Genomic DNA, 57,671 nt, shown 5'->3' with positions numbered 1-57,671 from the left:
AGCAGAACGCCGACCGGCAAATGGGAATTCAGAACGTATGGAAGCTCTTCTGGTCTATTACGCCCGAGCACAATCGTGTCGGTGAGCATCATCAACATAAATGACGCACGCGAAATGGCTATCGGTAGTGATAGTCGTAATAGGTCCAGAATATCTTTCGGATCGGCCCAAGCGGGCCATGCCCGCTTGGTCATGGTTATGTGTGTCCGTTTATAAAACTGCAGCCGTAGAAGACATTGCCGCCTGAGAGCGCTCAGTCATGGACTGCAGCTTCTCCGCGATCAGGAATGCAAGCTCGAGAGCCTGCTCACCGTTGAGTCGCGGGTCACAATGAGTGTGATATCGGGACGACAAATCTTCTTCAGAGATTGCCTGCGCGCCACCAATACACTCTGTTACGTCTTGTCCAGTCATTTCAAAGTGAACACCGCCCGGGTGAGCACCTTCACTGGAGACGATGTCGATGAAGTCACGAACTTCAGACAGGATACGATCGACAGGACGTGTCTTGAATCCGTTGTCCGTCTTCAGCGTATTGCCGTGCATTGGGTCAGACGACCAGACCACGTTTCGACCGGACGCCTGAACGGCGCGAACCAGCCCTGGCAGCCCCTGTGCGACGCCATCAGCGCCAAAACGCGCGATCAGAACGATACGTCCCGCCTCATCTTTCGGGTTCAGCGTTTCGATCAAACGAAGAAGTTCGTCAGTCTCAAGACCCGGTCCGCATTTGATCCCGATCGGGTTTTTGACACCCTTACAGAACTCGACATGCGCATGATCAATTTGTCGTGTGCGGTGACCGATCCACAGCATGTGAGCAGATGTGTCGTACCATTCGCCCGTCGTCGAATCGATGCGGGTCAGAGCTTCCTCGTACCCCAGCAGAAGTGCTTCGTGCGACGTATAGAACTCGACCTGCTGAACTTCCGGCGTCGTGTCTGGTGAAATACCGCACGCACGCATGAAGGCCATGGATTTCGAGATCTGGTCTGCGAGCGCAGCATACTTCTCACCTTGCGGAGACCGCTCGATGAATCCCAGCATCCACGTGTGGACGTTATTTAGGTCGGCATAACCGCCCTGAGAAAACGCTCGCAGAAGGTTCAGCGTCGCCGCTGACTGAGAATATGCCTGAAGCAAACGCCCCGGATCCGGCGCACGCGATGCGTCGTCGAAGTCCATACCGTTGATGATATCACCACGATATGAAGGTAGCTCTACGCCGCCAATTGCCTCAACCGCGCTCGAGCGAGGTTTCGCGAACTGGCCAGCAATACGACCAACTTTTACAACAGGCTTCTCCGCTGCAAATGTCAGAACGACCGCCATCTGAAGAATAACGCGGAAGGTGTCGCGAATATTGTTCGGATGGAATTCCTTAAAGCTCTCAGCGCAATCCCCGCCCTGAAGCAGAAACGCTTTGCCCGCGGCAACTTCAGCCAGACGCTTGCGAAGACGGCGCGCCTCACCGGCAAACACGAGTGGCGGATAGCTTTTCAATTGCTCCTCGACAGCCGCAAGGCGCGACTCATCAGGGTAATCTTCGGGAATATGTTTCGCTGGCCTTTCCCGCCAGGAAGAGGGTGTCCAAGACATTTTTTTCTCCATGAAGCCGCGATATTCATCACTAACCCCGAAACAGCGCAAGTATTTTTTAGAATATCGACTGATTTACGGCGATTTTAGAAAGTTATTGCGCTATTTCGAATAGCCTTAGGCGCCTGCTTCCATCTTTATCGAAATCCAGGAACGGGCTGGACTGCGTCAGGCAAGCTCTGGCGGAATGTACTTCTCACGCATTGTGACAAGCTCTTCGGCGATTGACGGATGAAGCGCGCAAGTTCGGTCGAAATCCTGCTTGGTCGCGCCCATTTTCACCGCAATTGCGACCGCCTGAATAACCTCCGGTGCTTCAGGACCTACGATATGACACCCAAGAACGACCTGATCTTCTTCGCGCACGACGAGTTTCATCATCACGCGCTCTTCGTCGCCGGTCAGAAGATCTTTCATCGGACGGAAAGTTGTCTTGTAGATATCGATCGCGCCGTATTTGTGGCGCGCATCTTCTTCTGACAGCCCTACAGTGCCCACCGGCGGCTGCGTAAAGACTGCCGTCGGCACATTATCATAAGTGAAGAAGTTTGGATCATTCTGGAAGACAGATTCAGCAAAGGCCTGACCCTCGCGGATCGCAACAGGCGTCAAATTCATACGGTTCGTTACGTCACCAACTGCCCAGATATGGTCCACATTTGTCTTGGAATATTGATCGACCTCAATGGCGCCCTTGGCGTCGGAATGAACTCCGGCCAGCTCCAGTCCCAGGCCGTCCGTATCCGGAATACGCCCAAGCGCCATGAGAACGACATCCGCATCGCAGGTTTCACCGTTGGAGAACGTCACTTCGTGGGAAGCGCCCGCCTCTTTGATCTCGTTGATCGTCGCCTGCGTCACCACACGAACGCCCTTACGCTTCAGCTCTTCATGGACATGAGTTCGAATATCCCAATCGAAACCATTGAGAACCGTATCGCCGCGATAAATCAGCGTTGTTTCGACACCGAGACCAGCAAACACGCCGGCAAATTCCACAGCAATAAAGCCGCCACCCGCGATAACCATCCTTTTAGGCAAAGATTTAAGATGGAACACTTCGTTTGAAGTGATTGCGTGCTCGATACCCGGAATTTCCGGCGGCATCCATGGCTCACCGCCTGTGGCGATCAGAACCTTTTCCGCAGTAATATGCTTGCCGGACGTCGTCAGACGCAATGTATGCGCATCAAGAAACTCTGCTCGTTCCTCATGAACATCGACACCAGCGTTATTCAGGTTACGGGTATAGATGCCGGACAGGCGATCGACTTCAGCATGCAGTGTCGTCATGAAAGACGCGAAGTCGAATTCTACGTTCTCTGCTGTCCAGCCGAAGCCTTTCGCATGTTCAAACATGCGACCGAACTCGCTGGCATAAACCATGTACTTCTTCGGAACGCAGCCACGTATGACGCACGTACCGCCCACACGATATTCTTCTGCGATCGCGACTTTGGCACCCGCCATGGCCGCACGGCGCGCAGCGCGAACGCCGCCGGAACCGGCACCAATCACAAACAAATCATAATCATAGGCCATAAGTCGCTCCTAATATTCAAATTCCAGGATCTGCGCGCCTTCATCGTCTCCGAGAATGATGGTTCTGGCGAGATTGATGAACAGTCCATGTTCCACAACGCCCGGAACCACCGAGAGCGCCAGCGCGGCGGCCTGTGCTGAGGGTATTTCTTTACATCGACAGTCCAAAATGTAGTTGCCACCGTCCGTTACAAGAGGGCGTTTGCCGACTGGACTCTCACGAAGCTTCACGATGGGTTGATCTACACCTGATGTCTTCAAAGCGTCGAAAACCTTTTTCGCCGTGATTGTAAAACCGAAAGGCGAGACCTCAACTGGCAGCGGAAAAGCGCCAAGGGTTTCCACAGCTTTGCTTTCATCTGCGATCACGACCATATGATCTGATGCGTTCGCGATGATTTTTTCTCTGAGCAGCGCTGCACCGCCACCTTTGATGAGACAGGCATGAGGATCAATTTCATCCGCGCCGTCTACCGTCAGATGAATGCGCTCGACCTGCTCGACCGGCAATAAGGGTATACCGAGTGCTGCCGCCTGTTCGAAGGTTGCAACTGACGTGGGAACACAGCGAACATCCAGACCGTCACTGATTTCTTCTGCGAGAAATTCCACAAAGAAGGCCGCAGTCGAACCGGTACCAAGGCCCAGTGTCATGCCGCTTTCAACGAATTCCATCGCCGCCGCAGCAGCATTCCGTTTAGCTTCATCCTGAGACATCGATCAGCTCTGCTTCTTGCGACGCATTTCGGCGTTGTAGGTGTCCGCCCAGCCTTCAATGTTCTTTTGCTTTCCACGGCCTACGGCAAGGGCGCCTTCTGGTACGTCTTTAGTCACGACGCTGCCCGACCCTACAAAACTCCCGCTTTCCAGTGTCACAGGCGCCACAAGGGACGAATTCGATCCGATAAAGCTCCCCTCGCCGATAGTTGTACGGTGTTTGAAATAGCCATCATAATTACAGAAGATCGTCCCTGCCCCGATGTTGGATTTCGCGCCGACATCACCGTCCCCAATGTAAGACAAATGGTTGGCAGCGACACCTTCGCCGAGTTCTGAGTTCTTGATCTCGACGAAATTACCGACACGGACACCTGTATGCAGAACTGCGCCTGGACGCAAACGGGCAAACGGTCCGATCTGACACGCTTCACCAATGGAGCAGTTCTCCAGATGAGAGAACGCTTTAATTCGCGTATCCGACGCTACAGTTACGCCCGGACCAAAGAACACATTAGGCTCGATAACAACATCAGCGCCAATTTGAGTATCAAATGCGAAATAGACGGTGTCCGGATCAATGAGCGTCACACCGTTTTCCATCATTTTGAGTCGCGTCTTGGACTGAAAAACTTTCTCGGCCTCGGCCAGTTGCTCACGTGAGTTTACGCCAAGAACGTCTTCCTCAGAGCACCGTACAGCGCTAGCTCTGAGACCGTCCTGTCGCGCAAGTTCGACAACATCGGTCAAATAGTATTCGCCCTTGGCGTTATCATTGGTGACACGGGACAGGAGTTCAAACAGATATTCTGATCTGACGGCCATGACACCTGAATTGCAGAAAGTGACAGCGAATTCTTCAGGGCTGGTTTCTTTAGCTTCAACGATCTTCAGTAGGTCGCCTTCATCAGAACAAATCAGGCGGCCATATCCGCCGGGCTCGGCAGCATCGAATCCGAGAACAGAGACCGCATATCCTGCATCGAGAGACGCAAACGCCTTCTCAACGGCGTCTACAGGAAGAAGCGGCGTATCAGCATACAAAACGACGACATGTCCCTCAAAGCCGGCAAGTGCTTGCTCGGCAGATTGAACGGCATGGCCGGTACCCTGAGGGGGATCCTGAATTGCAATATTTTCAGATCCAACACGGTTTGCCGCGACCCGTTTCAGTTCTTCGGAATGCGTTCCTATAACGAGAATACGTTTGTCGCATCCAAGGCCATCTGCCAGCGCCAGCGACCAGTCTACCATAGGTCTGCCACCGACTTCATGGAGCACTTTGATCTTCTTGGAGCGCATTCGCGTTCCCATGCCTGCTGCAAGAATGACCGCGGCTCGTTTCATCGTGCGATTCTCCATAAATAGCCTGACACTGGGAGATACACGCTATATCCACATGATCAAAGCTAACCACACGGGAAACATTATGAACTGGACGGATTTTACGGTTGTTTTCGATCTGGACGGCACCTTGGTGGATACCGCGCCCGACCTTCATGCCGCATTAGTTCATTGCTTTTCGGAGAAAGGACTGCCTGCGGTAACGCTTGATACGATCCGTCACGCTATCGGTCACGGTGCGCGGGTGATGATCGAGACATGCGCGAAGGAGACAGGCGCGAGCCTGACTGAAGACGAGCTATCCGCGATGCATAAAAGCTTTCTCAGCTATTACGTCGCCCATATTGCAGATTTCAGTCGGTCATTCAGCGGAATTACGGAAACGCTGGACTACCTGCGAGACAAAGGCGCCCGTCTGTCTGTCTGCACTAATAAAACTCAGGACCTGGCTGAAGAGGTTCTGCAGACTTTGAATCTCACCAACTATTTCGACAGCGTTATCGGCGCCGACAAGGCCAGCGAGAAGAAGCCCTCACCGGCGCATCTTCTGGAAGCTATTTCAGCGGCTGGCGGTATCGCCAGCCATTCTGTACTGATCGGGGATTCGTCGACTGACGGCCGTTCGGCCGAGGCTGCGGGAATTCCGTTCATTCTGATGACGTACGGATATCTCGACGAAGCAGCCTATGATCCCAAGCGCTTCGGGCAGTTATCTGATGCAAACGAACTGCCCGGATTGCTTGAAAGCATGGTTAGCTAGCCCAGCGGGGTGCTTCAGGGACTCGCTGTCTGACAACGCGACTTGCTGTGATTTCGTCACCTGGACGTTCACGGCGCGTCGGCATGCCATTGACCATATTACTACGAACATCGGTACGGCCTGAGCGCATAGCTGCAATAAAGCCTGCTTCGACCAGATCGATGTTCACGTCATACCCACGATCACGCCAGTAAGCTTCGATTTTCTCTTTCAGCCTCAGCGCGCCGTCAGTTGTGCACCAATCTCCATTCATATTCATCTCCTGGATCACCATATCAGTTGTTGAGATGGTCCTTCTTGATCCTTATTGCCGTCTACTATTGCGGCTTGCATTAGAGGTAAGACTTCGCGACACTACCATCAAGAAGAAACGAAATATTGGGCGAAAATGTCATAATCCAGACGTATTTCCATTTACGTCTGTTCATGTTCACGACCAAAATAAACAAACGTTCATATTGGATAGACTGAAACAGCGGCATCAAGCACAGAAGAAAGCCGCAACTGATGGAATCATCAGGCGGTATTGTCTGATTAAAATGCGGTGGAGAAAGTTTGGTGTGCCCTGCAGGGTTCGAACCTGCGACCTACTGATTAAAAGTCAGTTGCTCTACCGGCTGAGCTAAGGGCACGACCGAGTTGGCGCGTATAGCCCTGTGAATCTTTCAGGTCAATGAATTGAATGCCTCATTCTATAACTTTTTTTGCCGTTATTGAATTTTATCCGATAATACGCCGTATCAAGGATGCAAAAAATGTTCAGGACCCATTTCACCTCCCCCGTTATCGCGATTGCCGCTTTGTGTTTAATGCCTGCAGCGGGCTATGCGCAGGAGGCAGATTCGGAACAGGAGAACGAAGGCGTCGTCGAATCTGGTTCAAGAATCACGTATCGCGCCGTTCGTCAAACTGGAGAAGGGCTGGGAGATGCCGCCCTGTCACCTTTGGAGGACCTGAACCTTCGCCGGGATGACATCCCTCGGGAGATTGCAGGAATCCGCACGCCATACGACCCCGTTCCTGATCTGACATGCGAAACGATCGGACGTGAAGTCCGCACACTGGACACGGTTCTGGAAATCGATGCTGACGTCCGCCTTGAACTCACAAACCGCGGGGACGACGGAGAATCCGAAGACATGTCTGATCGAGCCTCCGATTTCGCTCTCGGGCAAATCGCGTCGGAAGCGCGTTCTATTATTCCGTTTAGCGGTATCATCCGCTCCGCGACAGGTGCGAACGCCCACGCCAGCCGCGTGGAAGATGCCTACCGCCTCGCATATTTGCGTCGCACCTTTCTGAAAGGCCTTGGCATGGGGCTGGGATGCCATTACCCGGCTGCACCTTTGGAGATCGATTACTCGACACTCGACGAAAACAGCGCCCCTATCCGGTATCGCGCCGCCGCACCCTCAGCCAACGAGCCTTACGACTAAGTCCAGCGAGATTTCAGGTTAGCCCGGAGCTCGTTGAATGTGCCGTTTGCAATTGCCGTGCGCATTGTCTGCATGAACTCCTGGAAGAACGCGGTGTTGTGCCAGGAGAGCAGCATAGGCGCGAGATACTCTCCCGCTTTGAACAAATGGTTCAGATAGGCTTTAGAGTAGTCCCGGCTGGCCGGACACGACGAATTAGGGTCAATCGGCGTATCGTCTTCCGCAAAGCGGGCGTTTTTCAGATTGATAGGCCCATCCCAGGTCCAGGCCTGTCCGTGGCGTCCTGAGCGTGTTGGCAGGACGCAGTCGAACATATCAACGCCGTGGGCGACGGCTTCGAGAATATCGATCGGCTTACCTACTCCCATCAGATAGCGCGGACGTTCGCGAGGCAGATGAGGCTCGGTGAAGTCGATGACTTCTACCATTCGATTATGCCCCTCACCTACTGCGAGGCCGCCAATGGCGTAACCGCCAAACCCGATCTCCTGAAGCGACTCCGCAGATTGCTGGCGAAGGTCTTCAAAATCAGATCCCTGAACGATGCCAAATATGGTCTGGCTATCTCGTTCCCCGAAAGCAGCTTTCGAACGCGCGCCCCAGCGAATGGACATCTCCATGGATGACTTAGCTTGCTCATGCGTTGCTGGGTACTCAGTGCACTCATCGAGCTGCATGGAGATATCTGCACCAAGGTGATCTGCCTGAATCTCAATGGACCGTTCGGGTGACAGAAAATGCGAAGACCCATCGATATGGGATTTGAAGGAAACGCCTTCCTCTTTCATCTTCCGAAGACCGGCCAGCGACCAGACCTGAAACCCGCCAGAGTCCGTCAGAATGGGCTTATCCCAACGCATGAACTTATGGAGACCGCCCAAACGGTGCACACGCTCACTGCCCGGACGCAGCATGAGGTGATAGGTGTTACCGAGCAGAATATCTGCACCCGCGTCGGCGACCTGATCAGTATACAGCGCTTTCACGGTAGCAGCTGTACCAACCGGCATAAATGCAGGCGTTCGGATTTCACCACGCGGCGTCACCAGCTTGCCCGTACGGGCGCGGTCCTGTGTGGCGTGGATTTCAAATGGAAAGTCAGTCATGGCGCGGCATTAGCAGAGACGCGTCCCCATAGGAATAGAACTTGTAGCCGGATTTTATGGCATGCCCATACGCCCTCTGCATGACTTCAGTTCCCATCAGGGCTGATACCAGCATAAACAGGCTGGACCTCGGCAGGTGGAAATTAGTGATGAGCCCGTCTACCACCTGAAACTTATATCCGGGCTGGATAAAAATATCGGTATCGCGCGACGTTGCGACGACGCCACCCTGACCGTCGGCAAGCGACTCCAGAGTGCGCAGCGACGTCGTGCCCACAGCGATTACCCGGCCGCCACGCGCTTTGCATTCTGCGATCTTTTGAGCGACATCTTCGCTAATCTCGCACCATTCTTCGTGTAGCTTGCCCGATTTGAAAGACTCCTCACTCAGCCCTGCAAACGTACCTGCGCCCACATGCAGCGTAACTCTCTCAAAGCCGATGCCCCGGTCACTGAGCTGCCTGATGAGCGCGTCAGTAAAATGGAGTCCCGCAGTAGGTGCCGCAACCGAACCAGCGCGATCTGCAAAAACGGTCTGATAGTCTTCGTGGTCCTTTGAGTCCGCAGGCCTCATTTTCGCGATATAGGGCGGGATCGGCATTTTCCCGACCGCCTCGACAGCGCTCCAGAAGCCTTCGCCTTTTGGCGAAAACTCAAGCACCAGCCCTCCTGTAGGAAGCTTGTTTAAAATTCGACCCCTCAGCCCTGCAGGGAACTCTATGACGTCATCAGGCCTAAGTCTGCGCCCGGGACGACCGAAGCATTCCCAAACCCCGTCACCTTTCTGAGCCACGAGATTTATCTGCACATCCACATCAGATGACAGCTCATCTCGAGCAGGGCGCACGCCAAATAACAAAGCCGGGACAACCCGCGTATCATTCGCGATGAGGAGATCACCTTCGCGAAGTTCGCTTTCTATATCCCGAAACACACGGTCGGTGATCTGGTCACCATGCACACACAACAACCGGCAGGAGTCGCGAGGCTCTGCCGGTCGTGTCGCTATACATTCATCCGGAAGTTCGAAATCGAACGCGCTGAGATCCAAAGAACGACCCTAGTTTGAGACGATAGTCGGCACAGGCGGCAGGTCGCAAACGCTTGCGCCCGCATTCGCCTCAAGGAAACTGGCAAACAGAGGCCCATCCGTGCGCTGCACCAGAACGCGTGGACGTTCTTCCTCTGGCATCTCTGACACAAGACGTGCCGAAACCAGAACGTCAGGCATTCGCACAGGCTCACCTACTTCAATGCTATCCACAACGTCCTGACCGCTCACAATGCGCCCCCACGCCGTGTACTCCCGGTTCAGCCAGGGAGAAATATCCCGCATCAGGAAGAACTGTGTAGAAGCCGAGTTTGGATCGGATGTGCGGGCTGTTGATACAACGCCTTTACAATGTGGAATCCAGCTTTGAACGGAACCGTCGCGTGACAAGCTGGCGAAAGCTTCAGCCTGCGTAGAAACAGGGAACCCCAGAATATAGCCGCTTGTCGCCGCCTGAGGCAGGCCCAGCTTCTGCATCGCTGGAACACTGTCACCTTCTGAATTCGGGACCCGCGTGAAGATAAACTCGCCCGGCATGTTCGGCCAGTTTTCAGCGCGCTCACGGTCAATAGCTTCAATATCACCGCCTTGAGCCATGAAGCCTTCGATCACACGGTGGAACATTGTTCCATCGAGATCGCCGCTAGCTGCGAGAGACGTAAAGCGCTCAACATGACCCGGCGCAGCGAATGGTGCCGCCTCGATCAATACACGCCCACGCGTCTCGCCCCGCGCTGTTGCAATCTGAAATTCGATCAGATTTTCAGGAGCTGCTTCACGCCAGTTGGCAGTATCTGCCAATGCCGCATCAAATGCTGGCAATTCGGCGACTTGAGCCTGCGCCGACGCCCCTGCCATCGCCGTCAAACCAATGGCCGCGAGAAGAGAACGAATGAATGACTTCATAATCAGAGCTTTTCTTTGAGGCGTTTCGCAACCGAAGGAGAAACAAAATGTTCCACACGGCCGTCCAACTTTGCAATTTCCTTGACCAGTCGTGACGCCACGGCCTGGTGTTGAGGGTCAGCCATCAGGAACACAGTCTCAATGTCGGGATTGAGCTTCTGGTTCATGGCGACCATTTGGAATTCATATTCAAAGTCAGATACTGCCCGCAATCCCCGAATGATTACATTTGCAGTACATTCTTCAGCGAAGTGCATCAGAAGATTATCGAATGGACGAACTTCGATCTCGGCAGTGTGACGAAACTCTTCAGTCTCTTCGAGGACCATGTCGACACGCTCTTCCAGAGAAAAGAGCGGGCCTTTCGCCTCGTTGATCGCGACGCCAATGACGAGCTTGTCGACGAGCTTTACTGCGCGTCTGATGATATCCCGGTGCCCGTTGGTAAGCGGGTCAAAAGTCCCGGGATACATTCCGATTCGTTTCGTCACATTGGCCTCCCCAGAGGATTAATCTTCGGCTTCAGTATCGCCTTCGATATTCTTATCCTCTTGTTCCGCCAAACGTTCAACCGATACAACCTTTTCCTCTCCATTTGTCCGGAGAACCCGGACGCCTTGCGTCGATCTGCCTGCGATGCGTATCTGATTGACAGGACAACGAATGAGCTGACCGCCATTCGTAACCATCATCACGTCATCAGATTCATCGACAGGGAATGACGCCGCAAGATTGGCATCATCTGGAATACGATGCGCGATAAGGCCTTTGCCGCCGCGGCCTGTTACACGGTAATCATAAGCAGAAGCCCGCTTGCCCATTCCTTTGTCCGTAATGGTCAGAATGAACTCCTCAGCAGCCCCGAGTTCAACGAGACGCTCCTCATTCAGAGCAATTTCTTCGCCGGCCTCATCGTCTGTATCAGCTGATACTGCTTCTACTTCGTCATCGCCGTCTTCGACCGCACGACGCATCGCGGCTGCATGCTTAAGGTAGGCACGTGCTTCAGCCGGTGTAACGTCTACATGTCGAAGTACTGCAAGCGAAATGACTTTATCACCATCCGCGAGGCGAATGCCGCGAACACCTGTTGACGTACGCCCGGTGAACACACGCACATCATCCACACGGAAACGGATACACTGCGCACGCGCTGTGGTGAGAAGGACGTCGTCATTCGGATTACAGATCTGAACGTCCACAATACCGTCGTCTTCATCCGGCTTCATGGCAATCTTGCCATTCCGGTTCACCTGTACGAAATCCATCAGCTTGTTACGTCGGATGCCACCCTTACGGGTCGCGAACATAACGTCGAGGCGCTCCCGTTCGGCCTCATCTTCCGGCAACAGCATCACGCTGGTGATCCACTCACCCTTATCGAGCGGCAGGATGTTTACCAGAGCCTTACCTTTGGATTGAGGACTTCCGAGAGGCAGTCGCCAGACTTTGTGTTTGTAGACCATACCTGTCGACGAGAAGAACAGAACTTCGGCATGGGTGCTGGCCGCAAACAGGCGCGTGACGAAATCCTCGTCTTTCATCGCCATGCCAGAGCGGCCTTTGCCACCTCTGTGTTGCGAACGGTACGTCGTCAGCGGCGTGCGTTTGACATATCCGCCATGAGTGAATGTGACGACCATCTCTTCTCGTTCGATGAGATCTTCATCATCAAGATCGAGATCGCCGACAGTAAATTCAGAACGACGTGGAACAGCGAACGCCGTCTTCACTTCGTTGAGCTCGCCACGAATAATATCAAGAATACGAGCGCGCGAACGCAGAATATCGAGAAGGTCTGCGATCTTCTCTGAAAGACCTTTCGCTTCGTCACCGATTTCATCAGCACCGAGCGCGGTGAGGCGGTGAAGGCGGAGTTCAAGAATGGCGCGCGCCTGCTCATCGGAGAGGCGGACGGTATCCTGATCCGACATCACTGTACGGCGGTCCGCGATCAGTTTGATCAGCGGCGCCATCTCAGAAGCCGGCCAGTCACGCGAAAGAAGAGATTCGCGGGCTGTCGCAGGATCCGGAGAGCTACGAATAATGCGGATCACTTCGTCAATGTTCGCTACCGCCAGCGCCAGACCGACGAGAACGTGCGCACGGTCTCGCGCTTTGTTGAGTTCAAACTTAGTGCGGCGAGCAACAACATCTTCGCGGAACTTGATGAAGGCCTTCAGAATGTCTTGCAGAGACATCTGCTCAGGCGTGCCAGCGTTCAACGCAAGCATGTTCACGCCGAAGCTCGTCTGGAGCTGCGAATAACGGAACAACTGGTTCAGAACGACTTCCGCGGATGCGTCTTTCTTCGTCTCGATGACCACCCGAATGCCGTTTCGGTCACTCTCGTCGCGAAGTTCGGAAATCCCTTCGACGCGCTTTTCACGAACAAGCTCAGCAATCTTCTCAACGAGGCTCGCCTTGTTCACCTGATATGGAATCTCGGTGACAATAATCGCTTCACGGCCATTTCGCATGGTTTCGAAAGACGTACGCGCGCGCATGATTACCGAGCCGCGCCCTTTCAGAAGACCATTGCGCGCACCGCTGCGCCCCATGATCAGGCCACCAGTTGGGAAGTCGGGACCAGGCACGATCTCCAGCAGCTCTTCGTCATCAATCTGTGGATTATCGATCATCGCCAGAGTGGCATCGATCACTTCGCCCAGATTGTGCGGCGGAATATTCGTCGCCATACCAACGGCAATACCGCCCGCACCGTTCACCAGAAGGTTCGGGAACTGAGCTGGCAGAACAATTGGTTCGCGGTCTTTGCCGTCATAGTTTGGCTGGAAATCGACCGTGTCTTTATCAATATCCGTTACAAGATAGTTGGCCGGCTTAGCCATACGACATTCAGTGTAACGCATCGCGGCAGGCGGATCGTTATCGATGGATCCAAAGTTACCCTGACCGTCCACCAATGGCAGGCCCATCGAAAACGGCTGTGCCATACGGACGAGCGCATCGTAAATCGCCGCGTCACCGTGCGGGTGATAATTACCCATCACGGCACCGACCACATTCGCAGATTTCCGGTATGGTTTGTCAGGCGTGTTCCCGCCAACGCGCATCGCATAAATGATGCGCCGGTGAACAGGTTTCAGACCATCACGAACGTCTGGCAACGCACGCGAGACAATCACGCTCATCGCGTAGTCGAGGTAAGAGCGTTTGAGCTCGTTCTCGATTGTTACCGGATCAACGCCGTCTTCCGGCATTTCTTCTGGGGTGTCATTTTCTGAAGACAAGATACGGTCTCTTACTGGTCTGGGTTCAAGCGCGCTTTATGCGACTCATATTTGCATCAGACGCTAGCATTATGCGCAAACGGGGCCAAGCGCTGGCCCCGTGCAGATGGTGTTTTGATGTGAGCTATGACCCTAGAACGGGATCTCGTCATCCATATCCTGTGAAAAGTCCTGCTTTGGACCTTCCATGGAGCGCGGAGAGCCACCGAAACCGGAATCATCCATACGACCACCGCCGCCACCCATTCCGCCGCCGGATGGGCCGTCACGGCCATCAAGCATTGTCAGCGTGCCGCCATAGTTACGGAGAACAACTTCTGTAGAATACTTCTCGACGCCGTTATTGTCGGTCCACTTGCGTGTTTCCAGCTGACCTTCAACATAAACCTTAGATCCCTTGCGAAGATACTGCTCGGCAATCTTCACCAGACCTTCGTTGAAGATCACAACGCGGTGCCATTCCGTCTTCTCACGGCGTTCGCCGGAGTTACGGTCGCGCCAGGTTTCGGATGTCGCAATGCTGAGGTTTGCGATTGATCCGCCATTGTTCATTGATCTGATTTCAGGGTCTCGTCCGAGGTTTCCAACCAAAATCACCTTATTTACCGAGCCGGCCATTGCCATATTCCTTCTAGAAACCAAATCTGCGATTCCGTAGTTACTTACGGAAAACCCACACACTTCGCGAGAGGCAACGGAAACTTCCTGACAGTTTCCATAAAATTCTCGCTATTTGTTCTTTATATGTTCTGGATGTCAACCGCGATTCGACGCATAGACGTCCAGCAGACCGAAGCTAAACAGGCAGAATGACCCGATGAGTGAACTCTCAGAAATCCGTGTTCGCGGCGCCAAAGAACACAATCTGAAAAATATCGACGTGGACATTCCGCGCGGCGAGCTGGTTGTGATGACCGGCCTGTCCGGTTCCGGTAAGTCGTCTCTGGCTTTTGATACGATCTATGCCGAAGGCCAGCGACGGTATGTGGAATCGCTTTCTGCATACGCACGCCAATTTCTTGAGCTGATGCAAAAGCCGGATGTTGAGAGCATTGAAGGCCTCTCACCGGCAATTTCTATCGAGCAGAAAACGACGAGCCGCAACCCACGATCGACTGTCGGCACGGTCACAGAAATCTATGACTATATGCGCCTGTTATGGGCGCGTGTGGGCACGCCTTATTCACCGGCGACGGGTCTCCCAATCGAGAGCCAGACTGTCAGTCAGATGGTCGATAGAACTTTATCGCTGGAGGAAGGCACACGTCTCTACCTTCTGGCGCCTATCGTGCGCGGACGTAAAGGCGAATATCGCAAGGAAATGGCCGAACTGCTGAAGAAGGGCTATCAGCGGGTGAAAGTTGATGGCGCGTTTTATTCCCTGGAAGAACCGCCAACGCTCGACAAGAAGTTCAAGCATGACATTGACGTCGTTGTAGACCGGATCGTTGTTCGCGAAGGCATGGAGCAACGCCTCGCTGAAAGCTTTGAGGCTGCGCTGGACCTCGCCAATGGAATTGCCATCGCCGAATATGCAGATGCCGAAGACGGCAAGGACCCGGAACGGATCACCTTCTCCGCGAATTTTGCGTGTCCGGTGTCCGGCTTCTCGATTCCCGAAATCGAACCGCGCCTGTTTTCGTTCAACAACCCATTCGGTGCCTGCCCGACATGCGACGGTCTTGGCGAACAGCTAAAAATCGATCCGGACCTCATCGTTCCTGAGCGCGATAAGTCGCTGCAGGATGGTGCGATTGCACCATGGGCGAAGACAACGTCACCCTATCAGACCCAGACTCTGCAAGCGCTGGCCAAGGCCTATAAGTTCAAAATGCAGGATAAGTGGTCTGACCTCTCAGACGATGTTCAGCAGGTCATTCTACACGGCACTGGCGGGGACGAAGTGAAATTCGTCTATGATGACGGTATGCGCCGCTATGAGGTCAAAAAGCCTTTCGAGGGCGTCATTCCGAATATGGAACGCCGCTGGCGCGAGACCGACAGCGCCTGGGTGCGCGAGGAGATTGCTAAATTCCAGTCCGCTCAGCCCTGCCCCGCCTGCAACGGCAAGCGCCTCAAGACCGAGGCACTCGCTGTAAAAATCGGGATGAAAGACATCTCAGAAACTGCGTCCCTCTCTATCAAGGATGCCGACCAATGGTTCCGCGATGTTGAAGGTCATCTCACACCGCAAAAGCTCGAAATCGCATCGCGCATCCTCAAAGAGATCAAAGATCGCCTGAAATTCCTGAACGATGTCGGGCTCGACTATCTGAACATGTCGCGGTCTTCCGGCACGCTTTCTGGCGGCGAAAGCCAACGTATCCGGCTGGCCAGCCAGATCGGCTCTGGCCTGACTGGTGTACTCTATGTACTCGACGAGCCAAGCATCGGTCTGCACCAGCGAGATAACGAGCGCCTTCTGGAAACGCTGAAGCATCTACGTGATCTCGGGAACTCCGTCATTGTGGTCGAACACGATGAGGATGCTATTCTGACCGCTGACCATGTCATCGACATGGGACCCGCCGCAGGTGTACATGGCGGCGAGATTGTCTCCCAGGGCACACCCCAGGAGATCATCGCTGACCCTAACTCCATGACGGGCGCTTACCTCTCCGGTGCGCGTGAGATTGCCATTCCTGATCGTCGTCGTTGGGGCAAGAAGACTAAGTCCATCAAACTCACTGGCGCGCGCGGCAACAACCTCAAGGATGTGAGTGTCGAAATTCCGCTTGCGACTTTCACATGCGTGACTGGTGTATCCGGCGGCGGCAAGTCGACACTTATCATTGAGACGCTCCAGAAAGCGCTCTCGCGAAAGCTGATGAAGGCGCAAACCGTTCCGGCTCCCTATGACGGGCTGGAAGGTCTGCAACACCTCGATAAAGTCATTGATATCGACCAGTCACCAATCGGGCGTACGCCTCGATCGAACCCAGCCACCTACACAGGCGCATTCGGTCCAATCCGTGACTGGTTCGCCGGACTGCCGGAAGCCAAGCAGCGCGGTTACAAACCGGGCCGCTTCTCTTTCAACGTGAAAGGTGGTCGATGCGAAGCCTGTCAGGGCGACGGTGTCATTAAGATCGAAATGCACTTCCTGCCGGACGTCTACGTTACCTGCGATGTCTGCAAAGGCAAACGCTACAATCGTGAAACGCTCGAAGTTCTCTACAAAGGCAAGTCGATTGCTGACGTTCTGGATATGACTGTGGAGGAAGCTGAGGAATTCTTTGCCGCGGTTCCGGGCATCCGGACCAAAATGGAGACACTCAACCGTGTCGGCCTTTCCTATATCAAGGTCGGACAGCAGGCGAATACGCTTTCAGGCGGCGAAGCCCAGAGGGTCAAGCTTGCTAAAGAGCTTTCCAAGCGCGCAACGGGCCGAACGCTTTACATTCTCGATGAACCGACAACCGGACTTCACTTCGAAGACGTTCGTAAACTGCTGGAGGTTCTTCATGAGCTCGTCGACAACGGCAACACAGTTGTCGTCATCGAGCACAATCTAGATGTGATCAAGACGGCAGACTGGATACTCGACCTTGGCCCAGAAGGCGGCGATGGGGGCGGTGAGCTGGTTGCTGCGGGCACGCCAGAAGATGTCATCAAGGTCGAACGAAGCTGGACTGGTCGCTTCCTGAAAGAGACATTCGAACGACAGGAAGAGCGCCGTGCAGCACGTGCAAAGGCGCGTATCCGCGAAGCTCAAAAGGCAGATTAAAAAGTCCGGTCGGACCGCTTAGAACTGTTCTGTTCTGCGGTCCGGCTCAAATCCGCGATACATAAACACAGCGAGTGCGGCGCCTACGAGCTGTGATGGGATACTAAACAACCCTGTGATCACACCAAACGCAAAAGCTGCAAATGGTGAGCTAGCAGCCAGGGCACCTGCATCGCCAAGGACCGGCAAACCAGTCAAAGCGCCAGCTACCCACACACCCAAAAACGAAATCAATACGACTGGCGCCATCGCAAGCACAATTGCACCGATCACACGCCATACCTGATCTTTCGTCCAATCCCATGTCTCAAAGATCATCATCTTCTGACGAGCAATTGTTGCGGCAGGGAAATTCACCAGTCTCGCGGAGATATAAAGCAAAGGAAACCCGACCATCAGGAACATCAGGATCATAATCACAATGCCTGCGGGAGTGACGAAAAAATCCGCCAGAAACGCTTCGGCCGCACGCTGGTTTTGAGCGATTGCTTCCAGATCTGGAACAATCATCGCGATCAATATGCCCATGACGATGCTTGCGAGAATAATGGCCACAAATGCGAGAAAAAATGCGACCGCGATGAAAATCAGGTTCGCAAACAGCAGTCGTGTTTCTTCCATGTCGAACTTCAGACCGGTCAGGCCTTTCATTTCGCCCGTCATCGCAAGGCGGATAGTCATAGCGAGGCAACTAACGGTCACCAGAAGCGCCAGAACCTGCCCAAGAAAATCGAGAGGCAAAACACCTCCAGCCATTCCTGACACGGCCGCCGCCGATACAGCGCCGGTTACAATTGCACGTACCATATAGGCGGGAAGCGTCGTCAGAAATGCGCCTGTTGCAAATCTCCAGCTGTATGTCGCTGCTCCAACAATCGGCAATTGGCTGTTTTCCGCCACTTCGGTCTCCTGCGTTTTCAAACCACCACTCAATTGGGACAGAAGCCGATGGAATTCAATTGAAATCACCCCATATTCGGCGCAATCATACATCCACCTTCGTTGCGAACGATATCGTCTCCCGCAATTCCATGGTTGACCTGATCAACCTCTTCCACAATTTAGCGACATGACCAAAGAACCTATTCATATCATCGGTGGCGGCATGGCCGGCTCTGAAGCCGCTTGGCAAGCTGCCAATCTCGGCGTCCCTGTAATCCTGCACGAGATGCGCGGCGTCAAAGGGACTCACGCGCACAAGACCGACCATCTTGCAGAACTCGTCTGTTCCAACTCTTTTCGCTCAGACGACCATGAAACAAATGCCGTAGGCGTTCTGCATGAAGAAATGCGTCGTCTGAACGGCATCATCATTTCGACAGCAGCTGACCATCAGGTGCCCGCAGGCTCTGCTCTCGCGGTAGATCGCGACGGTTTCTCTGCCGCAGTCACAGCTAAACTGGAAGCGCATCCGAACATCACGATTGTCCGGGAAGAAATTGACGGCATTCCTCCGGAAGACTGGTCGTCTGTTATTATTGCGACTGGCCCGCTGACATCCGAAGCGCTGGCGACTGCCATTGGCGGCGTAACGGGTGAGGAAGACCTGGCATTCTTTGACGCGATTGCACCGATTGTGCAGGTCGATTCGGTAAACATGGATATCGCATGGCGACAGTCCCGATATGATAAACCGGGCCCTCATGGCGACACCGCTGCCTACATCAACTGCCCAATGGATGAAGACCAATATAATGCCTTCATCGACGCTCTCCTCGCTGGCGAAAAAACGGAATTCAAAGATTGGGAGAAAGACACACCTTATTTTGAGGGCTGTCTTCCTATCGAGGTGATGGCGGAACGTGGTCGTGAAACGCTCCGATATGGGCCGATGAAACCAATCGGTCTCACCAATGCTCACAAGCCAGACGTTAAAGCCCACGCAGTTGTCCAGCTCCGGCAGGACAATGCCCTTGGCACTCTGTGGAATATGGTCGGCTTCCAGACCAAGCTGAAATATGGCGCACAAACCGACATCTTCAGAATGATCCCGGGCCTCGAGAATGCTGTCTTTTCTCGTCTGGGCGGCATTCACCGCAATACCTTCATCAATTCACCCAAGCTGATCGACAATCAGCTACGCCTGAAGAAAATGCCGCGCCTGCGCTTTGCGGGTCAGGTTACCGGTGTAGAAGGCTATGTTGAGAGCGCTGCTATGGGCCTTTTGGCAGGTCGCTTTGCTGCATACGAACGCCTTGGCATGGACATGACACCGCCACCTGAAACAACGGCGCTGGGTGCTCTTCTGGGCCATATCACGGGCGGTCACCTGGAAGCAGGTGGGACATTCCAGCCTATGAATGTCAATTTCGGCCTGTTTCCAGCTCCTGAAACCGTTCCGAATAAAGATGAGAACGGGAAGCGCCTGCGCGGCAAAGAAAAAGGCCGCGCGAAAAAACGAGAAATGGCGAAGCGTGCGCTCGTGGATATCGACAACTGGGCTGACCAGTTCATGGCGACGTCATAGAGTTTCCAATTTTTTGAGAAGGCGTTTCTCACCCGCGAGGAACGCCTTCCAAAACCGCCAACGTCGAATTAGAGCATGAGCTTCGGCCTTGCTCTCCCAATCTGCTGCAAATTCAAGCAAGCACATCCATGGCCAGCGGACGTCATTTTTTTCCTGCAAGCACTGTTTGAGCCCATCGAGACTTTGACGGTCTGGCGCGCCGGCATTGGCCGTCTGGAAATAGCGACCCAAAAGGTTGGCGCACCCGCTCTCTTCGGTTTCAGCGTCATTCATCAAAAGCCGAAAGAGCGCCCCGCCATAGTCTGGCTCGTCACCAGCAATGACGTCGTCATACGCATTGATCAAATCCAGAATGGCCCTGGGTTCCACTTCATAATCCAGGAGCAGGCCTTCGAGCGACAGTGCTGGATCCGTTTGCTGCGTGTCTTTTCCGGCCAGAATGTTGTCGATCTCATCCCGCCACCACTGCAGCCTGATCTGCGCGACCATTGCCTCGCTGATCGTGGTCGCGATGCGATGAAACTCTCCATCCAGACAAAGAATCATCAAAGACCGCTGACGCTGCCCAGATTCAAGGAACCCTGTCGCCAACCAGATCGTTTGGTGACTATGACGGGCAAAAGAATTCAAACTTTTGAAGAAATCTGGACTTTTACGCTTGGTCTCAGGCATGACGATCACAATATCCCATTGGAGTCATTTCTGACACACCAACTCGGTTAATAGAAGAGGAGTTAAACATGGCTTTCGACCTTCCAAGCCTTCCATACGACCGTGGTGCACTCGCGCCACATATTTCAGAGGAAACTCTGAACTTCCACTACGGGAAGCACCATCAGGCTTACGTCACGAACCTCAACAAGCTTGTTGAAGGTGGTCCGCTTGCTGACGCTTCTCTGGAAGAAGTGATTCAGGACGCGGCTGGTGATGCCTCTAAAGCTGGCGTATTCAACAACGCGGCTCAGGTCTGGAACCACACATTCTATTGGCATTCCATGAAGCCAGCTGGTGGCGGCGCTCCTACCGGTAAGATCGCCGAACTCATCGATCGTGACTTTGGCTCTTACGACGCGTTCAAAGAGTCTTTTGCGACAGCAGGCGCAACACAGTTCGGTTCAGGCTGGGCATGGCTGGTGCTTGCAAACGGCAAACTCGAAGTGCGCAAAACACCAAATGCAGAAACTCCACTGACAGAAGACGGTGTTACGCCACTTCTCACAATGGACGTTTGGGAACACGCTTACTATCTGGACTTCCAGAATGCGCGCCCTGCATACATTGAGACATTCCTCAGCGAACTCGTGAACTGGGACTTTGCAAACCAGAACCTCGCTGACGCGTAAGTCTGACAAGCTGCTTTCAAATAAAACCCCGCCAGTGGCCTGGCGGGGTTTTTAATTATCAACTCATCGGCCCTATCAGGACTTGGAGAAGATCTCGTCCGCGCTCTGCAGCTTTTCCGGATCACGGGTAAGACCAGTGTGCAGAAGAAGTGCTGAAGCAATAAAGATCGAAGAATACGTACCGATAACGACACCCCAGATCAGAGCGAACGAGAAGCCGCGAAGAACCTCACCGCCAAGCACATAGATCGAGATCAGCGCCAGAAGCGTCGTGCCGGACGTCAGCAACGTTCTGGACAAGGTCTTGTTCAGAGACAGATTGATCACATCCTTGAGCGGCATCTTCTTGTATTTCCGCAGCTCTTCGCGAACGCGGTCGTACACAACAACCGTGTCGTTCATAGAGTAACCAATAATCGTCAGAAGCGCGGCAATCGTCGTTAGGTCGAAATCGATCTGAAGAAGAGAGAACACCCCTACGGTCAGAATGACGTCGTGCAGCAAGGCCATAACCGCGCCCACTGAGAACGCAATCTGGAACCGAAACCAAATATAAGCCAGCATGAAGATGAGCGAGACAGCGAGAGCCGTAATACCGGCTTGCAGCAGCTCATTTGAGACTCGTGGGCCAACGCTATCACGGCGCAGAATTTCCCAGTCGCGTTCTTCGACGTCACTGTGCGGATAAGCGGCCTCGAGAGCGTCGATAAAACGCTGAGCCTCGTCGATTTCCTGATCAGTCGCAGCAGATTCGTCAGTATTTGTGTCTGCGTCTGTAGCCACTTCATCCTCATCAGGAAGTGCAGCGCGAATAACGAATGTTTCCTCCGCGTTGGCGCCGGTGCCGCTGGCCTCAGTGATATTAGGCGCCTTGAGCTCAAGCTCGTTTGCCAGCGCGCGGATATCTTCGATCTCCGCACCTTCTGGCTTTGTGATCTCCACCAGCATACCGCCTGCGAAGTCGATACCGAAGTTCAGGCCTTTCATAGGGATGAGAATAACCGATGCAGCCAGAGCCACGGCAGACAGAGCGAATGCGAACATTCGGACCGACATAAAGTCGACTTTACCCTCAATCGGAAGACGTTTCATAAGCATGTCAGGTCTCCTACATCGGCAGCTTGGTTGGGCGTGTCGCACGAAGCCAGATCACAGAGAACCAGCGAGTCAGAACGAAAGCCGTAAAAACAGACGTGAAAATACCGATCGCAAGCGTCACCGCGAAGCCTTTCACAGGGCCAGAGCCCAGCGTGTAGAGGACCGAAGCAGCGAGAAGCGTCGTGATGTTCGCGTCGAGGATGGTCGACAGAGCTTGCTGATACCCCGACTCAATTGCAGAGATCGGCTTTCGTCCATTTCGGGATTCCTCACGAATACGTTCAAACACCAGAACGTTCGCATCGACCGCCATACCAATCGTAAGAATGATGCCCGCAATACCCGGAAGGGTCAGCGTCGCGCCGAGACCGGAAAGCGCACCAAAGATCAAAAGAATATTCACGATCAGCGATCCAACGGCAAAGATGCCGAACAGACCGTACGCAAAGAGCATAAAAATCGCGACGAGGATGAGGCCGATGATGGAGGCAAGCGCACCTGCTTCAATCGAGTCCTGACCAAGCGTCGGGCCAACCACACGCACACTCTCAACATTCACCTGCGCAGGAAGAGCACCCGCCTGAATAACCGTCGCCAGTTCGCGTGCGGATTCGACGGTGAAAGAACCTTCGATGAAACCGGACCCTTGAAGGATGGCACTGTTAATCCGCGGTGCAGACTGCACAGCATCATCCAGAAGAATTGCGAAACGTCGACCACGGTTCTGGGATGTAGCCTCACCAAATAGACGCGCGCCGGTTGTGTTGAATGTGAAGTTCACGATTGGCTGATTGTTCTCAGGGTGAAAGCCCTGACTGGAACTGCGAACCATATCGCCTTCAATAATCGGATCAGATTCAAGAAGCAGAGTTTCTCCGGTGACGGATTGTCTGATGATGTTACCAACACGCGGCTGACCCGTGCGCAGTGCTTCGTTCAACGCATTCTGGTCTTCAACAACGAGGTTAAAGGTCAGAACACCCGGCTGTTCGATGACACGAATAAGGCGCTCCGGGTCACTCTCACCAGGCGCTTCAACGATAATGTCGTTTTCACCAGAAGGCTGGACGAGAATTTCGCCAAGACCGTCCGGGTCAAGACGTGGACCGAGCTTGGAAACAGTCTGGCGGGTTGCTTCCGCCATAATTTCTTCCACACGCTGCGGGGTGAAACTGATCTCGATCTCGCCATTACCGGCCTGAGAGACCTCGATGCTCGGTGCGCCAAGCGGCCCACCGATAGGCTGGTTCATTTCGCGCATGAGCGCGATTGCGCGATCAGACATTGAGTTGTCGCGCAGACGGAAACGCACAGCGTCGTCTTCCACACGAATAGCCGTGTAGGAAATACGGTTATCGCCGCGCGTTGTCTGAAGTTTAGCACGTGCCTCACGCAGCAGATCGTTCAGCTGCTTCGTGACCGATTGCTCGGCATCAACAGACAAGAGCAGCGATACCCCGCCCCGAAGGTCCAGACCAAGGTTAGCTGGCGAAGAAGGCAGGAAACTCGGAATGCTCTCACGCTGGTTTTCATTAAGCACGTTTGGCAATGCAAACAGTGCTCCGAAAACCGACACAAAGAGGATCAGTGCGACCTTCCAGGGTGGGAATTGTAACATTGGAAAACCTGTATCTTAGTCGTTTGCAGGTGTGTCTGCAGCGCTCTTGTCGCGTACGTCGATAACCATCTGACGCAGAACAGTCACTTCTGTCGAACCAAGGTTCAGAACGACTTCAGTGTCGCTGATTTTGACAATTTTACCAACAAGGCCGCCAGACGTGACAACGCGGTCGTTCTTTTTCAGGTTGCTGAGCATTTCCTGATGTTTTTTGCGTTGCTGCTGCTGTGGGCGGATAAGCAGGAAGTACATGATTGCGGCCATGGCACCGAACGGAAGCACGAGGCCCGTAAGGATGTTGCTGCCACCTTCAGCTGCTTGCGCGAAGAGAATAAGTGAATCGGTCATTTGACGGTCCATTGAGAGTTATATCAGACGCGAGGCTATACTTGGGCGCCCCGCATTTTGCAAACAAGAGGTAATCGCCACCTCTATAATTCCTTAGCGGCACCCTCCACGAGGTGAAGAAAGTTTGAAAGACCAACCGCGTCAGAAGAAATCTTGCCGGATTTATCTTTGCGATATCGCATGAGACGCTGATCTTCGTTTGTGCCTACCGGCATGATTAGCATGCCGCCAGCCTTTAGCTGGCCGAGCCAGACCTGCGGAACATCTTCGAGCGCGCATGTCGCGACGATACGGTCAAATGGCGCAGATGCCGGCCAGCCAAGCGCGCCGTCGCTACACTGCGAAATGATGTTCGCGAGACCAAGATTATCAAACCGCTGCTTCGCAGCTTCGACCAGAGTTCTGTAACGATCAACCGTATTGATTCGGCGCGCAAGCCGGGACATCAAAGCTGTCAGATAGCCACTGCCCGTGCCGATCTCCAGAATGGTGCAGGACCGGTCCTTACCGAGCTCCAGCGAGTAAATGATCGTCGCTACGTCGGAAGGGCGCGAGATGGTCTGACCACAGGCAATCGGCAGAGCGACATCGTCATAGGCGTATTCTTCGAACTCGGGATCGACGAATTGTTCGCGAGGCAGCTTTTCGATCGCATTGAGCAAATCGTTATCGGTGATACCCGAACGTCGAAGCTCGAGTATCAGTCGCATTTTACGAAATGGATCGTGCTCAGCCTCAGACACTCTCGTCACTACTTCCCGATATCACCCACCAGTTCCGCCCTGAAAGACTGTAGGGTGCTTTCATGGGTCAGGTCTACATGCAAAGGCGTGATGGACACCCTGCCCTCGTAAATCGCCTTGAGATCGGTTCCATCTGCGGGATCCGATAGCTTGCCCCGATAGCCGATCCAGAAATAGCTATCGCCGCGCAAATCAAGACGCTGCTCGGCATGTACGATATTTTCGTCACGGAACCCCTGCCGGGTAATCTCTACGCCCGTGACAGCATCTGGTGCACGGTCAGGGAAATTCACATTCACCACGACATTGTCAGCCCATGTCATATCCACGAGCCGCTTTAGAACCTTGCTGCCCCAATGGCGAGCCGTTTCCCATGGCAGCGAGCCCGGAGCCTGGAAGCCACGCGACTGACTTAGCGCGATAGATCTCACGCCATGCTGCATGCCACACATCGCGGCCGCAATTGTACCGGAATAGCTCGTGTCCTCGGCGATGTTCTGCCCGCGGTTTACGCCTGAAAGGATCAGATCAGGCTTCTGATCACCCATCAGCTCGAGCAAGCCCAGCAAAACGCAGTCTGTCGGCGTGCCACGAATCGCGAACGTTTTGTCACCCAGCTTTCGAACGCGTATCGGATCGGTAAGCGTCATTGCACGCGACTTGCCGGATTGTTCCACCTCTGGCGCAATGATCCATATGTCGTCCGAAACAGTTCGGGCGATATCCTCAAGCACTTTCAGGCCTTCGGCGTGAATGCCGTCATCATTGGTAAGAAGAATGCGCATTACGAGACGGACTCGATTTTCTCCAGACCGCCAAGATATGGGCGCAGAACCTCTGGTACGGTGATGCTACCATCTTCGTTCTGGTAGTTCTCAATCACAGCTACCAGCGTGCGTCCAACCGCAAGACCAGACCCGTTAAGTGTGTGCACAAACTCCGGCTTCTTGGCGTCTTTACGCTTAAACTTCGCATCCATCCGGCGGGCCTGAAAATCGCCGCACGTAGAGCAGGAGGAGATTTCCCGGTACGTGTGCTGGCTCGGAAGCCAGACTTCAAGGTCATAGGTACGACGCGCGCCAAAGCCCATATCGCCAGTCGACAACTTCATAACGCGATAAGGAAGCTCAAGCTTCTGCAGAACCGCTTCCGCACAGCCTGTCATACGCTCGAGTTCGGCGTCGCTCTCTTCAGGCGTCGTGACGGACACCAACTCAACCTTATTGAACTGGTGCAGACGGATCATGCCTTTTGTATCACGGCCGGCACTGCCTGCCTCAGAGCGGAAACATGGCGTGTGTGCGGTCATACGAAGCGGCAGTTGATCTTCCGCCATAATCGTTTCGCGTACGAGGTTTGTAAGCGAGACTTCAGCGGTCGGGATCAGATAGTGACCCGCCGTGGTCAGGAAGAGGTCTTCGCCAAACTTTGGCAACTGACCTGTACCCACAAGTGCGCGGTCCTGCACCAGCAATGGTGGGCTAACTTCAGTGTAGCCATTCGTCTCCGTCTGCAGATCCAGCATGAATGCAGCAAGCGCGCGCTCCAGCTTCGCCATCGGCCCTTTCAGAGCGACAAAACGCGAACCGGACATAGCGACAGCCGCCTCGAAATCCATCTGCGCGCCAGCGGCGCCGGCTTTCAGGTTTTCGCCAACGACGTCGTGAGACTTTGGTTCAAATGACAGCTTGATCGGTTCGCCCCAGCGACGCACTTCTTCGTTCTGCTCTTCGCCCTCACCAAGCGGAACATCTTCATACGGCAGGTTCGGTAGGGACATGAGAATGCCATCGCGGACATTCTGCGCCTCTTCTTCCGCAGCACCGGCTTTTTCAATCGTCGCCTTAGCATCAGCAACCGCAGCCATAAGGCGTTGAGCTTCGGCCTCATCGCCAGTCGCTTTAGCTTTACCAATCAGCTTTGAAGACTGGTTACGGATTTGCTCGGCGTCCTGTTTTTGCGCGACTGCAGCGCGCACATCAGCATCGAGCTTCAGGATTTTTTCCGACCAGCTGGATGCGTCGTCAGGCGCTGCAAAATAGCGGCGCGCCATCGCATCATCAAAAGCCGTCGGGTTATCGCGAATAAAACGGATATCGTGCATGGAATCTGCCCTGTTGAATTGGGAGATTGCTTAACGCCATGCGCTGCTCAGGTCTACTGGGCTGCGTTACGTTCTTCCTCTTCACGATCACGCGCACGCTCAATCAGAACCACACACCAAATTGAAATTTCATACAGTATGGCAACAGGCACCGCCAGCATTACCTGAGAGATGATGTCGGGCGGTGTAAAAAAGGCCGCGAAAGCGAGGATACCAACGACCGCGTATTTGCGTCCGCTCTTGAGCGTATCTGATGACACGAGATCGGCTTTGCCCAAAAGGCTCACAATGACAGGAAGCTGGAATGACAGGCCGAAAGCGAGCATCAGCGCCATTACGAGGGACAAATACTCCGAAACGCGAATCTGGGACTCAATGGCGGCAATACCCTCGCCTCCCATCTGCTGAAAACTAAGAGCAAAACGCGAGACGAGCGGCAGCATTATGAAATAAACAAATAGTGCGCCAATCGTGAACAGCAGTGGCGCCGCCACGAGAAACGGGAGAAACGCACCCCGTTCATTCTTGTACAAGCCCGGAGCGACGAAGGCATAGAGCTGCCAAGCGATGAATGGGAACGCCAGGAATAAACCGGAGAATAGTGACAATTTCAGTTGCGCGAAAAACACCTCCAAAGGACCGGTATAGATCAGACGGAAGTCGGCATCGCCGCGTTCAAACTGGGCTTCACGTACGAGCGGAGACAATAGAAAGTTATAGATGGGCTCTGCAAAGACAAAGCAGAGGATGCCAGCACCCGCCAGCGCAACCATCGCCCAGATAAGACGCGTGCGAAGTTCTTTAAGATGTTCAAGAAGCGGTGCGCTGGAATTTTCGACTTCGTCGTCAGCTTGAGCGGCGCTCTTATCAGGCTTGTCGTTCACCAGAAGTCTCACTGCTCATGACGGAGGAATTGATATCCCGCTCAGCATCTTGCAGGTCGGTCACCGCCTGCTCCAACTGATTATTTTTCTTAAGCGCTTCGATTTCCTGACGCAGCTCGTCGAGCTCCGCCTGACGCGCGATATCATCAAAGGCGCCGCGGAACTCGTTCGCCATACGCTTCGCTTGTCCGACCCATTGACCAATGCGCCGCATCATAAGCGGCAAGTCTTTGGGACCGACAACAATCAAGGCGATAATGCCGATAAGCAGAAATTCAGATAAACCGAACTGTGGAAGCATTGCAGATCAAAGCGCGCTTACGCTTTGTCTTTTTCCGGGGTTACGTTGATCGCATCCGGTGATGCGGTCTCGTCATCGTCATCTTTGAGGCCGGAACGAAAGCTCTTAATGCCTTTCGCCATATCACCCATGATTGCAGAAATTTTTCCGCGACCGCCGAACAGCAGCAGAGCTACTGCAGCAACAATCAAAAGCTGCATCCAACTTGGGGCCATAGTAATTCTCCCTTACTCCTGTTTAAAATAGACAGGAAGTGCCGTTAGGACAATGCACGTCAATGGACCTAATTGTCATCGTCTGCAAGAAAATCGGTGTGGAATTCTGCGTTTTCTTCATCATCGACAGAAATCGCGTCACCATCATCCAGATTATCTTCATCTGTCGGACGTGGCATTTCAAACCCAACAGGCAGCGCACTATCCAGCAAACCAGCAGCCTGAAACTCTGACTTACCTGGCAGCGTATCAAGGTTTTCGAGCCCGAAATGCTCTAGAAACGCGTCAGTAGTTCCGTAAGTCACAGGACGTCCTGGGGTACGACGTCGGCCACGAAGGCGAACCCATCCACATTCGAGCAGAATATCTAGCGTACCTTTGGAGACGGCGACGCCACGCACATCTTCAATCTCGGCGCGGGTAACTGGCTGGCAATATGCAATGATAGCGAGCGTTTCGAGCGCTGCCGATGAAAGCTTACGATCTTCGTCGCGATACTCCGTGAAGAGAAAACTCAGATCACGCGCAGTCTGGAACCGCCATTTTCCACCGACTTCAACCAGGTTCACACCGCGCTTTGTGTAAGCTTCCTGAAGAGTCATCAGAATTTCAGACGCATCAACGCCCGAAGGCATGGATGCCGCAACCTCATCCGCGGTTAAAGGCTCACCAGCAGCAAACAGAACGGCTTCTGCGCGACGCAATGCCTCTGCCTCGGTTTCCAGATACGGTGTGGACCGGACTTCAGTTTCTACAGCTTTGCGCTCCTGCCCCTTATAGGCGAAGCTCATCTGCTTTACGGCAGAGCGGATATCCTCAAGGCGCTCAGCTTCTGACTTAGGCATTCTCAGCCTCCGCATCAGCATCTTCCATGTACCGCACCATCACCGGCTCGCTGTAAGAATCCTGCCTCAAATCGATCCGTTTTGCCTTTGTGAGATCTAGCGACGCCGCAAAGAGACTGGCGAGACGGGACTTACTCGGCGCGTGATCTTCTTCAGATCGCCCGCCCGAATCCGCGACTTCATTCAGGCTTGCCCAGCGGTCACCCATGGTCGGCAATACCCGCACGATGGTTTTGCGCGCTTCTTCGAGCGGCAGAACATATTGCTTAACCACCTCGTGCGGTTTCTCGCGGGATTGCCGCGTCTGAATCTTTGCAAACGCCGCCATCAAATCAATCAGACGCGTATTGTATTGCGCCCGTTTAACAACAACAGGACGCTCCGGCAGGCCGCGAGGAAAAACATCGCGATTGAGGATATCGCCATTCATGAGCGCCTCACCTGCCTCACGCATAGCTTCCAGTCGCTGCAGACGGAACGCCAGACGTGATGCGAGATCGTCAGCACTCACTTCGTTTTCAGCTTGCTTTTCCGGTTTCGGCAAAAGCAAACGTGATTTCAGGAAGGCGAGCCAGGAGGCCATCAGCAGATAATCGGCAGCAAGGTCGATACGCTTCTCTCGGGCGTCGGTTACAAAAGCGAGATATTGTTCGGCAAGTTCGAGAACCGAGACCTTACGCAGGTCCACTTTCTGTTTACGGGCGAGGCCAAGCAACAGATGGAGCGGCCCTTCAAAACCATCAACATCGACCAGAAAGGCATCTGCCTGATCGAAATCGAAGTCCGAGGAATCCAGCGATCCGCTTCCCGTCACTAGTCCGTCTGCCGCCATCAGCTCACCGTTTCTGTCTCCGTCATCAGAGCGTCGAATCGCTCTTTCAGCGCGAGCACATCTACATCTTTCTGTTTAGTGCTATCTGATTCTGCCCTCTTAGCGCGAGAGAGAGCTTTATTTTGAAGTTCAGGTGCCGCATGTGCGACTTCCGTCATCTCTGCCAGAATCACCTGCGGGTCTTTTTCAAAACCTGAACAGTGCAGAACGACATCACATCCAGCGTTTACAGCGCGTTGCGCGCGTTCGCTCAAAGGTCCGCCGAGGGCTTTCATGCCGAGATCATCGCTCATAAGCAGACCGTCAAAGCCGATACGGCCGCGAATGACGTCTGAAATAATTGTGGATGAAGTTGTCGCTGGATCGTTTGCATCAAACGCCGTGTAAAGAATGTGCGCAGTCATCGCCATTGGCGCATCATTCACCGCCTCGAACGCAGCAAAGTCTTTGGCCAACTCATTTGCACCCTCGGAGACCACCGGCAGTTCTTCATGGCTGTCGGCTTTCGAACGACCGTGACCCGGTATGTGTTTAATCACACCAGCAACACCGGCATCACGGAGACCTTGCAGAGCCGCAGCTCCGAGCTGTCCAACCTGAACCGGCTCGAGACCGAAGGCACGATCACCAATAATGTCGTGAGCGCCTGGCACAGGAATATCTACACACGGCGAACAGTCCGCGTGAATTCCAAGGGTGGAAAGCTCAACCCCCATGAGCGTATGTCCGATACGCGTCGCTTCCAGCCCTTTTTGCGCGTCTTGTTGGTAGATCGCACCATAGCGCGCAGCTGGAGGAAAAACTGGCCATTCAGGTGCTTTAAGGCGTGCAACGCGTCCGCCTTCCTGATCAATAAAGATCAGGCAAGCTCGCCCCAGCGAAGCCCAGATATCATCAACCAGTTTCTTGACCTGAGTTTTGCTGACACAGCTACGGCCCATCAAAATGATCGCCCATGGCTGAGTATCGCTCAGAAGAGCCTTCTCTTCATTGGAAAGGACAGGGCCGGAGACGCTGAGGATACACGCTTTCATCGATTATCTCGTAATCACAATACAGGACTGGTTGCGCGTCTGAAGCGCATTGCAGAATTGGTCAGCATCATCGCGCGTCGCGAAAGCCGCAACACGAAGTCGATAGAAAATACCACGTGACCCGAGGTCTGCGCGCTGAATGTCCATAACAGCGCCCGCAAACAGATCAGAATGCGCCTCGCGTAGCTGTGCCCACGCAGTCTCTGCGTCAGAACGATCTCGAAGCGCCATGACCTGAACCAGATAATTGCCGTTAGCATCGAACACCGAATTAGAGCTATCTGGCACGTCATTCGTCACCGGTGGCAGTGGACGTGGCGGCGCAACAGTTGGCGTTGGGGTAGCTGTTGGTGTCGGAGTTGGCGTTGGCTCAGGAGACGCAGCCCGAGGTTCTTCTCTGACCGGCGCGGAAGTAGGTGTAGACTGCGTAGCGGTTCCCGGCGGAGTCGTTGAACCTGTTCGCGCCGCACCCGGACGAAGCTCACGTGGCTCTCCATCCTGTGGCGATCCAGACACTTCGGTTACTTCAGCGTTCGACGAACGATCATTGTTATCAATCGAGTCGAACAGGCGCATATTGGCTTCAGATACGCCATCATCGCCTTCCTCTTCCATACGGGTTTTGTAAGGGTCATCATCGGCGGCGAAGATCGGCGCATCATTTGGATTTGCACGAATACCCTGACGATACGCATTCCAGACCACAGCACCGAAGACAAGAACGACGCCAGCCGCCAGAATCACGATCAGCGGCCCCTTGCCGCCACCATCATCCTCACGGGCATCAAACCCTTTATACTCGTCCCCAAAAGCGGAATATGTCGACCGCTCTCGAGGCCCAGTTTCGGCTTCGTAATCATCAGCCATAACGCGAATCCTTCTACTCGCATTAAGAATATTATAAGTTTTGTTAACGGTGCGCTAACGATAACTCAGATCATCGCATCCAGATTGAAGAGTCTTCTGTGCTCATCAATGGCGTAATTATCTGTCATGCCCGCAATGTAATCACAGACCACACGGGCACGTGCATCCTTCGTCATCTGTTGAGCTGTCTCATTCCAAGGTGGCGGCAATGTGTCAGGCTCTGAAAGAAATAGCCCGAAAAGCTCTTTCAGAATGCGTTTAGCCTGACTGCGCTTCCTGTTCACCTTATAGTGCCGGTACATGCGCTCCATCAGGAAGCGACGAAGTTCCTTCTGCTCGGCGTCGAGTTTCTCAGAAAAGGCGACGAGCGGCTCATTGAGGTTTCGCACATCTTCGACCGATTTCGGATTGAGCCGCTTTGCGCGCCGGCTTGTCTCGGCAGTGAGATCCTCAATCCAGACACCAATCAAACGGCGTACAGCTTCCGAGATCACACGCTGGCGATCAAGCAGCGGATAGTCCTTCTGAACCTGATGGAAGATCCGCCCGACGAGCGGAACATCTTTGATATCCTCGATCGTGAACAATCCGGCTGAAAGCCCATCGTCGATATCGTGATTGTTGTAAGCAATATCATCTGAAAGCGCAGCGACCTGAGCCTCAGGGCCGGCATAGGTATCCAGATCAAGCTGCTCAAGATGCTCGAAATCCAGAAAGGCTTGCGGAAGATCCTGCATACGTTTGCCGTTCTTAAGAACTGGCCCGTTGTGCTTTATCAACCCTTCGAGGGTTTCAAACGTCAGATTCAAACCATCAAAGGTCGGATAACGCTGCTCGAGACGCGTCACGACACGTAATGTTTGGGCATTGTGATCAAAGCCGCCAAACGCTTCCATGCATTCGTCGAGTTGATCTTCACCAGCATGCCCAAATGGCGGATGGCCCAGATCGTGCGCAAGCGCGAGCGCTTCGGCGAGGTCCTCATCCAGCCCGAGCGTGCGCGCCACAGAGCGGGCAATCTGAGCAACTTCCAGAGAGTGGGTCAGCCGCGTGCGAAAATGATCGCCCTCATGCGCCACGAAGACTTGCGTCTTCATCTTAAGTCGTCGAAATGCGCTCGCGTGAATGATCCTGTCACGATCACGCTGAAAAGGCGTTCTGGTGCGCGATTCAGGCTCAATCTGAAACCGGCCTCGACTTCTGGCAGGGTCACTCGCATAATCTACACGCGGTGAAATCAGAGATCCTGTCATGGTTTGCCTTTTCGTTACGGAAATCGTGATTATCTGTATATCGCCGGACAAAAGGACAAAATGATGGACACTCCCGTCACTCTCTCTTCCAGCGCTGCCAAGCGCATTAACGCGATTCTTTCAGAAAACGGCGACGCCGATTTCCTTCGGGTATCCGTTGAAGGTGGTGGTTGCTCCGGCTTCTCGTACAAATTCGATTTCGGCCGGACAATTGAGACCGAAGATCTCGTGATCGAACGCGATGGTGCGAAAGTCGCAATCGATTCTGTCAGCCTCCCATTTCTTGAAGGTTCCGAGATCGATTTTGTGGACGAGCTGATCGGCGCAAGCTTTAAAATCCATAATCCGAACGCCACAGCCAATTGCGGCTGCGGAACGAGCTTCTCCATCTAGATAGGTGACGTGACGACACCGTTGTCAAGCTGCATTCCACGCGGAACACTAGCTCTCAGATAATTATGGGAGCGAATAAATGACTGTTGCTGAAGCACTCGACAAACGCCTTTCAGTTCGCGGCTTTCTCGACAAGCCCGTCTCGCGGGAGACGCTGGAAACACTTCTAACAGCTGCACAACGTGCACCGTCAGGCGGAAACCTCCAGCCATGGCGCGTCATTGCGCTCACCGGAAAGTCAAAAGACGACCTTATTCGCGTAGCTCAGGAAAAGCTGTCTAAAAGCCCGATGGGCGAACCGACGGATCGCCCGATCTATCCCGAAGACCTTGGGGAACCTCATCGCTCACGACGCTTTCAGGTCGGCGAAGACCTGTATGGCGCTCTTGGTATCCCCCGCGAAGACAAAGCCGCTCGCCTCGGCTGGTTCGCGAACAATTTCCGGTTCTTCGGAGCGCCAGTCGCTTTGATGATCGTAATTGACGAATGTATGGGCCACGGACAATGGGCGCATACGGGTATGTTCATGCAATCTATCGCGCTGCTGGCGACAGAAATGGGCCTCGGCACGTGTATGCAGGAGTGCTGGGGCATTCTACGCCCTACCCTCAAAGAACATTTGGGGCTTGGCGAGACTGAAATGCTTTATTGCGGCATGGCGCTTGGCTATCCTGACTGGGATAACCCTGCGAATCAGATGCGCTCAGCCCGAGCCGCACTCAGTGAGTTCGCCGAATTCCGGGACTGACCAATGAAAATTGCGACATGGAACGTCAATTCCATCAAAGCGCGCCTGCCAACCGTTATTCAGGTTCTGAAAGACATCGACTGTGACGTCGTCTGTCTGCAGGAGATAAAATGCGAGACTGATGCATTTCCGTATATGGAAATCGAGGAGCTTGGTTATCAGATCGAGGCGCACGGCCAGAAGAGCTATAATGGCGTTGCAATTCTCTCCCGCACGCAAATCGAAGATGTGCAGCGCGGTCTTCCGGGCAATGAAGACGACGATCAGGCCCGCTACATTGAGGTTCTGACCGGCGGCGACAACCCGATGCGTGTGGCGTCCATCTATCTTCCGAACGGAAACCCATTTCCCGGCGAGAAATTTAATTACAAACTCCGCTGGATGGAGCACCTGAGAAACCGCGCGAAGGAGCTTCTGAGCTATGAAGAAGCTGTCGTACTTGCGGGGGACTATAACGTCATTCCTTTAGACGAAGATTGCTGGGATCCGAATGTGTGGAAGGATGATGCTCTGGCGCAACCTGAGTCGCGAGCAGAATTTCAGAAGATCCAATGGCTGGGCTATACAGAAGCCTTCGCCACGCTTGAAGGCAAAAGCCACGCCTACACGTTCTGGGATTACCAACGCGGCGCCTGGCAGAAGGATCATGGCATCCGCATCGATCACCTTCTGATCAGCCCGGAAGCCTCTGACCGTATTGAGAAAATTGAAATCTACAAAACAGCACGCGGTCTGGAAAAACCATCAGACCACGTGCCTGTTGTGGGTACGTTTCGCGACTAGTTCGTCAAATAGGTCGCGCAGTTGGATTGGAATATGGTTCTTGCTGAAGTGAATTCTGCAGCTTGAGCTGCAAGGCTGGCGTTCTTCGCCTCCACTTCACCGCGCAAAGCGTCGAATTCAGCTTCAAGGCGCGTTGCTTCAGCTGCGTGATCAGATGACAGGCTGGAAACCTCCTGTGCCGCAACATACTCATCACCAGCGATTTCTGCCTGTTCACCAAGTGCAACAAGCTCTGCTTGAGCAGCCTGAAGCGCCTGAACCGTCTCAGCAAGTTCCCTCTGCTCCACGCGGCACTCGCGTGCACTCATGGCAAACGCCGATTGAGCAAGAGCCATAGACGCCAGAGACATGGCTGTGATTTTCAGAACTGAACGCATAAATCTACCTTTCATTCTCGAACGCCAAACTGGCACATCCAAAATGACCAGAGGCTGAATAAGCGCTTCAACTTCCGTTAGACAGAGGAAATCGACCGATTTTGTGACTATTTCTTGCCGAGGACATCAACGAGATGAAAAACAGTCGCAATGTCTGCCAAAAGGTCACCAACACGCTCAGGGTCGTCGATCCGGCTGAACATGCCGCCGCCCTCGAAAAGATCACCGCCTTCTATTGCCGCGTAGATTCTGTTCCCGTCAAAGGTCGCTCGAAATTTTCCGCCTTTGAACTGCCGCTCCAGATCGAGGAAAGTTTCCATCACATCAGGCGTCAAAAGATAACGGGATTCCACCTGATCTGTGGTGTAGACCTCAAACGCTTTTTCAAAGACGGGATCTTCAAGTTTCGCGCGCGAGAACCTATTCCCAATAGCGCCGAGCGCATTGAACCAGCCTGAATCACGAGACACACGGGTCGTACCGTGAAAAGTTTTCGGCGCCTCGATTACCCAGCATTGGCCACGAAACACGGTGACCCATGTTGTCTGCGTCCTGCCGTTGGAGGTACGGGTCGTTCTCTTTTCTTCGAGATGCGCCTCAAAAAATTCAAATCGAACTCCATTGCGCTCACCAACAAACTCATCGCTGACCTCTTTACGGTCCCAGCCGGGCACGACTTTGAGTTCACGCGACTGCATAAGTAGCTCTTCAGCTTTAAGCGAAGCACCGGAATTGTAAGATAGCCCAAGACGCTCTGCGATCGGTGTGATCAGAAATTCTTTCGTCTGTTTGGCAATCTCATTGACCTTCGGATAGCCCCAACCGGCCACGATAAAGCCGATGATGATGCCTATAATGCCGACGGCTCCGACCTTGACGACACCGTAGCCAATCACTGCAGCGATTGCCGCAATAGCTATACCGATCACGCTGTTCTTTTTAGCGCTATCCAGAGCATTCTTCCGCTCCGCTTCACGCGCCTCCAGAACAGGTCGCAGATCGCTTTCATAAACATCGGCAAAATACGCGAAGTCTTTAGGCAGTTCTGCCAGTCGCGCTCTCAACGCATCCTGCTGTGCGTCCGAATTCGTCATGTCTACGTCCCCAATAGATGTCTGACGATACGGCCTGAAGGATCAGGCCATATCTTTAAAGCTTTTCAGTGCACCGGAAAGCTTGTCTTTCTTCTCGACATACTCTGCGAGACGGGACTTTTGTTCGTCAATCACCTCAACAGGGGCTTTTGAGATGAAGTTCTCATTCCCGAGCTTCTTCTCAATCTTGGTGATCTCGCCGTCGATTTTGGCAAGCTCTTTTGTAAGACGCGCCTTCTCAGCCTCGATATCCAGAGCATCACTTACAACGAGCGCTGCGCGTGTACCGCTGTGGACGAACTGAACTGCGCCGTCAGGCACTTCTGCTGCAAACGCGATATTTTCGAGACGCGCAAGACGTTCAATCAATGGCGCATAAGATCGCGCACGCTGAACAATTTCTTGTCTGGCATCAACAAGTGCCAGCTTCAGCTTTGCACCTGCCGGAACATTGAGATCGCCGCGGAGAGCACGGATTTCAGTGATAAAACCGATGACCCAATCGACTTCTTCGGAAGCTGATTCATCCTCAAACGACGCGTCTAGAGCAGGCCAGCTTTGCAGCATGAGGAAGCCAGGACGACCCGGGCCGAATTCAGCAAGCTGGTCCCACAGTTCTTCGGTTACAAACGGCATGAACGGGTGCAGCATTTTCAACGTTTCATCGAGCACCCACGCGGCCGTCTGGCGGGTCTCGGATTTCGCCTGCTCGTTTTCACCATTCAGAAGCGGTTTGATCAGCTCGACATACCAGTCGCAGAACGTGTTCCAGATGAACCGGTAGCACGCCATAGACGCATCATTGAAGCGATAGCCTTCGAGACTTGCCGTTACCGACTGAACTGCCTGAGACAGCTCGCTGACAATCCAGCGGTTGATTGGCTGGGTCAGCGCTTTCGGCTCGAATTCCTCAGGCTTCCAGAGCGTGCATTCGTTCATCTGGCAGAAACGCGCGGCGTTCCAGAGCTTCGTGCCAAAGTTCCGATACCCGACGATACGGTCAATTGAGAGGCGGATATCGCGCCCTTGCGCCGCTTGAGATGCCAGCGTGAAACGAAGCGCATCCGTTCCGCAGGCCGGAAGACCTTCCGGGAACTGGCGACGTGTCTTCTGCTCGATCTGGTTAAGCTTACCCTTATCATCCGTGCGCGCATCGCGCAGACGTTTGTCTACAAGAACCTGCAAGTCGCAACCATCGATAATATCGATCGGGTCGAGCACGTTACCCTCGGACTTCGACATCTTCTTACCAGTCTCATCGAGGACGAGCGCATGGATATAAACGTCTTTGAAAGGGACCTCATCCATGAATTTGAGGCCAAACATCATCATGCGGGCTACCCAGAAGAAGATGATATCAAAGCCGGTGATCAACACGGCGCCAGGATAGAATTCAGACACTTCTGGTGTCTTATCAGGCCAGCCGAGCGTGGAGAACGGCCAGAGCGCCGAAGAGAACCAGGTGTCGAGAACGTCTTCATCCTGCGTCAGCGTAACGTCGGCACCATGCTTGGCGCGAGCCGCTGCATAAGCAGCCTCTTCATTTTCCGCGACGACAATCTCACCATCAGCTGTATACCAAGCCGGTATCCGGTGCCCCCACCACAGCTGGCGGGAAATACACCATGGCTCAATGTTATCCAGCCATTGGAAGTATGTCTTTGACCAGTTCTCAGGAACAAAGTCAGTCTTACCATCGCGCACAGCTTTAATAGCTGGCTGCGCGAGCGTTTTGGCATCAACATACCATTGATCGGTAAGCATTGGCTCGATCACGACGCCTGACCGGTCGCCAAATGGCTGCATGATCTTCTTGTTCTCAACGAGAGGCTTTTGGCCACCCTCGCCGTCATCGATCATCACAGCGAGACCTTCGGCGGTAATCGCCTCAACGACCCGCTTTCGGCAGTCATAACGATCAAGACCACGATATTCCTCAGGAACCAGATTGATCTCAGAAACATCGCCAGCTGCGTCTTTGCCCGCCGGAGAATGGAACCGAGAATCGCCTTCCTCGAACATCTTGATCCAGATATCTGAACGTTCCTGAGCTTTCGCAGCAGATTCCGCGTAGGGCAAGCCGTCTTTTCGCATAGCCGCGACTTCGTCGAGCAGCGCATACAAAGGAATGCCATTACGTTTCGCGACGCCATAGTCATTGAAGTCATGCGCGCCGGTAATCTTCACCGCGCCAGACCCAAATTCCGGATCAGGGTACTCATCCGTGATGATCGGAATGAGACGGCGATGCTCTTTCGGTCCGACAGGAATTTCGCAGAGTTTGCCAACAATCGATGCATAGCGCTCATCGCTCGGGTGCACAGCAACCGCGCCGTCGCCCAGCATGGTTTCAGGACGTGTTGTAGCGATGGAAATATAGTCGCGCTCTTCTTCGAGGATGACGTTTCCGTCTTCGTCCTTCTCGACATATGTGTACGTCGCACCACCTGCGAGCGGGTATTTGAAGTGCCACATATGGCCGTCGACTTCTTTGTTCTCGACCTCAAGGTCAGAAATCGCCGTCTGGAATTGCGGGTCCCAGTTTACGAGGCGCTTATCGCGATAAATCAGGCCGTCATTGTAGAGATCGAGAAAAGTCTTCAGGACAGCCTTGGAAAGCCCTTCGTCCATGGTGAAGCGCTCGCGTGACCAGTCACAAGACGATCCAAGACGCTTATCCTGCTCAAGGATTTTACCGCCGGATTCTTCTTTCCATTCCCAGACTTTTTCGATGAAGGCTTCACGGCCCATTGAGCGGCGGTCCTGATTGCCTTCAGCAGCCAGCTTGCGCTCGACAACCATCTGAGTCGCGATGCCCGCATGGTCTGTACCGGGCTGCCAGAGAACCTTCTTTCCGCGCATGCGCTCGAACCGGATGAGAACATCCTGCAGCGTGTGGTTCAGCGCATGCCCCATATGCAGAACGCCCGTGACGTTCGGCGGCGGGATCACGATACAGTATGGCTGAGCACTGCTGTCCATGTCCGGCGCGAAGGCATTGGCCTCCTCCCACCGTTTATAGATTCGTTGTTCAGACTCGGTCGGGTTGAAATGTTGGTCGATCATATGGTCCACATAAAGAAAAGCGCGCCAGTCTCCTAGCGCGCCCGTTCTGATAAATCGAGATGCAGAGACGAGTTTAACGCGCCATTCGGCTGATGCGCTTCACTTCTTCTTCCACTTTTGCTTCGACGATCCCCGGAAGGTTCTCGTTCAGCCATTCTTTCAGCATAGGGCGAAGCAGTTCGCGCACGATAGATTCGAGCGTCGCACCATTGCCGATTGCCATGCTGCCCATAAGCTGACCGAGCGCGCCCGCAGCTTTGCCCGCGACTTCGTCTTCCAGAAGCGCGTCACCATCATCCGCTGGCGGCGCAGTGAAGCGCGGCGCCGGAGCAGGTTCTGGCATTGGCTCAGGTTCTTCCACGGCAACGATATCGTCGTCTTCGAAATCCGGCTCCGGTTCTTCCATAACCGGTTCTTCAAACTCGATCTCAGGTTCCGGCTCCGGCTCTGGTTCCTCGGCCATCATTGGCTCCGGTTCCATCTCCGCTTCCATATCCAGTTCGAGAACGTCGTCGCCAGCAGACTCTTCGACAGCAGATTCCTGCTCAGGTTCATCATCCTCAGAGATGATTTTCCGGATCGACGCGAGAATCTCTTCCATCGTCGGTTCGTTTTGGGCTTCGTCCGCTGCCATTTTCCTTGTCCCAATCAATCGGGTTAAAAACTCACAAGAACACGGAATATAATTAAAGAATACCCCTGCGTCAGCACACAAATATTTTCTGCTTTGGATAACGGATCGTTAAGATGCCTTAACTCCGCGCTACAAACTCCCCAATAGGGCGAGAATTCGGCTGGCTGTCACATAAACGCTGCGCTCTGCGTCGGCGAGCCGCAATTCTGATTCGAGGAGCTGCTGTTCCTGATCCAGCAGATCCAGTGTGGTACGCAGACCGACACTCACTTCAATCTCAGCACCTTCAAGCGCCGTGCGATTCGCTTCGATCTCTTGCGTCGCAGCAACCACCCCGGACTGCGCAGCTATATGAGCCGCCCAGACCTCTGAAAGCGCAGCAGTCAGGCTTAAACGAGTATCCTCTCGCTGATAGCGGAGTTGCTGCCGGTTCAGATTTGCCTGTCGGACTGCAGATTCGAGGCGCCCGCCTGTGTAGAGCGGGATACGAGCCCGCGCACCGAGAACCGCATTGCTGTCATTGAAATCATTATCCCATGTGCCGGTTTGCAGCGCAGCGCTACCAAACGCTTCCACACGAACACCTCTCTGGCTCTCTGCAACCTGAACTGCAGCGCCTGCAAGCTGCTCAAGTGCGCTGAACCGGCTCAGTGTAGGGTTCTGCAAGCGCAAGAGTTCCAACGCTTCAGTTAGTGACGAGGGAAGCTCATTAAGATCGCTCTGAGTTACCGCGGCAAGCGTTCCCTCGCCTTGCCCCGTCAAACGGCTATACTGCGCCCATGCAGCGGTTAGTGCCGCCCCTGCTGCCGATAATTCCGCCTCAGCCCCTCTCAGTCGCGCCTCAGCAAGAGATACATCGGTCCGTGTCACGACACCCGCTTCGAAACGGTCACCGGCAGCCTCAAACTGGCGGCGAAGCCTATCGAGGTTTCGCTCCCGTATGCGAACCGCGCGCCGCGCGAAATCTACATTGAGATGAGCCTCGATGGCAGATGCCAGAACATCCTGTCTGCGTGCGGACAACGCATATCGCGCTGCGTCCAAAGCATGCTCCGCCTGAGCAATACCAGCAGGGATCTCACCGGAGGTGAACAATGGCACAGACGCTTCCACGCTCGCCTGATTGACCCAGGTCTCGCCAATATCAATTCCGAACGCCCGGTCTGTCGATTGGGATTGTAGCTGGGACGTCACCCCTGCCGAGATTTGAATGGACCGCGCGGCCCTCGCAGAAATCAGCGCTTCTGATGCCAGTTCAATATCAATCTCTGCCGCTTCAATGGCAGGGTGATACTGAATTGCATTCTGCATCGTATCCTGAACTGTCTGCGCATGTGCAGACTGGACGATCGCTAAACCAGCGACACCTAGGAAAATGCTTGAAAAGCGCATAGCCGAGACTCCTCTGAAACAGAGGTGTCTCATACAAAACGCAAAAAGTGAACAGTGTTCACTAAATTAGAATACGAAGCCCTTCTCCTGAACGATCTCAGGAAGTTTTGGAGGAACGCATTCGAATTCGGCGTTGTAAGAGACCGCTTTGGCGGATTTCTTATAGACACGCGCCTGGCCATTACGGTCGTCACCAATGACAGCACCAAGACGCCCGCCAACAGACAATTGATCGAGCCATGCATCTGGCACGTACTCAACCATTCCGTTAACGAAGATAACGTCATAAGGACCTTCGCTCGGATACCCGTCTTTCAGGCTACCTTTTACAAATGCGATACGATCCAGCTCCAGAGACACGACCCGGTCTGATGATTTCTCAACGACCTCTTCATTCTCTTCGAGAGCGATAACAGTGTCCGCGAGCTCATTGAGCAGCGCAGAGGCGTAACCTTCTGCGGCACCGACAACAAGAACGAGATTGTCAGACTTCACTTCCAGAGCTTGCAGCATTTTTGAGAGATCGCGTGCGAGCCAGAGCTTACGACCCTCCACCGTCTCAAGTTCCGCTTCTGAATAGGCCAGTTCGCTGATAGCGCCGGGAACGAAGTTTTCCTTCTGGACCTTTTCAAACGCCTGAATGACGCGCTCATCCGTCACGTCATTCGGACGGATTTGGGAATCGATCATTTTGCGGCGGGCAATATTCAAATCCACGGGACTCACCTCTGTCTGATAGTGAAGCTCTTACCACAGCTTTTACACGGAACAAGCTTACAGCACCAAGGTTTGCCAATCACCAACCACGTGCAATAAAAAATGCACCTGATCGCGCATTATCCATTGACGTTTGTGTCTGACTTGAGCATTTAGACACCCTTGCTCCGAGGCCCTGTGGCGGAGTGGTGACGCAGCGGATTGCAAATCCGTGTACCCCGGTTCGATTCCGGGCGGGGCCTCCAGAGCGCATTAACGTTTATAGCCTTATGCGCCCTGTTTTTGAGACATTTCCAAACATTAAAGCAAACGAATAGGCACAGAACCGCCTTATTCCATTTACGTCTCGTTAAGAGAATCGTGGGAATTAAATACTGTCTTCTCCTTTGAAGACACCCCACCATCACCCAACGCCTCGGCGGGAGTTCGCTCCCGCCCTTTTTTTTGCAAAAAAAGTGAAATTGGCGTTTGACGTCAGAACTTCAGATGGCTATATCGGCCCTCTCGCTGTTCCGCGATAGCTCAGTTGGTAGAGCAGGCGACTGTTAATCGCCCGGTCGTAGGTTCGAGTCCTACTCGCGGAGCCAGCCCTTCCCAAAACAAAACTTTGTACAGAAGCGGCTTACGTTTAGTCTGAACAACCAGACTATCGAGGATGCTTATGGGACGTTTTACTGCCGCCTGCGTACAGATGACGACAGGTATTGATCCGCAGATAAATCTAGAAAGCGCCACGCGCCTGATCGAGCGCGCGGCTAGTGCCGGCGCGCAATTCATCGCAACGCCTGAAATGACAGGCTGCATGAATATCAAGGCCGGCGACAGACGCGCCACCATCTATGCCCAATCCGAAGATCCCCTGCTGAAGGCATTCCAGGATCTGGCAAAAGACCTGAACGTTACCCTCCTTATCGGGTCTCTCGCCTTCAAGGCTGAGAATGATGAGCGAATGGCGAATCGCTCCTGCCTTATCAGCTCCGAAGGATCGCTGATTGCGACCTATGACAAGATTCACATGTTCGATGTTGAGGTCGGCGACGGTCAAACCTACCGCGAATCGAATACCTATCGGCCCGGTGAAAGAGCGGTTCTGGCAGAGACGCCTCATGCGACGCTCGGCCTTTCAATCTGTTATGACCTGCGATTTCCGCACCTCTACAGACAGCTCGCACAGAACGGGGCACAGATTCTCACCTGCCCGGCCGCGTTCACTAAAGTGACGGGCGAAGCGCATTGGCATACGCTTCTTCGTGCGCGCGCTATAGAGACAGGAAGCTATGTTATCGCGCCCGCCCAGAGCGGCTTACACGAAGATGGTCGTGAAACATTCGGCCATTCGCTTGTGATTGATCCATGGGGCCAAATTATCGCCGAGAGCACCACGGTTGGCGAAGATGTGATTCTCGCGGAAATCGACACGGCTGAAGTCGGTACCGTTCGTGGACGCATTCCCTCGCTCAACAAAGAGCAACCCTTCACGATCTCTAAAAAATAGCCCCCGCAATACGAACTGCGGGGGCTATCTCAATTAATCTGGCTTAGCGCTTAATGCGTGGTCGGCGCCTGATCAGGTCCGCCGTCTGTCCGGCCAGTGAGGCTCGCCTGAAGCGCTGCCTGATCTTTCTCACTCCACTCGATTTCACTGAGTGATTTCGTAAGCGCGTGCTCCAGAACCTCATTAATGTCGCTAACAGCAACGATCTCGAGATCATTCTTCACATTATCTGGAATCTCGGCGAGATCTTTCAGATTCTCTTCCGGGATAAGCACTTTGCGAACGCCGCCACGGTGAGCCGCGAGGAGTTTTTCTTTCAATCCACCAATCGGCAGGACACGGCCACGAAGAGTTACCTCACCCGTCATAGCGATATCCTTGTGGATCGGGTTCGCCGTTAGGAGCGATACGATCGCCGTTGTCATTGCGATACCGGCAGACGGGCCATCCTTAGGGACGGCGCCTTCTGGAACGTGGACGTGGATATCAGTCTGATTAAAGACATCCGGACGGATACCAAATGGCACTGCGCGTGAACGAACCAGACTGCTTGCTGCAGAAATCGATTCCTTCATGACGTCCTTCAGATTGCCGGTGACCGTCATTTTGCCGCGACCTGGCATTTTGACCGCTTCAATCGTGAGAAGGTCGCCGCCCACGGACGTCCAGACGAGGCCTGTGACGGCACCAATCTGATCTTCCTTGTCGGCAAGACCATATCGGTACTTACGCACACCCGCGAAGTCACCGAGGTTTTCGGCATCAACTACAATCGCGTCGTCGTCATGCTGCATCAGCTTGCGAACCGCTTTACGGGCAATCTTGGACAGCTCGCGCTCAAGATTACGAACGCCAGCCTCGCGAGAGTAATAGCGGATTTCATCACGGATCGCGCTATCATCGACTGTCAGCTCGCCTGGTTTGAGGCCGTGATTTTCTTCAATCTTCGGCAGCAGATGACGCTTAGCAATCTCAACTTTCTCATCCTCTGTGTAACCGGCGATCGAGATAATCTCCATGCGGTCCAGAAGAGGCTGAGGCATATTGAGCGAATTCGCTGTTGTCACGAACATCACATTGGAAAGGTCATAGTCGACTTCCAGATAGTGGTCGTTGAACGTCGAATTCTGCTCAGGGTCCAACACTTCCAGAAGCGCAGACGCAGGATCCCCCCGATAGTCCATGCCCATCTTGTCGATCTCATCGAGAAGGAAGAGCGGATTGTTCGTCTTCGCTTTTTTCAGAGATTGAATGATCCGCCCCGGCATTGAGCCGATATAGGTGCGACGGTGACCTCGAATTTCAGATTCATCGCGTACACCACCTAGCGATACGCGCACGAACTCACGGCCCGTTGCTTCCGCTATAGACTTGCCGAGTGAGGTTTTACCAACACCCGGAGGGCCAACGAGGCACAGGATCGGACCTTTGACCTTGGATGTACGCGCCTGAACAGCGAGGTATTCGAGAATACGTTCTTTGACTTTCTCAAGACCGTAATGGTCTCCGTCGAGAACCTCTTCAGCCTTCATCAGATCAGTCGCAACTTCCTTGTTCTCGCCCCATGGCAGAGCAAGAATCCAATCCAGATAATTGCGAACAACCGTAGATTCAGCCGACATCGGACTCATCTGGCGAAGCTTCTTAAGCTCCTGTTCGGCCTTCGATTTAGCTTCCTCGGAGAGAGGCTTCTCTGCGATCTTTTGCTCGAGTTCAGCGAGTTCATCGCGACCGTCATCCTGATCGCCCAGCTCTTTCTGAATGGCTTTCATTTGCTCATTCAGATAGTACTCGCGCTGGGTCTTCTCCATCTGGCGTTTGACGCGGTTTTTGATCTTACGCTCCATCTGGAGCATACCGATCTCGCCTTCCATGAGAGAGAAAACACGTTCCAGACGTTCTGTCACGTTGTTCAGCTCAAGCAGCGCTTGCTTCTCATTGAGCTTCACAGACAGCTGCGCTGCGACGGAATCAGCAAGACGCAACGGGTCCTCAATTTCAGAAATTGATGAGACAGCTTCAGGCGGAACCTTACGGTTTAGCTTCACATAGCCTTCGAACTGCTCAACAACAGCGCGCGCCAGTGTCTCGACCTCTTCATTCGCCTCGGTATCGTCTTCAAGAAGCTCGACCTCAGCTTCGAAGAAATCACCCTGATCCTCAAGCGTGACCATTTTGGCGCGCGATTTACCCTCTACCAGCACCTTCACAGTGCCGTCAGGTAGTTTCAGAAGCTGTAGAATAGTAGCAACAGTACCAATCGCGTAGAGATCTTCGGCAACAGGCTCATCAACGGTCGCATCACGCTGAGCAATCAGCATGATCTCGTTCTCACCGTCCTCAACAATGTCGAGCGCCCGCACCGACTTTTCGCGGCCGACAAACAGCGGCGCGACCATGTTCGGAAAGACGACAATGTCTCGCAACGGCAATACCGGCAGCTTTTTTGTGATCGTCATTTTATGTCTCCGGTTTATTCAGAGCCCTATGTCGCTGACAGGTCTGGCAGGACAAACAGCTCTCCTTGACACTTGATGTGGCGTCAAAAGGGCAGAGCTTCAAGCTCTGCCCTTCAGGATATTATCAGCAATGTCAGTACGCATGCTTAAGAGCGGTATCAGGACGCTTCGCCCTGATCCTGTTCACGCTCGGAATGCACGTAAATCGGCTTTCCACTCGCATCGACCGCGTCAGCATTGATGACGACTTCGGCGACACCATGCAGGTTCGGAAGTTCGAACATAGTGTCCAGCAGGATCGCTTCCATGATCGAACGAAGACCACGTGCACCCGTTTTGCGAGTGATCGCTTTCTTTGCAATCGCAGAGAGCGCGTCGTCGCGGAACGTCAGTTCAACATTTTCCATATCGAAGAGACGTTGATATTGCTTCACGAGCGCGTTCTTCGGCTCGGTCAGAATAGTGATAAGCGCGTCTTCGTCCAGATCTTCGAGCGTCGCGATGACCGGCAGACGACCGATGAATTCCGGGATCAGACCAAAGCGCTGAAGGTCTTCAGGCTCTGTTCCACGAAGAACTTCACCTGTTTTACGATCTTCTTCAGCTTTCACATTGGCGCCGAAGCCGATTGAGGTTTTGTCACCACGGTCCGTAATGATTTTGTCGAGACCAGCAAAAGCACCGCCACAGATAAACAGAATGTTCGTTGTGTCGACTTGCAAGAATTCCTGCTGCGGATGTTTACGGCCACCTTGTGGAGGAACTGATGCAACAGTGCCTTCCATGATTTTCAGAAGCGCCTGTTGGACGCCCTCACCTGACACGTCGCGAGTTATGGACGGATTGTCGGATTTACGCGAGATTTTGTCGATCTCATCGATGTAAACGATGCCGCGTTGCGCTCGCTCAACGTTGTAGTCAGCCGCCTGTAGCAGCTTCAGAACGATATTTTCGACGTCCTCACCGACATAACCAGCTTCAGTCAGAGTCGTTGCATCCGCCATTGTGAATGGCACGTCCAGAATGCGCGCCAGCGTCTGCGCCAGAAGCGTTTTACCGCAACCTGTTGGACCAACGAGCAGAATATTAGATTTCGAAAGCTCGACTTCGTTATCTTTCGAACCGTGAGAAAGACGCTTGTAGTGGTTATGCACAGCGACCGACAACACGCGCTTAGCTTGTTCTTGCCCAATCACGTAATCATCGAGAACGTCACAGATTTCTTGCGGTGTCGGAACGCCCTCACGAGAGCGAACCATCGCTGACTTGTTCTCTTCACGGATAATATCCATGCAGAGTTCAACACACTCGTCGCAGATAAACACGGTAGGCCCGGCAATCAGCTTTTTCACTTCATGCTGGCTCTTGCCGCAGAAGGAGCAATAGAGCGTGTTTTTACTGTCAGTAGATTGCGGTGGTTTATTCATCGAGACCTCAGTGGAGACGTTTCCCCATCCTAATTCGACGGTTTCGCGCCTGTTTTAATACTCATCATGGCGCAAGAGAGTTTACGAGACGTTCCCTAAACTCAGTTAATCGACCATATGCACGCCCGGCCAGCAAGTGTTTTTCTCGCCGAGCGCCGATGATGTCAAAATACCCGCTTCGCGAGGCGAAGCTTATTCTGCGTCCGCTGCATCGCTATCGCGACGTTCGAAAACCTTATCGACGATACCGAAGGCACGAGCTTCTTCAGCCGTCATGAATGAATCACGGTCGAGCGTCCGCTCGATAGTGTCATAATCCTGACCCGTGTGCTTAACGTAGATCTCATTGAGACGCTGCTTGAGTTCAATAATCTCTTCCGCATGGCGCTCAATGTCGGAAGCCACCCCGCGGAAACCGCCTGAAGGCTGGTGAACCATCACGCGAGCGTTTGGCAGCGCGATACGCGAATCCTTGTCGCCAGCGGCCAGCAGAAGAGAACCCATGCTCGCAGCCTGGCCGATGCAGACCGTCGTGATCGGGCATCGGATGTACTGCATGGTGTCGTAAATCGCGAGACCTGAAGACACGATACCGCCCGGCGAGTTGATATACATCGCGATATCTTTTTTCGGGTTCTCAGACTCAAGGAACAGCAGTTGAGCCGTCACGATGGTCGCCATGCTGTCTTCAATCGGCCCGCTCACGAAGACGATGCGCTCTTTGAGAAGACGAGAAAAGATGTCGTACGCGCGCTCACCACGGCTGCTCTGTTCAACGACGCTCGGGATGAGGTTCAACGCGATTTCAGGGGAGTTCAACATGTCTAATATCTTTCTCGTATCATATGTGTCTCTCGACACTACTATCTGAGGTGCTTTCCCGAATCCGCAAGTGATTCTGTCATGATTTCTTGTTGTTTGGCAAATTACTCACGATCCGGTTAATTGATCGCGGACAAAAAGCGTAATTTCGCAGGCGCTGCATGAAAAAAGCGGGCTGCAAGAACAGCCCGCTTTCCAAAAAATCTACCGATAGAAAACGATTAGATGTCGTCTTCTTTTTCAAGCTCTTCACGGGAAACAGTTGTGTCTGTAACCGTTGCCTGCTCGAGGATGTGATCAACAACTTTTTCCTCGTAAATAGGAGCACGAATCTGAGCGAGCGCGCCCGGGGTCTTACGATAAAATTCGATGATCTGAGCTTCCTGCCCCGGATAGCGTGACGCTTCCTGGTTAAGTGCACGAGCAACTTCTTCCTCAGACACGACCAGCTCGGCTTTACGGCCAATTTCTGCGAGGACGAGACCAAGACGAACTCGGCGTTCAGCGATTTTCTTGTAATCGACTTTCAGCTCGTCTTCAGACTTGTCTTTGTCTTCGTCGTCGAGGTTGCCAGCTTCTTTTTCACGCTCGAACTGAGACCAGATCTGGTTGAATTCAGCTTCAACCATGCCTTCCGGAAGCTCGAAGCTGTACTCTTCGTCCAGCTTGTCGAGAAGCGCACGCTTCACCTTGCCGCGAGACATAGACGCGTGCTCGGCTTCGATTTGCTCACGAATAACTTTCTTAAGCGCTTCAAGGTCTTCCAGACCGAAGTTCTGAGCGAACTCGTCGTCGATTTCCGGCGTTTTCGGTTCGCGAACTTCGTGAACTTTAACTTCGAAGACAGCTTCTTTGCCTGCCAGATCCGCAGAAGGGTAATCTTCCGGGAATGTGACATTCAGTTCTGTTTCTTCTTCGGCCTTCACGCCCACGAGCTGCTCTTCGAAGCCCGGAATGAAACGGCCCTGGCCGAGAACGATTGTCTGGTTCTCAGCTGAACCACCTTCGAACGCTTCGTCGTCAATTTTGCCAACGAAGTCCATAACGACTGCGTCGCCGTCTTTGGCTTTAGAGCCTTTGCGACGTGGTTCGTATTTGTTGTTGTTTTCAGCAAGACGACCGAGCGCATCATCAACCTGTTCGTCAGAGACTTCAGCAACCGGGCGCTCAAGCTCGAGCGCAGAAACGTCGGACGTTTCGAACTCAGGCATGATCTCTACAGACATTGTGTAGGTCAGGTCTTCTTCGCCAGCAGCGACCTTCTCGATGTCAGAGACAGGTTCGATAGAAGGCTGTTGAGCCGGGCGCAGTTCACGCTCGTCGAGCGCTTCCTGAGATGTGCTTGTGACGACTTCCTGAATAATGTCGCCCATGATGGACTTGCCATACATACGCTTCACGTGCGCAGCAGGAACTTTACCTGGGCGGAAGCCTTTCAGTTTCATTTGCGGGCGAATTTCTTCGATCTTGGCGTCAAGTTTCTCAGACAGCTCACTCGCTGGAATTGTTACTTCAAAGGCGCGGCTAAGGCCTTCTGACTTCGTCTCTTTGACTTCCATTGTATTCCTCAGGTCCGCCGGATTTCGGCGCGTTCTAGAAAGCGGGAGCGAAGGTCCGTCCAAATACGGTTCCATCGCGAAGATCAGCGGCGGTGTATGTCACATGGAATCGCCCGTGTCCACGCCCTCTTTCAATAGAAATGGCGCTGTTTGTCAGGGTAATTCCCCGGAAACGCGTCTCGGCATCAACTTTTGTTATCTGGACATTACGCATCTTATTAGGGACATCATTGAAATATGATCCACGGACCAACTTCTCATACCTACTATTCGCAGCGCCTTCGCCTGCATTACGTAGACTGGGGCAACCCTGATGCCCCTCCCCTGATTTTGCTTCACGGTGGACGCGACCACTGCCGCAGCTGGGACTGGGTAGCCGAAGAGCTTCGTCACGACTGGCACGTCATCGCACCTGACCTCCGTGGTCATGGAGACAGCGAATGGTCAACTGACGGCACGTATAACGTAATGACCTGCGTCTATGATCTCGCGCAGCTGATTCATCAGAAGAAGCTCGCACCGGTGACGATCGTCTCTCACTCCTATGGCGGGAACATCTCGCTGCGCTACACTGGGCTCTATCCAGAAAGTGTCCGGCGTATTGTTGCCATAGAAGGCCTCGGCCCGTCACCGAAGTTTCTCAAAGAACGCGAGAACGAAGATTACGCTGACCGGATTCGCAAATGGGTGGACGACAAACGCGGCGCAGCAGGCCGAACTCCGAGAAAATATACCAGCCTGGATGAAGCCTATCAGCGCATGAAAGAAGAGAACGGCTATTTATCCGCCGAACAGGCTAAACACCTCACCATCCACGGCATTTCCCAGAACGAAGACGGAAGCTATTCGTGGAAGTTCGATAACTATTTCCGTGTCTGGCCACCGTTCGATATTCCGATGGAGGAATTGCACAAGCTCTGGGGGGCAATCACCTGCCCGACACTGCTCCTGTATGGCGCAGACAGCTGGGCATCGAACCCCGCCGAAGACGGCCGTATCGATTATTTCAAAAACGCCGAAGTAAAGCTGTATGAAAACGCAGGTCACTGGCTGCACCACGATCAGTTTGATCGCTTCATGTCGGACGTGCGCGCGTTCATTTAGCGCCGCACATTCCGATCGTCCAAAAAGCAAAAAAGCCGCCCCCGAAGGAGCGGCTTCTTGTTTTTCCAAATGGCGCGAGTGACGGGGCTCGAACCCGCGACCCCCGGCGTGACAGGCCGGTACTCTAACCAACTGAGCTACACCCGCTCACCGTTTGGAGACGCGGTGAATACGTAACTCAGCTCATTGGGTCAAGCACAAAAATCAATTTTTTCGCACTTCTTTTGAATGTCATTTAAAAGCCGCGATTGGAGCTTATCTTTTTAGGGTATTCAGCCCGCCCTGAACGGAGGCCCCATTGAAAAAATTCCTCTTCGGCCTGCTCGCCACATTTGTCGTAGTCATCGGCGTCGTCGCTGCTGCGCCGTTTCTGATTCCAGCTTCAACATATGGGCGCGTCGCTGAAGAGCAGCTGGAAGCCATGCTGGGACGGGACGTGACACTGGCGTCTGATCCAAGCATCACAATCTTTCCGCAACTGGGCGCAACGATTGAGAATGTCGAGATCGCAAACGCCGAAGGTTTTGATGATCCATACTTTGCGCGCGCAAATAGCTTGAGCGTTGCCGTTAAGTGGTTACCGCTTTTCTCACGCCGCGTAGAAATCGCTTCGCTGCGTTTTGATGGCGGAGAAATCCTTCTTCACCAACGTACAGCCACTTCAAACAATTGGACCTTCACTCCAGCAGAATCGCCTGAACCGACGGAAGAAGAATCAGACGCTCCCGCCGAAACAGCTCAATCTTTTGACGCAATCATTCCTCGTGCTGAATTTACCAATATGCGCGTGCAATATGTCGATGAGGTATCGGGCACCACTTACGACGCAAACCCGATAAATCTTATCGCGCGACTCGATGGCCTTGATGCTCCCGCCTCCATTGATGGCGACATCACCATCAATTACGAGCGATTTGATATCAGCGCGTCCCTGTCCTCAGTGAATGCCCTGACGTCCGGAGCGCCGACAGACTTAAAAGCGAACGTATCATCGCAACTCCTGGATCTCTCATTCGAGGGTAATGCCGTTCTGGACGCAGATCCGAGCGTCAATGGACAGTTTGAGTTCTCTTCGAATGATCTTCAGGCGCTCACAAATTTCGCAAACATTCAGGTCGACCAAAATCTCACCGCATTGGGGCGCATCCATGCGTCAGGCAGAGTCGTCGGCCCAGTAAGCGCTTTACAGATATCGAGCCTTTCCGCATCTCAGAACGCCTCAAATCTGGAGACTGAGTTTAGCGGCGATATCACGCTGGGCGGCAACATGCCCGTCGTCACAGGTCAAATCTCAAGTCGTTCATCAGACCCGAAACGCTTCCTTAAAGCGATGGAGATAGACCTACCTCCGATGCAGGCTGGTGCACTCGATCATTTCGCGGCAGACATCACGCTGCTTAATGAGAATGGCAGCACCCGAGCAAATATCGATACTCTACAGCTGGACGATATTGATGTCTCAGGGACAATTCTCGCAAATCTACGCGGCAATGTTCCTGTCATTAATGCGACGCTTGCGATTCCCACATTGGACATCAGTCCATACCTTTCAGAAAGCCGCGTAAGCGAGAACGAAGCTCCAGCTGAAGGCGGTTGGAGCGAAGACCCGATTGATCTGAGTTTCCTGCACACCCTGAACGGCTCATTCGATATCTCTATCGGCGAACTTACAGATTCGCGGGCTCGCATCCTTGATGTTGTCGTGGATGGCGAGCTTTCAAACGGACGCTTCACAGGCAGTCTTGATTCTATTCCACCGGAAGGTGGCCGTTCGGGCCGACCTGGCAATATAGATCCGTTCTATTCCGGACGCCTCGATACAGATCTGGTTCTCGCATCACGCGCGGATGGTTCTAACGCTTTGAACGTGAAGGCTAGTGGCTCCGGCATCACCGCGGCCGCCCTCGTCCGCTTCTTTACCGGCCAGGAAGTCCTGCAAGGCGTCGCATCCATCGATGCAGATATTCAAATGACAGGCCGAAGCGTAGCTGATTTCATTCGCTCAATGGACGGCACATACCGTGCCGACGTCGCAGATGGAGCAATTCTCGGAATCAACCTGCCCCAGCTTCTACGAAGCGCTCAGACATTCCTTGAAACACGCACCTTGCCGGACGCGCTTTCACCAGAAGCTGAAACAGACTTCTCATCGCTTCTTCTTGAAGGGCGCATACGAGAAGGCGTCGCTGAGATTTCGACGATGAATCTGGTCGCGCCGTTTCTTCGTGCGACCGCGGAAGGCGAGATTGACCTCTACAACCAAACCCTGGACATTCACTTCTATCCGCGTGCTCTGACGAGTGCGACAGGCGCCGATAATGGTTTTGAAGGTTACGGCATTCCTCTGGCCATTACAGGCGGATGGGCATCGCCCCGCGGCAGCCTCGACACAGAATTCATAGCTGATCTTGCTGCCGGCGCCGTCCGAAGCCGACTTGAGGATGAAGCAAGGTCCAGACTGGGCGATGACGCAGTGAGCGGGCTAATCGGCGATGCTTTGGGCATCAACCGTAACCGCACCGATGAGTCTTCCGAAAATCAGACGTCTGAAGACGCCGCCACTGAAACCGAGTCTGAGACGACAAACGCGGAAGAAGCGCCTACGCCCGAAGACGCTGCGCGCAATCTTCTGCGAGACATAATAAACCGGCCTCGCGAATAACCGCGGGCCGGCTGGCATTTTTGGGAAATCTCTGGTCGGAGCGAGAGGATTCGAACCTCCGACCCCCGGTCCCCCAGACCGGTGCGCTAACCGGGCTGCGCTACGCTCCGATATCAGAGAGGCGCAGATATAAATCACTCCAGCTAAGGGGCGCAAGAATTACGTAGGTTAGATCAGGCCGCGTCTTTTACCAGCACTGCATCGAGACGTGATTTTACAGAATCGAGCTCTGAAAGCAGGCTTGAGAGACGATCTTCGGTCACGGCTGTAGATGTCGATGTAAACACGCCTGATTCGACGACGTCATTCACTGTCTTCTGAAGGTTTTGAACCGGATTAGCAGCCGGACTATTGAACTGAGACGGATCGATCACTTCGCGGATCGGCTGCCCCAGACGAACGCCACCATCAAGAACAGCAGACACACCCTGCTCCCGGATAACTTTCTGCGCGCCTTTAATGGTCAGGCCCTGATCATGCAGCAGAGCCTGGATCGCACGAGCCGTATCCACATCTTCGGGACGATACATTCGACGACCATCGCGACGTTTTACAGGCTTCAGAGCTGAGAATTTTGTTTCCCAGAAACGAAGAACATGCGTCGGGAGCCCGAGCTCCTTAGCAGCCTCACCAATCGAACGAAATGCAGTTGCTGACTTGGTGACGGTGCCGTTTGCGCTGGTCATTTTATTTGTCCCTAATCTTTATTCAGAGAGTCATCCACACGCTGCTTGAGGAGAGGAGAAGGGCGGAACGCGACAACCCTACGGGCCGAGATTTCCGCGGCAATGCGAGTTTTGGGGTTACGCCCCATACGCGCATTTTTCTCACGCACGACAAAGTTTCCAAAGCGGGCCAGCTTAACTGTCTGACCATCTGTGAGATCGTCGGAGATCAGTTCGAGCACACGCTCGAGTAATTCTCCTGAGTCCTGCCGGGTCAGACCAACTTCACGTACCAGTGAATCCATGATCTCGGCTCGGGTGACCGCCTTATCGTGCTGCACTCCCACCTCCTTAACAGCATTAACAGAAAACACCCGATTCCTTAACGAAACTCTTACAAACGGAAGAGGTTTGCTCCCCAGGCGAAGCCGCCGCCCATCGCTTCCGTCAGAACCAGGTTACCTGACTTTACACGGCCATCATCAATGGCTTCTGCCAGCGCTAAGGGGACTGAAGCCGCCGAAGTATTACCGTGTTTACCAACAGTAGACACAATTTTTGCTGAGTCTATGGATAATCGTTTTGCGACACCATCAAGAATGCGTTGATTCGCCTGATGAGGCACAAACCAGTCGATTTCGTTATGATCGACGCCAGTCGTCGTCAGAAGGTTCTCTACCGCGCTGGAAATATTGACAACTGCGTGTTTGAAAACCTGATTGCCGATCATGCGCAGATGACCAACTGTCTGTGTCACCGACGGCCCGCCATCTACGTAGAGAAGGTCTTTATACGAACCATCTGTTCGTAGATTGTGCCCCAGAAGACCGATTTGCGCATCATCTTCGGCAGTATCCTCCTCAAGCACAACGGCACCGGCGCCATCGCCGAACAAAACGCACGTGGTTCGATCAGACCAGTCAAGAATGCGCGAGAATGTCTCTGCCCCAACCACGAGCGCTTTTTTGAAGCCGGAATTGCGCATCAGGCCATCGGCTGTCGCCAGTGCAAATACGAACCCTGAGCAAACAGCGCCCACATCAAATGCCGCGCCCTGACGCATGCCGATCTTGTTCTGGATGATCGTTGCGGTAGACGGGAACGTGTAGTCCGGTGTCGCCGTCGCACAGACCAGAAGGTCGATGTCGTCCGCCGTGAGGCCAGCAGCTTTCAGCGCAGCTTTTGCAGCCTCTGCACCCAGATCTGATGTGAACTGACCATCATCAGCAATATGTCGCTGGGAAATACCCGTACGAGCTTTGACCCACTCGTCGTTCGTGTCGACCATACGCGACAAGTCTTCGTTTGTCAGAATTCTGCTTGGCAGATAGCTTCCGACACCGGTTACGCGAATGACTTGTTTCATGTGCTGACCGCTTCCTCGGCTTCAGGGTGTGAGGCCTGAAAACGCGACAGGCTGGCTTCTACGTCCTGATGAAATGTACTGTTTCCAACGCTATAGGCCAAACGAAGCGTCGTCGCAAAACCTTCTGCATCCGTACCACCATGGCTCTTCAACACAATTCCGTTCAAGCCCAGGAATACACCGCCGTTTACATTTCCGGGATCAAGACGCTGTTTAAGCTGCTTTAGACCTGCACGGGCCAGAACTGCACCAAGTTTGGACAGGATAGAGCTGGTCAGCGCTTCTTTGACGAATCCTCCGACGAGTTTCGCCGTCCCTTCTGCAGTTTTGAGGGCGATATTGCCTGTATAGCCGTCCGTGACCACGACATCAGTCGTGCCCATCGAGATGTCATTACCCTCCACGAAACCATAATAGTTCAGACCGAACTCATTGCCCTTGAGCATTTCGGCGGCCTGTCGAACTGATTCGATACCTTTCAGTTCTTCAGAGCCGATGTTCAGAAGACCAATGCTCGGATCAGTTTTTCCGTGGATCGCTTTGGAGTAGGCTGCGCCCATAATCGCGAATTCGACCAATTGCTCAGCATCAGCTTCAACATTGGCGCCGACATCCAGCACAATACTTGCACCACGCGGGCTAGGCCAACTGGCCGCAAGTGCCGGACGATGCACCCCTGGCACCATGCGCAGAACAAGCTTGGACATAGCCATCAGCGCGCCGGTATTGCCCGCGGAAATAGCAACGTGCGCAGTTCCGGACTTCACCGCCTGCAGCGCATTCCACATACTGGAGTTTTTTCCACCGCGCAGAGCCTGACTAGGCTTGGCGTCCATGGAAACAGCCTTGTCCGTGTGCGCAATTTCGCAAACACGCGCGAGCTTAGGATCAGCATCCAGATAAGGACGCAGCTGAGCTTCGTCCCCATGAAGGAGAAAGTTCACAGGACGGCCTTCGGCAGCCAGCAGCGCGACGCCGCGCATCACGCTTTCGGGGGCATGATCGCCGCCCATGGCATCCACTGAAAGTACGAGAGTTTCAGCTGTCATGCTAAAAATGCCTTCTTTACTGGTTCGGATGAGCTTTTAGGCAACAGTTTGCCATATAACCAGCCCGTAAGTGTGTCTATCCGGAGAAAAATTCGGTCGCAGCGGGCCAGTCGAGCTCTCCTGCAAAAAGGCTGTCTTCTGATTGCGCGTCCAATGCGGCGACAGCCGCTTCGGTATAACGGGTCGCCGCCTGCAAGTCTTCTGCCGATGCATCTACCATTAAATTGCGGGAGATGACCTCAGCGATGCTGCCCTCGCCTTCGAAAGCTGACTCGTATGCTCTGATGCGACCATAGAACCCTTCCGCCAGTTTCCGCATCTTCTTTCCGACAATGAGATCGCCAACACCGGCTTCTCTGAATGCATAATCGAAATTGGAAAAAATATTCTCGAATAGTTTTTGCGCGACGCGTGCACCGGATGGTCCAGCGAGCTTCAAGCGACGCATCAAAATGGCCGCATGTA

General features: G+C 53.6%; 54 protein-coding genes and 5 tRNA genes (2 of these 59 cut by a window edge). 13 read left to right on the top strand and 46 right to left on the bottom strand.

What is annotated here, in order from left to right; genetic code table 11:
- The 5 genes from G523_RS0112395 to glmU form a co-directional block, all read right to left on the bottom strand.
- On the bottom strand, nt 1–194 hold the beginning of the coding sequence (locus G523_RS0112395) for an MATE family efflux transporter (protein WP_033233191.1). It extends 1,174 nt beyond the left edge of the window; 194 of the gene's 1,368 nt are visible here — the first part of the coding sequence; the start codon lies at nt 192–194; its stop codon lies beyond the left edge, outside the window.
- A 16-nt stretch (nt 195–210) separates the two neighbouring features.
- Entirely contained in the window at nt 211–1,599 is a 1,389-nt protein-coding gene (locus G523_RS0112390; RefSeq protein WP_033233267.1) for a class II 3-deoxy-7-phosphoheptulonate synthase, read from the bottom strand.
- A gap of 168 nt (nt 1,600–1,767) precedes the next feature.
- On the bottom strand, nt 1,768–3,141 hold the full coding sequence (gene gor / locus G523_RS0112385; protein WP_022695381.1) for a glutathione-disulfide reductase: 1,374 nt from the start codon (nt 3,139–3,141) through the stop codon (nt 1,768–1,770).
- 9 nt (nt 3,142–3,150) lie between these two features.
- Nucleotides 3,151–3,858: a ribose-5-phosphate isomerase RpiA gene (rpiA, locus tag G523_RS0112380; protein WP_022695380.1), complete on the bottom strand. Its 708-nt coding sequence runs from the start codon at nt 3,856–3,858 to the stop codon at nt 3,151–3,153.
- Between the two features lie 3 nt (nt 3,859–3,861).
- Nucleotides 3,862–5,205: a bifunctional UDP-N-acetylglucosamine diphosphorylase/glucosamine-1-phosphate N-acetyltransferase GlmU gene (gene glmU / locus G523_RS0112375; RefSeq protein ID WP_155802711.1), complete on the bottom strand. Its 1,344-nt coding sequence runs from the start codon at nt 5,203–5,205 to the stop codon at nt 3,862–3,864.
- Nucleotides 5,206–5,287: 82 nt separating this feature from the next.
- On the opposite strand from glmU, the gene G523_RS0112370 reads away from it, so the two are divergent.
- The gene (locus G523_RS0112370; RefSeq protein ID WP_022695378.1) at nt 5,288–5,962 is read left to right on the top strand and encodes an HAD-IA family hydrolase; all 675 of its coding nucleotides are present in this window, start codon (nt 5,288–5,290) and stop codon (nt 5,960–5,962) included.
- On the opposite strand, the gene G523_RS19210 is transcribed toward G523_RS0112370, so the two are convergent.
- Nucleotides 5,955–6,215, bottom strand: a complete 261-nt coding sequence (locus tag G523_RS19210) for a phosphoglycolate phosphatase (RefSeq protein ID WP_081648840.1) — start codon at nt 6,213–6,215, stop codon at nt 5,955–5,957. The two genes, G523_RS0112370 and G523_RS19210, sit on opposite strands and share 8 nt — an antisense overlap.
- Nucleotides 6,216–6,518: 303 nt before the next feature.
- A tRNA-Lys gene (locus G523_RS0112360) sits at nt 6,519–6,594 on the bottom strand.
- Nucleotides 6,595–6,717: 123 nt separating this feature from the next.
- Here G523_RS0112360 and G523_RS19205 point away from each other — a divergent pair.
- Nucleotides 6,718–7,398 (top strand): hypothetical protein, encoded by a 681-nt coding sequence (locus G523_RS19205; protein WP_155802708.1) that lies wholly within the window; start codon nt 6,718–6,720, stop codon nt 7,396–7,398.
- On the opposite strand, the gene tgt is transcribed toward G523_RS19205, so the two are convergent.
- The 6 genes from tgt to ssb form a co-directional block, all read right to left on the bottom strand.
- Nucleotides 7,395–8,504, bottom strand: coding sequence for a tRNA guanosine(34) transglycosylase Tgt (tgt, locus tag G523_RS0112350; protein ID WP_022695375.1), 1,110 nt, complete (start codon nt 8,502–8,504; stop codon nt 7,395–7,397). The two genes, G523_RS19205 and tgt, sit on opposite strands and share 4 nt — an antisense overlap.
- Nucleotides 8,497–9,555 (bottom strand): tRNA preQ1(34) S-adenosylmethionine ribosyltransferase-isomerase QueA, encoded by a 1,059-nt coding sequence (gene queA, locus G523_RS0112345; RefSeq protein ID WP_022695374.1) that lies wholly within the window; start codon nt 9,553–9,555, stop codon nt 8,497–8,499. The genes tgt and queA overlap by 8 nt, the downstream gene beginning before the upstream one ends.
- 9 nt (nt 9,556–9,564) lie before the next feature.
- The gene (locus tag G523_RS0112340; RefSeq protein WP_022695373.1) at nt 9,565–10,461 is read right to left on the bottom strand and encodes a peptidylprolyl isomerase; all 897 of its coding nucleotides are present in this window, start codon (nt 10,459–10,461) and stop codon (nt 9,565–9,567) included.
- Between the two features lie 2 nt (nt 10,462–10,463).
- Nucleotides 10,464–10,934, bottom strand: a complete 471-nt coding sequence (gene coaD / locus G523_RS0112335) for a pantetheine-phosphate adenylyltransferase (RefSeq protein ID WP_022695372.1) — start codon at nt 10,932–10,934, stop codon at nt 10,464–10,466.
- Between the two features lie 36 nt (nt 10,935–10,970).
- The gene (gene gyrA, locus G523_RS19200) at nt 10,971–13,685 is read right to left on the bottom strand and encodes a DNA gyrase subunit A (RefSeq protein ID WP_033233261.1); all 2,715 of its coding nucleotides are present in this window, start codon (nt 13,683–13,685) and stop codon (nt 10,971–10,973) included.
- A 162-nt stretch (nt 13,686–13,847) separates the two neighbouring features.
- On the bottom strand, nt 13,848–14,333 hold the full coding sequence (ssb, locus tag G523_RS0112325) for a single-stranded DNA-binding protein (protein ID WP_022695370.1): 486 nt from the start codon (nt 14,331–14,333) through the stop codon (nt 13,848–13,850).
- Between the two features lie 199 nt (nt 14,334–14,532).
- Between ssb and uvrA the strand changes: the two genes are divergently transcribed.
- Nucleotides 14,533–17,442, top strand: a complete 2,910-nt coding sequence (gene uvrA / locus G523_RS0112320; protein ID WP_027441704.1) for an excinuclease ABC subunit UvrA — start codon at nt 14,533–14,535, stop codon at nt 17,440–17,442.
- An 18-nt stretch (nt 17,443–17,460) separates the two neighbouring features.
- Here uvrA and G523_RS0112315 read toward each other — a convergent pair whose 3' ends face one another.
- Entirely contained in the window at nt 17,461–18,342 is an 882-nt protein-coding gene (locus G523_RS0112315) for a hypothetical protein (protein ID WP_155802705.1), read from the bottom strand.
- 169 nt (nt 18,343–18,511) lie between these two features.
- Here G523_RS0112315 and trmFO point away from each other — a divergent pair, with 169 nt between their 5' ends.
- Entirely contained in the window at nt 18,512–19,909 is a 1,398-nt protein-coding gene (trmFO, locus tag G523_RS0112310) for a methylenetetrahydrofolate--tRNA-(uracil(54)-C(5))-methyltransferase (FADH(2)-oxidizing) TrmFO (RefSeq protein WP_022695368.1), read from the top strand.
- Here the strand turns inward: trmFO and G523_RS0112305 are convergent.
- Nucleotides 19,904–20,581, bottom strand: coding sequence for a squalene/phytoene synthase family protein (locus tag G523_RS0112305; RefSeq protein WP_022695367.1), 678 nt, complete (start codon nt 20,579–20,581; stop codon nt 19,904–19,906). The genes trmFO and G523_RS0112305 overlap by 6 nt on opposite strands.
- Nucleotides 20,582–20,649: 68 nt before the next feature.
- Between G523_RS0112305 and G523_RS0112300 the strand changes: the two genes are divergently transcribed.
- Nucleotides 20,650–21,252, top strand: a complete 603-nt coding sequence (locus G523_RS0112300; protein WP_022695366.1) for a superoxide dismutase — start codon at nt 20,650–20,652, stop codon at nt 21,250–21,252.
- 75 nt (nt 21,253–21,327) lie between these two features.
- Here the strand turns inward: G523_RS0112300 and secF are convergent, their stop codons facing one another.
- From secF to G523_RS0112230, 14 genes are all read right to left on the bottom strand, one after another.
- Nucleotides 21,328–22,350 (bottom strand): protein translocase subunit SecF, encoded by a 1,023-nt coding sequence (secF, locus tag G523_RS19195; protein WP_033233187.1) that lies wholly within the window; start codon nt 22,348–22,350, stop codon nt 21,328–21,330.
- 10 nt (nt 22,351–22,360) lie between these two features.
- Nucleotides 22,361–23,968: a protein translocase subunit SecD gene (gene secD / locus G523_RS0112290; RefSeq protein WP_027441703.1), complete on the bottom strand. Its 1,608-nt coding sequence runs from the start codon at nt 23,966–23,968 to the stop codon at nt 22,361–22,363.
- A gap of 15 nt (nt 23,969–23,983) precedes the next feature.
- The gene (gene yajC, locus G523_RS0112285) at nt 23,984–24,316 is read right to left on the bottom strand and encodes a preprotein translocase subunit YajC (protein ID WP_022695365.1); all 333 of its coding nucleotides are present in this window, start codon (nt 24,314–24,316) and stop codon (nt 23,984–23,986) included.
- 83 nt (nt 24,317–24,399) lie between these two features.
- Complete coding sequence (locus G523_RS0112280; RefSeq protein WP_022695364.1) at nt 24,400–25,059, bottom strand: protein-L-isoaspartate(D-aspartate) O-methyltransferase; 660 nt, start codon at nt 25,057–25,059, stop codon at nt 24,400–24,402.
- 8 nt (nt 25,060–25,067) lie between these two features.
- A complete protein-coding gene (surE, locus tag G523_RS0112275) occupies nt 25,068–25,844 on the bottom strand; it encodes a 5'/3'-nucleotidase SurE (RefSeq protein WP_022695363.1) in 777 nt (258 codons plus the stop codon).
- Nucleotides 25,844–27,163, bottom strand: a complete 1,320-nt coding sequence (serS, locus tag G523_RS0112270) for a serine--tRNA ligase (RefSeq protein WP_022695362.1) — start codon at nt 27,161–27,163, stop codon at nt 25,844–25,846. The genes surE and serS overlap by 1 nt, the downstream gene beginning before the upstream one ends.
- A 53-nt stretch (nt 27,164–27,216) precedes the next feature.
- Nucleotides 27,217–28,047, bottom strand: coding sequence for a twin-arginine translocase subunit TatC (tatC, locus tag G523_RS0112265; RefSeq protein ID WP_022695361.1), 831 nt, complete (start codon nt 28,045–28,047; stop codon nt 27,217–27,219).
- Nucleotides 28,031–28,348, bottom strand: coding sequence for a Sec-independent protein translocase protein TatB (gene tatB / locus G523_RS0112260; RefSeq protein ID WP_022695360.1), 318 nt, complete (start codon nt 28,346–28,348; stop codon nt 28,031–28,033). The genes tatC and tatB overlap by 17 nt, the downstream gene beginning before the upstream one ends.
- Nucleotides 28,349–28,365: 17 nt before the next feature.
- Nucleotides 28,366–28,563 (bottom strand): twin-arginine translocase TatA/TatE family subunit, encoded by a 198-nt coding sequence (gene tatA, locus G523_RS0112255; RefSeq protein WP_022695359.1) that lies wholly within the window; start codon nt 28,561–28,563, stop codon nt 28,366–28,368.
- Between the two features lie 68 nt (nt 28,564–28,631).
- Complete coding sequence (scpB, locus tag G523_RS0112250) at nt 28,632–29,408, bottom strand: SMC-Scp complex subunit ScpB (protein WP_022695358.1); 777 nt, start codon at nt 29,406–29,408, stop codon at nt 28,632–28,634.
- Complete coding sequence (locus G523_RS0112245) at nt 29,401–30,240, bottom strand: segregation and condensation protein A (RefSeq protein ID WP_022695357.1); 840 nt, start codon at nt 30,238–30,240, stop codon at nt 29,401–29,403. The genes scpB and G523_RS0112245 overlap by 8 nt, the downstream gene beginning before the upstream one ends.
- Nucleotides 30,240–31,274 carry a beta-N-acetylhexosaminidase gene (nagZ, locus tag G523_RS0112240; RefSeq protein ID WP_022695356.1) on the bottom strand — a complete coding sequence of 345 codons (1,035 nt, stop codon included), beginning with the start codon at nt 31,272–31,274 and terminating at the stop codon, nt 30,240–30,242. Before nagZ ends, G523_RS0112245 begins: the two co-directional genes overlap by 1 nt.
- Before the next feature lie 3 nt (nt 31,275–31,277).
- Entirely contained in the window at nt 31,278–32,141 is an 864-nt protein-coding gene (locus tag G523_RS0112235) for an SPOR domain-containing protein (RefSeq protein WP_022695355.1), read from the bottom strand.
- Nucleotides 32,142–32,206: 65 nt separating this feature from the next.
- Nucleotides 32,207–33,394, bottom strand: coding sequence for a deoxyguanosinetriphosphate triphosphohydrolase (locus tag G523_RS0112230; RefSeq protein ID WP_022695354.1), 1,188 nt, complete (start codon nt 33,392–33,394; stop codon nt 32,207–32,209).
- A gap of 63 nt (nt 33,395–33,457) precedes the next feature.
- Between G523_RS0112230 and erpA the strand changes: the two genes are divergently transcribed.
- The 3 genes from erpA to xth all read left to right on the top strand — a co-directional run bounded on the left by erpA (nt 33,458) and on the right by xth (nt 35,318).
- On the top strand, nt 33,458–33,787 hold the full coding sequence (gene erpA, locus G523_RS0112225) for an iron-sulfur cluster insertion protein ErpA (protein WP_033233254.1): 330 nt from the start codon (nt 33,458–33,460) through the stop codon (nt 33,785–33,787).
- Nucleotides 33,788–33,866: 79 nt separating this feature from the next.
- Entirely contained in the window at nt 33,867–34,535 is a 669-nt protein-coding gene (locus G523_RS0112220; RefSeq protein WP_022695352.1) for a nitroreductase, read from the top strand.
- 3 nt (nt 34,536–34,538) lie between these two features.
- Nucleotides 34,539–35,318, top strand: a complete 780-nt coding sequence (gene xth / locus G523_RS0112215; RefSeq protein ID WP_022695351.1) for an exodeoxyribonuclease III — start codon at nt 34,539–34,541, stop codon at nt 35,316–35,318.
- Here xth and G523_RS0112210 read toward each other — a convergent pair.
- From G523_RS0112210 to G523_RS0112185, 6 genes are all read right to left on the bottom strand, one after another.
- On the bottom strand, nt 35,315–35,710 hold the full coding sequence (locus tag G523_RS0112210) for a hypothetical protein (RefSeq protein ID WP_155802702.1): 396 nt from the start codon (nt 35,708–35,710) through the stop codon (nt 35,315–35,317). The two genes, xth and G523_RS0112210, sit on opposite strands and share 4 nt — an antisense overlap.
- A 92-nt stretch (nt 35,711–35,802) precedes the next feature.
- Nucleotides 35,803–36,789, bottom strand: a complete 987-nt coding sequence (locus tag G523_RS19190; RefSeq protein ID WP_022695349.1) for a DUF3137 domain-containing protein — start codon at nt 36,787–36,789, stop codon at nt 35,803–35,805.
- Between the two features lie 42 nt (nt 36,790–36,831).
- The gene (locus G523_RS0112200; RefSeq protein WP_022695348.1) at nt 36,832–39,855 is read right to left on the bottom strand and encodes a valine--tRNA ligase; all 3,024 of its coding nucleotides are present in this window, start codon (nt 39,853–39,855) and stop codon (nt 36,832–36,834) included.
- Between the two features lie 73 nt (nt 39,856–39,928).
- Nucleotides 39,929–40,489, bottom strand: a complete 561-nt coding sequence (locus G523_RS0112195) for a PopZ family protein (protein ID WP_022695347.1) — start codon at nt 40,487–40,489, stop codon at nt 39,929–39,931.
- A 129-nt stretch (nt 40,490–40,618) separates the two neighbouring features.
- A complete protein-coding gene (locus G523_RS0112190; RefSeq protein ID WP_022695346.1) occupies nt 40,619–41,881 on the bottom strand; it encodes a TolC family protein in 1,263 nt (420 codons plus the stop codon).
- Nucleotides 41,882–41,947: 66 nt separating this feature from the next.
- Nucleotides 41,948–42,598: a protein-L-isoaspartate O-methyltransferase family protein gene (locus G523_RS0112185; protein WP_022695345.1), complete on the bottom strand. Its 651-nt coding sequence runs from the start codon at nt 42,596–42,598 to the stop codon at nt 41,948–41,950.
- A 171-nt stretch (nt 42,599–42,769) separates the two neighbouring features.
- On the opposite strand from G523_RS0112185, the gene G523_RS0112180 reads away from it, so the two are divergent.
- The 3 genes from G523_RS0112180 (at nt 42,770) to G523_RS0112170 (ending at nt 44,093) form a co-directional block, all read left to right on the top strand.
- Nucleotides 42,770–42,843: transfer RNA gene (locus tag G523_RS0112180), tRNA-Cys, on the top strand.
- A gap of 266 nt (nt 42,844–43,109) precedes the next feature.
- Nucleotides 43,110–43,185, top strand: a tRNA-Asn gene (locus tag G523_RS0112175).
- 74 nt (nt 43,186–43,259) lie between these two features.
- Entirely contained in the window at nt 43,260–44,093 is an 834-nt protein-coding gene (locus G523_RS0112170; protein WP_022695344.1) for a carbon-nitrogen hydrolase family protein, read from the top strand.
- Between the two features lie 50 nt (nt 44,094–44,143).
- Here the strand turns inward: G523_RS0112170 and lon are convergent, their stop codons facing one another.
- The 4 genes from lon to tig all read right to left on the bottom strand — a co-directional run bounded on the left by lon (nt 44,144) and on the right by tig (nt 50,360).
- Nucleotides 44,144–46,552: an endopeptidase La gene (lon, locus tag G523_RS0112165; protein WP_022695343.1), complete on the bottom strand. Its 2,409-nt coding sequence runs from the start codon at nt 46,550–46,552 to the stop codon at nt 44,144–44,146.
- A gap of 158 nt (nt 46,553–46,710) precedes the next feature.
- On the bottom strand, nt 46,711–47,979 hold the full coding sequence (gene clpX / locus G523_RS0112160; RefSeq protein WP_022695342.1) for an ATP-dependent Clp protease ATP-binding subunit ClpX: 1,269 nt from the start codon (nt 47,977–47,979) through the stop codon (nt 46,711–46,713).
- A gap of 192 nt (nt 47,980–48,171) precedes the next feature.
- The gene (locus tag G523_RS0112155) at nt 48,172–48,801 is read right to left on the bottom strand and encodes an ATP-dependent Clp protease proteolytic subunit (protein ID WP_022695341.1); all 630 of its coding nucleotides are present in this window, start codon (nt 48,799–48,801) and stop codon (nt 48,172–48,174) included.
- 221 nt (nt 48,802–49,022) lie between these two features.
- Complete coding sequence (gene tig, locus G523_RS0112150) at nt 49,023–50,360, bottom strand: trigger factor (RefSeq protein WP_022695340.1); 1,338 nt, start codon at nt 50,358–50,360, stop codon at nt 49,023–49,025.
- A 237-nt stretch (nt 50,361–50,597) separates the two neighbouring features.
- Between tig and G523_RS0112145 the strand changes: the two genes are divergently transcribed.
- A complete protein-coding gene (locus G523_RS0112145; RefSeq protein WP_022695339.1) occupies nt 50,598–51,464 on the top strand; it encodes an alpha/beta fold hydrolase in 867 nt (288 codons plus the stop codon).
- Nucleotides 51,465–51,534: 70 nt separating this feature from the next.
- Here the strand turns inward: G523_RS0112145 and G523_RS0112140 are convergent.
- A tRNA-Asp gene (locus G523_RS0112140) sits at nt 51,535–51,611 on the bottom strand.
- Nucleotides 51,612–51,762: 151 nt separating this feature from the next.
- Here G523_RS0112140 and G523_RS0112135 point away from each other — a divergent pair.
- Complete coding sequence (locus tag G523_RS0112135) at nt 51,763–54,126, top strand: AsmA family protein (RefSeq protein ID WP_022695338.1); 2,364 nt, start codon at nt 51,763–51,765, stop codon at nt 54,124–54,126.
- Nucleotides 54,127–54,158: 32 nt separating this feature from the next.
- Here G523_RS0112135 and G523_RS0112130 read toward each other — a convergent pair.
- The 6 genes from G523_RS0112130 to G523_RS20410 form a co-directional block, all read right to left on the bottom strand.
- Nucleotides 54,159–54,236, bottom strand: a tRNA-Pro gene (locus tag G523_RS0112130).
- Between the two features lie 63 nt (nt 54,237–54,299).
- Entirely contained in the window at nt 54,300–54,812 is a 513-nt protein-coding gene (locus G523_RS0112125) for a MerR family transcriptional regulator (RefSeq protein WP_022695337.1), read from the bottom strand.
- A gap of 11 nt (nt 54,813–54,823) precedes the next feature.
- Nucleotides 54,824–55,132 carry an integration host factor subunit alpha gene (locus G523_RS0112120; RefSeq protein ID WP_022695336.1) on the bottom strand — a complete coding sequence of 103 codons (309 nt, stop codon included), beginning with the start codon at nt 55,130–55,132 and terminating at the stop codon, nt 54,824–54,826.
- A gap of 53 nt (nt 55,133–55,185) precedes the next feature.
- The gene (locus G523_RS0112115) at nt 55,186–56,157 is read right to left on the bottom strand and encodes a beta-ketoacyl-ACP synthase III (protein WP_022695335.1); all 972 of its coding nucleotides are present in this window, start codon (nt 56,155–56,157) and stop codon (nt 55,186–55,188) included.
- Nucleotides 56,154–57,206: a phosphate acyltransferase PlsX gene (plsX, locus tag G523_RS0112110; RefSeq protein ID WP_022695334.1), complete on the bottom strand. Its 1,053-nt coding sequence runs from the start codon at nt 57,204–57,206 to the stop codon at nt 56,154–56,156. The genes G523_RS0112115 and plsX overlap by 4 nt, the downstream gene beginning before the upstream one ends.
- Nucleotides 57,207–57,282: 76 nt before the next feature.
- Nucleotides 57,283–57,671, bottom strand: the 3' portion of a protein-coding gene (locus G523_RS20410) for a ubiquinol-cytochrome C chaperone family protein (protein ID WP_022695333.1). 157 nt of this gene lie beyond the right edge of the window; 389 of the gene's 546 nt are visible here — the last part of the coding sequence; its start codon lies off the right edge, out of view; it ends in the stop codon at nt 57,283–57,285.

This window comes from Ponticaulis koreensis DSM 19734, assembly GCF_000420665.1.
GTDB lineage: Bacteria > Pseudomonadota > Alphaproteobacteria > Caulobacterales > Hyphomonadaceae > Ponticaulis > Ponticaulis koreensis.
This window is presented reverse-complemented; position numbering and strand designations above follow the sequence as displayed.

Bases quoted from the DNA above. Each gene is read 5' to 3' on its own strand.
- secF (WP_033233187.1), bottom strand. From the start codon at position 22,350: ATGCTTATGAAACGTCTTCCGATTGAGGGTAAAGTCGACTTTATGTCG.
- plsX (WP_022695334.1), bottom strand. From the start codon at position 57,206: ATGACAGCTGAAACTCTCGTACTTTCAGTGGATGCCATGGGCGGCGAT.
- coaD (WP_022695372.1), bottom strand. From the start codon at position 10,934: ATGTATCCCGGGACTTTTGACCCGCTTACCAACGGGCACCGGGATATC.
- G523_RS0112300 (WP_022695366.1), top strand. From the start codon at position 20,650: ATGGCTTTCGACCTTCCAAGCCTTCCATACGACCGTGGTGCACTCGCG.
- G523_RS0112125 (WP_022695337.1), bottom strand. From the start codon at position 54,812: ATGACCAGCGCAAACGGCACCGTCACCAAGTCAGCAACTGCATTTCGT.
- secD (WP_027441703.1), bottom strand. From the start codon at position 23,968: ATGTTACAATTCCCACCCTGGAAGGTCGCACTGATCCTCTTTGTGTCG.
- surE (WP_022695363.1), bottom strand. From the start codon at position 25,844: ATGCGCATTCTTCTTACCAATGATGACGGCATTCACGCCGAAGGCCTG.
- G523_RS0112115 (WP_022695335.1), bottom strand. From the start codon at position 56,157: ATGAAACAAGTCATTCGCGTAACCGGTGTCGGAAGCTATCTGCCAAGC.
- G523_RS0112220 (WP_022695352.1), top strand. From the start codon at position 33,867: ATGACTGTTGCTGAAGCACTCGACAAACGCCTTTCAGTTCGCGGCTTT.
- G523_RS0112170 (WP_022695344.1), top strand. From the start codon at position 43,260: ATGGGACGTTTTACTGCCGCCTGCGTACAGATGACGACAGGTATTGAT.
- glmU (WP_155802711.1), bottom strand. From the start codon at position 5,205: ATGAAACGAGCCGCGGTCATTCTTGCAGCAGGCATGGGAACGCGAATG.
- G523_RS0112200 (WP_022695348.1), bottom strand. From the start codon at position 39,855: ATGATCGACCAACATTTCAACCCGACCGAGTCTGAACAACGAATCTAT.
- trmFO (WP_022695368.1), top strand. From the start codon at position 18,512: ATGACCAAAGAACCTATTCATATCATCGGTGGCGGCATGGCCGGCTCT.
- scpB (WP_022695358.1), bottom strand. From the start codon at position 29,408: ATGCCTAAGTCAGAAGCTGAGCGCCTTGAGGATATCCGCTCTGCCGTA.
- tatA (WP_022695359.1), bottom strand. From the start codon at position 28,563: ATGGCCCCAAGTTGGATGCAGCTTTTGATTGTTGCTGCAGTAGCTCTG.
- G523_RS0112155 (WP_022695341.1), bottom strand. From the start codon at position 48,801: ATGTTGAACTCCCCTGAAATCGCGTTGAACCTCATCCCGAGCGTCGTT.
- gor (WP_022695381.1), bottom strand. From the start codon at position 3,141: ATGGCCTATGATTATGATTTGTTTGTGATTGGTGCCGGTTCCGGCGGC.
- G523_RS19190 (WP_022695349.1), bottom strand. From the start codon at position 36,789: ATGACGAATTCGGACGCACAGCAGGATGCGTTGAGAGCGCGACTGGCA.
- ssb (WP_022695370.1), bottom strand. From the start codon at position 14,333: ATGGCCGGCTCGGTAAATAAGGTGATTTTGGTTGGAAACCTCGGACGA.
- clpX (WP_022695342.1), bottom strand. From the start codon at position 47,979: ATGAATAAACCACCGCAATCTACTGACAGTAAAAACACGCTCTATTGC.
- G523_RS19210 (WP_081648840.1), bottom strand. From the start codon at position 6,215: ATGAATGGAGATTGGTGCACAACTGACGGCGCGCTGAGGCTGAAAGAG.
- gyrA (WP_033233261.1), bottom strand. From the start codon at position 13,685: ATGCCGGAAGACGGCGTTGATCCGGTAACAATCGAGAACGAGCTCAAA.
- G523_RS0112370 (WP_022695378.1), top strand. From the start codon at position 5,288: ATGAACTGGACGGATTTTACGGTTGTTTTCGATCTGGACGGCACCTTG.
- G523_RS0112235 (WP_022695355.1), bottom strand. From the start codon at position 32,141: ATGGCTGATGATTACGAAGCCGAAACTGGGCCTCGAGAGCGGTCGACA.
- uvrA (WP_027441704.1), top strand. From the start codon at position 14,533: ATGAGTGAACTCTCAGAAATCCGTGTTCGCGGCGCCAAAGAACACAAT.
- G523_RS0112195 (WP_022695347.1), bottom strand. From the start codon at position 40,489: ATGGCAGCGGACGAAGCCCAAAACGAACCGACGATGGAAGAGATTCTC.
- G523_RS0112340 (WP_022695373.1), bottom strand. From the start codon at position 10,461: ATGAAGTCATTCATTCGTTCTCTTCTCGCGGCCATTGGTTTGACGGCG.
- G523_RS0112390 (WP_033233267.1), bottom strand. From the start codon at position 1,599: ATGTCTTGGACACCCTCTTCCTGGCGGGAAAGGCCAGCGAAACATATT.
- serS (WP_022695362.1), bottom strand. From the start codon at position 27,163: ATGCACGATATCCGTTTTATTCGCGATAACCCGACGGCTTTTGATGAT.
- G523_RS0112305 (WP_022695367.1), bottom strand. From the start codon at position 20,581: ATGCCTGAGACCAAGCGTAAAAGTCCAGATTTCTTCAAAAGTTTGAAT.
- lon (WP_022695343.1), bottom strand. From the start codon at position 46,552: ATGACGATCACAAAAAAGCTGCCGGTATTGCCGTTGCGAGACATTGTC.
- G523_RS0112190 (WP_022695346.1), bottom strand. From the start codon at position 41,881: ATGCGCTTTTCAAGCATTTTCCTAGGTGTCGCTGGTTTAGCGATCGTC.
- tgt (WP_022695375.1), bottom strand. From the start codon at position 8,504: ATGACTGACTTTCCATTTGAAATCCACGCCACACAGGACCGCGCCCGT.
- yajC (WP_022695365.1), bottom strand. From the start codon at position 24,316: ATGACCGATTCACTTATTCTCTTCGCGCAAGCAGCTGAAGGTGGCAGC.
- nagZ (WP_022695356.1), bottom strand. From the start codon at position 31,274: ATGAAAGCGTGTATCCTCAGCGTCTCCGGCCCTGTCCTTTCCAATGAA.
- G523_RS0112210 (WP_155802702.1), bottom strand. From the start codon at position 35,710: ATGAAAGGTAGATTTATGCGTTCAGTTCTGAAAATCACAGCCATGTCT.
- G523_RS19205 (WP_155802708.1), top strand. From the start codon at position 6,718: ATGTTCAGGACCCATTTCACCTCCCCCGTTATCGCGATTGCCGCTTTG.
- G523_RS0112230 (WP_022695354.1), bottom strand. From the start codon at position 33,394: ATGACAGGATCTCTGATTTCACCGCGTGTAGATTATGCGAGTGACCCT.
- rpiA (WP_022695380.1), bottom strand. From the start codon at position 3,858: ATGTCTCAGGATGAAGCTAAACGGAATGCTGCTGCGGCGGCGATGGAA.
- G523_RS0112245 (WP_022695357.1), bottom strand. From the start codon at position 30,240: ATGGCGGCAGACGGACTAGTGACGGGAAGCGGATCGCTGGATTCCTCG.
- G523_RS0112145 (WP_022695339.1), top strand. From the start codon at position 50,598: ATGATCCACGGACCAACTTCTCATACCTACTATTCGCAGCGCCTTCGC.
- erpA (WP_033233254.1), top strand. From the start codon at position 33,458: ATGGACACTCCCGTCACTCTCTCTTCCAGCGCTGCCAAGCGCATTAAC.
- tatB (WP_022695360.1), bottom strand. From the start codon at position 28,348: ATGCTTCCACAGTTCGGTTTATCTGAATTTCTGCTTATCGGCATTATC.
- xth (WP_022695351.1), top strand. From the start codon at position 34,539: ATGAAAATTGCGACATGGAACGTCAATTCCATCAAAGCGCGCCTGCCA.
- tig (WP_022695340.1), bottom strand. From the start codon at position 50,360: ATGGAAGTCAAAGAGACGAAGTCAGAAGGCCTTAGCCGCGCCTTTGAA.